The sequence below is a fragment of the Pseudomonas fuscovaginae SE-1 genome (genome assembly GCF_000364705.1).
Classification (GTDB): Bacteria; Pseudomonadota; Gammaproteobacteria; order Pseudomonadales; family Pseudomonadaceae; genus Aquipseudomonas; species Aquipseudomonas fuscovaginae_A.
The window spans coordinates 1-57,671 of the sequence record NZ_AQOH01000012.1 but is presented as its reverse complement, the minus strand read 5'-3'; the positions used below and the strand labels follow the sequence as shown (position 1 = coordinate 57,671).

Genomic DNA, 57,671 nt, shown 5'->3' with positions numbered 1-57,671 from the left:
CTGCCCGACAGCCTGGACTTCGTCCCGCCCCAGGGCGGCGCCACGGTCTGGGCGCAGGCCCGGCGCGAAGTGGACATGCGCAAGGTCTTCGAGCACCTGCTGGAGCAGAGGATCGTCATCGCCCCCGGTGAGCTGTTCAGCCTGCATGGCCTGCACCGCGATTGCCTGCGCCTGAGCAGCACCTCCAGCGCCCATCGGCACCTGGAGCCGGCCCTGGGGGCGCTATGCGGTGCCTTGCGCCTGGAGTCCGGGCCATGAAACCGCGCGCCGGACAACCCTTTGTCCAATTGTGTTTGCCAGACGCGGGGCGGGCTGTTACCTGTATGCATAACCAGCATTCGACAACCGTGGTCCTGCCTGCCCGTGACAACTGCGCCCCTCGACGATCCGTTTTACTACCTGAACAACTTCCAGTGTGTACTCGATTGGCTGACGCAACGTTATGCCGACCTGCTGGATGGGCGGGAACAGGCCTTCATCGACGATTTCGCCGGGCTGCCCAAGGCCTCGCAGGCGCTGCTGGTGCGCATGGTGATGCGCAAGGGCGAGCATTTTCGCGGTAGCAGGCTGAACTACGACGAGATCGGCGATACCGGCACCGCGGTACAACCGCTGCTGGGGCTTGGCTGGGTGCGCGATGACCTGCCGCTGACGCTGGAGAGCCTGTTTGCGCTGTTGCAGAAGGCCGAGATCGTCCAGGCGTTCCAGGCCCCGTCCAGGTTGAAGAAAACCGAGCTGTACGAATGGCTGGTGCCGTCGCACGTCGAACCGCGGCCGTTCGCCCAGTGGTGCCCGCGGGTGCCCGACCGGCTCTACAGCCTGCAGGTGATGGAGCTCTGCGACCGCCTGCGGCTGATGTTCTTCGGCAACCTGTACCAGGACTGGTCGGAGTTCGTACTGGCCGACCTCGGTATCTTCAGCTACGAAAAGGTCGAATTCCACGCCGACTCCCGTGGCCTGCGCAGCCGTGCCGACGTGGACGGCTACCTGCACCTGCAGGCAGCCCGACAGGCCCTGGAGGCCGGCGAGGCGGTGGCCCCGGTGCTGGAACAGGTCCTCCGACTGGAAACCGACAACCCCTGGCTCGAGCGCCGGCGTGGCAAGCTGCTGTTTCAACTGGGCCAGCACTGCGAACGCCTGGAGGACCTGGCCGGCGCGTTGACGATCTACCAGGGGTGCCGTTACCCCGGCGCCCGATTGCGACGCATTCGGGTGCTGGAGCGTCTGGGTGAGCACGGGTTGGCCATGACCCTGGCCGACGAAGCCCTGGCGGTGCCAGAGAGCGCCGAAGAAGAGCAGCACCTGCAGCGTATCCTGCCACGGTTGCGGCGCCGGCTCGGGCTGCCGACGGTTGCCCGAGGCGCACCGGTGCCGGTGACGCGCCTGGACTTCAGCCTGAGCTGCGAGCCGCACGAGTCGGTCGAGCAGCGGGTCGCCCGGCACCTGCGGGAAGAGCAGGGGCCGGTGCATTACGTTGAAAACACCCTGATCAATTCGCTGTTCGGCCTGCTGTGCTGGCAAGCGATTTTCGCGCCGTTGCCCGGCGCGTTCTTCCACCCGTTCCAGAGCGGGCCGGCCGACCTGCACAGCGAGGATTTCCATGCCCGCCGCGCCGAGCTGTTTGCCGCGTGCCTGGAGCAGTTGGCGGACGAGCGCTACAAACGGACCATCCGGCACCACTTCGTCGCCAAGTGGGGACTGCAGTCGCCCTTCGTGTTCTGGAACGTGCTGACCGAGGAACTGCTCGAACAGGCGCTGGAGTGCCTGCCGGCGGCGCACCTGCGGCACTGGTTCGCACGGCTATTGCTGGACATCAAGGCCAATCGTGCCGGCATGCCCGACCTGATCCAGTTCTGGCCGGCGCAGAAAACCTACCGGATGATCGAGGTCAAGGGCCCTGGCGACCGCCTGCAGGACAACCAGTTGCGCTGGCTGGAGTTCTGTCACCGGCACCAGATGCCGGTCGCCGTGTGCTACGTGCAATGGGCGGAGCCAGCCCCTTGAGCTACAGCATCGCCGTACGGGCCCTGTGCGAGTTCACCGCCAAGGCCGGCGATCTGGACCTGCGTTACACCCCGTCGCCGACCGCCCTGGAGGGCATCAGCGGCCACCGCACCGTGGCCGCGCGCCGCAGCGAGGGTTATCGCGCCGAACTGGCGCTGGAGGGGCATTACCGGCAGTTGCGGGTCCGGGGCAGGGCGGATGGCTATGATCCGGCACAGAACCAGCTGGAGGAAATCAAGACCTACCGTGGCGACCTCGCCAGGCAGCCGGCCAACCATCGCCAACTGCATTGGGCCCAGGCACGGATCTACGGCTGGCTGGCCTGCGAGCACCTGCACCTGGCCGAGATCAACCTGGCGCTGGTGTACTTCGACATCGTCGGCGAGAAGGAAACCCTGCTGCGCGAAACCTGGCGCGCCGACGACCTCAAGGCGTTCTTCGAGCAGCAGTGTGCATGCTTCCTGCACTGGGCCGAACAGGAAATGGTCCATCGCGACGCACGCGACCGGGCCGCCCGCGCGCTGGCATTCCCCCATGGCCAGTTCCGTACCGGCCAGCGCGCCCTGGCCGAGACCGTATACAAGGCGGTGAGTACCGGCCGCTGCCTGATGGCCCAGGCGCCGACCGGGATTGGCAAGACCCTCGGTACGCTGTTCCCCATGCTCAAGGCCCTGGCCCCGCAGCAACTGGACAAGGTGTTCTTCCTTGTCGCCAAGACGCCGGGGCGCCAACTGGCCCTCGATGCTGCGCGAGTGCTGCATGCCAGCCAGCCTGACCTACCGTTGCGGGTGCTGGAACTGGTGGCCCGGGACAAGGCTTGCGAGCATCCGGACAAGGCCTGTCATGGCGAGGCCTGCCCGTTGGCGCGCGGCTTCTACGATCGCCTGCCGGCCGCCCGCCAGGCCGCCGCCGCGGTGACCCTGCTCGATCGTCAGGCACTGCGCGAGATTGCCATGGTCCACGACATCTGTCCGTATTACCTGAGCCAGGAAATGGCCCGCTGGGCTGACTGGGTGGTGGCCGACTACAACTACTACTTCGATTTCAGCGCGCTGCTGTTCGGCCTGGCCCAGGCCAACCAGTGGCGGGTCGCGACCCTGGTGGACGAGGCCCACAACCTGGTGGAGCGCGGTCGCCGGATGTACAGCGCCGGCCTCGACCAGCAGGTGCTCGGGCAGGTGCGCAAGACGGCGCCCCAGCCGCTGCAGGGGGCCCTGCAGCGCTTGAACCGTGAATGGAATGCGCTGCACAAGGAACAGGTCGCCAGCTACCAGGCCTACGAGCAGGCGCCACGCAAGCTGTTGTCGGCCATGACCCTGTGCACAGCAGCCATCGGCGACTACCTCAATGATCATCCCCAGGGGCTGGATGGCGAGCTTCAGGCGTTCTACTTCGAACTGTTGCAGTTCGCCCGTGTGGGCGAGCTGTTCGACGAGCATTTTCTGTTCGATATCCGTGTTCGCCAAGTGGGTCGCCGGCGTCTGTCGCAGTTGTGCCTGCGCAATGTGGTACCGGCGGCGTTCCTGCGCCCACGCCTGACGGCGGCGCGCAGCAGCGTGCTGTTCTCCGCGACCCTGAGCCCCCGGCACTATTACGCCGACCTGTTGGGGCTGCCGGTCGACACGGCCTGGATCGACGTCGAGTCGCCGTTCCGGCGTGAACAGTTGGACCTGCGCATCGTCAGCCAGGTTTCCACCCGCTACGTCCATCGCCAGGCGTCGCTGGCGCCCATCGTCGAGCTGCTGGCCGGGCAGTTCAGACAGCGTCCGGGCAACTACCTGGCGTTCTTCAGCAGCTTCGACTACCTGCAACAGGTGGCGCAACGGATGGCCGACAATCACCCGGACATCCCCTTGTGGCTGCAGTCGCGGCGCATGGAGGAGAGTCAGCGCCAGGCCTTTCTCGAACAGTTCACCGAGCACAGCCAGGGCATCGGTTTCGCGGTGCTGGGCGGGGCCTTCGGCGAGGGCATCGACTTGCCCGGCCAGCGGCTGATCGGTGCCTTCATCGCCACCCTCGGCCTGCCGCAACTGAACCCGCTCAATGAGCAGATCAAGCAGCGCATGGCGGCGCTGTTCGGCTCGGGCTACGACTACACCTACCTGTACCCGGGCCTGCAGAAAGTGGTGCAGGCGGCGGGGCGGGTGATTCGCAGCCAGCAGGACCGAGGCGTGGTGGTGCTGATCGATGATCGTTTTGCCGAGGCCAGGGTCCGGCAGTTGCTGCCGCGCTGGTGGCAGGTCTGAGCATTGCATGTCAGACCTGCTGCTGGCCGATGGCGGCGTATCGCTGTAGCCGGCGAAGAGGTAATATCGCTCCTCGAAAGGGCGCTCGAACGCGCCCGACAAAGGACTGTATGCCCGCCACGTCGTACCTTCGCCGCGTTTGCTCCTGCCTTGTGCTGGGGCTGCTTGTCGGCTGCCGGCCCGAACCGGCGATGCCCCTCGATCAGCAACTGTATGTCTGGCAACGCCAGTGGCGGCCAGCCCATGAGCAGGCCCTGGCCGAAAGCCGGACGGATTTCTCGACCCTGCGGGTGCTGGCGTTGCAGGCGCAGCCAAGGGCGGGGTGGAGCAGAGCGATGGTCGACCTGCCGCGACTTCGGGCCGATGGCCGGTCCTTGATCGCGGTGGTGCGCCTGGATGGTCAACTGCCGGCGCTGGACCAGGAGACGGCCCAGCGGCAGATCACGCAGTTGCTGGCGGACTGGCAGGCTGCCGGCGTTACGCCGAATGGACTGGAGATCGACCATGACAGCGCCAGCGCCCGCCTGCCGGGCTATCGCGAATTTCTGCTGAAACTACGCGAACAACTGCCGCCCGGCCTGAAACTGAGCATCACCGCCTTGCCCGCCTGGCTCGACAGCCCGCAACTGCCCGGGTTGTTGCAGGTCGTGGACAGCAGCGTGCTGCAGGTTCACGCCGTGAGCAATCCACGGCTGGGCCTGTTCGACCCGGTGCAGGCGCGCAAGTGGGCCGAGCGCTGGAGCCGCGTCACGGAAAAACCGTTCTACCTCGCCTTGCCGGCTTATGGCGTGGCGCTGCTGCCGGACAGCGACGGGGCGCCGCTGGTGGAAAGCGAAGCACCCTTGAACCGCGGCGGCGAACGCCGTGAACTGCTGGCTGATCCGCAGCAGTTGGCGGACCTGAGCCGGCAACTGCGGAACAAGCCGCCGGCGCATCTGGCCGGGCTGATCTGGTTTCGCCTGCCCTTGCCGGGCGACCGCCGGGCCTGGAGCCTGACCACCCTGGGCGCGGTGGCGCGTGGCGAGGCACTGGCAGGTCAATGGCAGGTCGAACTGTCATCACATGACGGGCTCTATGACATCAATCTGCTCAACGTCGGCAATCTCGACCAGGCGTTACCCAAGCGGGTGGAATTGGCGGTTGAGCAGTGCGACGGCGCTGACGGACTCAATGGCTATACCTGGCAAGCATTACCGCAACATCTCGTCTTCAGCCTCCAGTCCAGCGCCCGTGTCGCGGCTGGTGGCCGGCGTGCCCTTGGTTGGGCGCGCTGCATTCGAATCGATCAAGGAGCTTGGCATGTCTACCCGTAACTGGCCCCGGCACCTGTTGTGCCTGTCCCTCAGCCTGCCGCTCGGCTCGGCACTGGCCTGCGGCCCGGACTTTCCGTTGCGGCTGCTGGACAACCGCGCGCAGTCGCTGGCCGAGCTGCCGGAGACTGACTTCGCCTTTGAAGTGAGCCGTCTCGGCCAGGCCATTCCCGGCCTCAAGCCCGCCACCGAGGCGACCCTGAGGATGTACTGGTACAGCGATGACAATACCAACGCCTACAGCGAGCAGCGCGACAAGGTCGAGGCCAGCGAGCTGCCGGAGAGCCTGCGGGCCAAGGTGGCACAGTTGCGTGCCCTGCAGGACCCGCAGCAGGTGGAACAGCAGGGCGCCGACCTGCCGGAGGAAATGCGCCTGTACATCGCCGGTGCGGTGGCGTTCCAGGACGGCAACCAGGCCCGGGCGGCCGAGTACTTCCGCAAGGTCCTGGCCTTGCCTGCCGAGCAACGCAAGCTGCGCAGCACCTGGGCGGCCTATTCCCTGGGCCGGGCGCTGGTGGCTCTGAGCGCCGAGGCCAACGACGATCCGCTGCAAACCCCGTCAGCCCTGCAGGCCCAGGCCCGACTGGCGTTCCAGCAGGTACGGGAACTCAGCGCCGGCGATTTCAGCGACCCCCTCGAACTGGGCATTGCCAGCCTGGGCGAAGAGGCGCGTCTGGCCAAGCTCGGCGGTGACTGGGAAACGGCCGTACAGCTCTATGCCAGCCAGAGCCGGCTGGGCTCCAGCACCGGCTACAGTTCGCTGCAGCAGGTCGCCGGCGAACTGCATCAGTTGCCCGATGAGCAGTTGCGGGAGCAGTTGCAGCATCCCACCGTGCAGAAACTCCTGACCGCTTTCCTGTTGAGCCGGGTCGGTTGGTCTTTCGACGAACAGCCCGCCTATACGCAACGCCTGACCCAGATGGTGCTCGACAGTGCCGCCGGCAGCCTGGAGTACGCCGATCGGCTGGCCGCGTTGAGTTACCAGAAGGGTGACTTCGTCACCGCCAAGGCCTTTCTCGAACATGCCGGTGATGGGGGAATGGCCTGGTGGCTGCGGGCCAAGCTGGCCCTGCGCGACGGCGACAAGGTCCAGGCGGCCGCCGCCTATGCCAAGGCCGCCGCAGCGTTTCCCAAGAATGAAAGCTGGGGCTCGCGGCGCACACCGGACTGGGCGTACGAGAGCGTCCAGCCCGGCTGCCGGGTCGAAGGCGAAAGCGCGATCCTGGCCCTGGATCGTGGCGATTACCTGCAGGCGTTCGACCAGCTCTATCGCAGCCAGGATATTTACTGGCCGGATGCGGCGACCGTGGCCGAGCGAGTGCTGACCCTCGATGAACTGAAGGGCTATGTCGACGCCCATGTGGCGGCACCGCCGCCGGCCACTCAGGAGGACAAGGACAACTACCTGCGCCGTCCGGTGGCGGCGCAGTTGCGCGAACTGCTGGGTCGTCGGCTGCTGCGCGAAGGCCGTTACGATGAGGCTCCAGCGTATTTCGACACCCCTGAACTGCAGGCCACCGCCCAGACTTATGGCCAGGACCGCAAGGACGCCACCTCGCGCTGGACCGCCACCGGCCGCGCCGAGGCGCTGTATGCCGCGGCGAAGCTGGCACGCAAGAAGGGCATGCAACTTCTGGGCTATGAGATGGCGCCGGATTATCGTTGGCTGGACGGCGACTACAGCCTGGAAAGCCCGGAGCTCAAGCCGGCCCCGTTCCTGGAAACGGCGGAAATCAAGCGCCAGCAGAGTACCGAAGCCAAGCCCAACCAGCGTTATCACTACCGTTACGTCGCCGTCGACCTGGCCAGCCAGGCCGCCGACCAGTTGCCCCACAGCAGCCAGGCGTTTGCCGCGGTACTGTGCAAGGCCGCCGGCTGGGTTGCCGGCACCGACCAGGAAATCGCCCTGTACCAGCGTTACGTCGAGCAGGGCCCCTACGTCAGTTGGGCGGGAAATTTCGGCCAGCAGTGCCAGGAGCCGCGCTTCGACCAGGCCAACCGGCGTTACCTGACCCAACCGGTCAATGCCATGCGTTCGGCCATGCGCCCCTACAAGCTGGTGGTGCTGGCGGGTGCTGCGGCGCTGCTGGGTGGTCTTGGCTGGTTATGGATTCGCCGTCGCCAGGCAAAGCAGTGAAGCAATCGGCGCCCGGGCGTGTTATTGATAGGCGGTAACCCCTGAACAACCATCGGCTTCAAGATTTACGAGGTGAAGATATGCCAGTCAAGCACGACTTGTTCGCAGATTTGCATTTGACCCGGGAGCAGGTCACGCAGCGCAGGGCCCAGGACAGCAAGCTCAATCATCTGCTCGATGAGTACGACGAGATCGACAGGCAGGTGCTGGCCGCTGAAGCGGCACTGGCAGAGGATGACGACGTCAGGAAACTCAAGGAAAAACGGCTGCTGGTGAAGGACAGGATCGTTCGCCAGCTCGAATTGCCGCACTGATTTTTACCGCGATCGGTTTCACCCTTGCTGCGGGCATCACTGCCCGCAGCTCCCTGAATGGAGTTTTCATGTCTTTGCTGATGCCGCCCACGGCCGGTGAGCCGATCCGGCCCAAGGTTGTGCTGATCACCATGTTCGCCCCCGAAGCCCAGGCCTGGATCGAACGCCTGGCCTTCAACCGCGAGATCCCGCTGCCGGGATTGAGTGCCGAATACCCGAACATTCTCTGCAACGACCAGGGGGTCTGCCTGCTGGTCACGGGCATGGGCCAGACCAATGCCGCGGCCTCGACGCTGGCGTTGGCCCTGTCGACACAGTTCGACCTGCGCCAGTCCTATTTCCTCGTTGCCGGCATCGCCGGGATCAACCCGCAGCGCGGCACCCTCGGTACGACGGCCTGGGCCCGCTACCTGGTGGACTTCGGCACCCAGTGGGCACTGGACTCGCGGGATGCACCTCAGGATTGGCCGACCGGTTATCTGGGCATCAATACCCGGGGGCCGCATGAAAAGCCGCCGCTGGACTACCGCACCGAGGTTTTCGAACTCAATGCCAGGCTGCAGGCCAGGGCCCATGCCTTGACCCGGCACGTTGTCCTGAGCGAAAGCGCCGAGTCGGCAGCCTGGCGAACAAAGTATCCCCATGCTCCGGCCAACCAGCCGCCGCAAGTGATCTGTGGCGATACCGCCGCGAGCAGCACCTGGTTCTCCGGCACGCGCCTGGGCGAAAGGGCCGAGACCTGGACCCGGCTGTTGACCGACGGGGAGGGGGACTACTGCAACACCCAGCAGGAAGACAACTCCACCTATGAGGCCCTGGCGCGCGCCGCAAGAGCGGGCCTGGTGGATATCGATCGACTGGCGGTGCTGCGTGCGGGCTCGAACTTCGACCGGCCGTATCCGGGCTACAGCGACGCCGACAACCTGCTCAATTACGCAGAACAGGGGGGCTTCGCCCCGGCCCTGGAAAACCTCTACCGGGTGGGGAACACGCTGGTGCGGGAAATCATTGCCAACTGGGCGCAGTGGGAGCAGGGCGTTCCCGCATCCTGAACCGGTTTCTGGCGCAGCGGTGCTGCTCCTTTCGTGGGCAAGCCCGCTCCCACAAGGTCAGCCTCTGAACACGCCACAGCCACACCAGCCGAAAGGATCGACCATGTTCAAACCCCTGGCCCTCGCACTGCTGCTGACCTGCTCCCTGGTTCAGGCCGCCGAGCCCGAACGGCTGGCCGACATGCCGCTGACCTACCTGGCACAGGCCGAGCCCGATACCCGCGACCAGCCTTTGGTGATCTTTCTGCACGGCTACGGCAGCGACGAGGACGACCTGTTCGGCCTCCGCGAGAGCCTGCCGGACAACTACACCATACTGTCGGTTCGTGCCCGACTGGAGCTGAGTTCGGGCGGCTACCAGTGGTTCCACAGGCGCACCGATTCGGCGCAGTACGATGGCAGCAGCGAGGACCTGAGGTTGAGCGCCGAGGCCGTGACCGATTTCATCCAACGGGTCACCGAGAAGTATCACACCCGGCCGGACAGGGTGTTCCTGGTCGGTTTCAGCCAGGGTGCGATGATGACCTACGAGGTGGCGTTGCGGCATCCCGCGTTGCTGCGCGGCATCGCGGCCTTGAGCGGTCGGCTGTTGCCGGTGGTGCGCACCCAGGTCAAGGCGCCGGCGAACTACCGCAACCTGAGCGTGTTCATCGGGCACGGCACGGCTGATCCGCAGGTTCCCTATGCCGGGGCGACCGATGCACTGGCGTATCTCAAGAGCCTGTCCATCGAACCGCAATTCCATTCATACCCTGGTGTGGTACATACCATCAGCGCCGCCGAGGTGACCGACCTGGCGAACTGGATCGCCGCCTCTCTCAAACCCTGACACCGCTCTCGTCGACTTCCATGGCCTGGCTCCTGCAGAGGGTCGGAGTCTGCGCCTGGTCTCCATTTCCGGGGCACTTGCGCACCTCGCGGGGGTCAGATATCGCAACGGCCGGTTTGAACACCGGCCCTTGCTTGATCAAGACACCTCGGGAGAAACAATGAGCCAAGATGTCCTCGCCACCGAAACCAACCGCAGCCAACTGCAACAGATCATCGCCGGCCTGTCCGACGGGGTGATCCTGGTCGAAGTCGACCAGGGCATCCTCTGGGCCAACGAAGCCGCCCTGGCCATGCACGGTGTCAGCGAGGTCGGCGAGTTGGGCGCGAATGCCGAGCAATATCGCGAACGCTTCACCCTGCGCTACCGCAATCACCATCCCCTGAGCGCCGACAGCTACCCGATCGCCCGGGTCGCCAATGGCGAGACTTTCAACGACCTGGTGGTCGAGGTCACCGCTCAGGCCGAGCCGGAGCGCACCCGGGTGCATCATATTCGCAGCATGATTCTCACCGATCGCGCCGGCGAACCGGAGTCCCTGGTGCTGATCATCAGCGACGCCACGGAACTGGCCAGCGCCGAGCAGCGCTTCGAGAAGGCTTTCGGCGCCAACCCGGCACCGGCAGTGATCTGCCGGCTCAGTGACCTGCGCTACATCAAGGTCAACCAGGGCTTCCTCGAAATGACCGGCTACAGCCGCGAGCAGGTGATCGGTCGTTCGGTCTACGAACTCGATGTGCTGGAGGACGCCGAACGCCGCGAGCTGGCGATCCAGCGGCTGGGGGAGGGGGCGACCATCCCGCAGATGCAGGCCGAGCTGAGGCTGGCCGACGGCGACAGCAAGCTGGTGATCGTGGCCGGCCAACCGCTGGACATCAACGAGCAGGACTGCATGTTGTTCACCTTCATGGACCTGGAGCCGCGCCGCCGTGCCGAGACGGCCTTGCGCCACAGCGAGGAGCGTTTCGCCAAGGCTTTTCGCCTGGCGCCAGCGCCGACCCTGCTCTGTGGTGTCGCCAGCCGACAACTGCTGGACGTCAACGAGGCGTTGCTCGGCACCACCGGCTACCAGGCACAGGAGCTGCTGGGTGTGCGGCTCGACGAGATCGGCCTGTTCGAGGACGACAAACTCTGCGAACAGGTGTTCGCCGCCCTGGCCAAGGTCGGTCGCCTGGAGAGCCTGGACCTGCGCATTCGCCGCAAGGATGGTGAACTGATCGACTGCGCGCTGTCCGCCGACAGCGTGCAGATCCAGGACGAGCCCTGCTACCTGATGGTGCTGATGAACATCACCGAGCGCAAGCGCTCCGAGCTGGAACTGGTGGCGGCAATCGAAGCGGCGATGCAGGACACGTCCTGGTTCAGCCAGAAACTGATCGAGAAGCTGGCGACGGTGAAGAACGTCAACGCCCGGAGACTGCCAGGGTTGTCCTTCAGCGACCTGACGCCGCGTGAGCGCGATGTGCTGGAGCTGATCTGCGAAGGCCTGGCCGACAAGGAGATCGCCGCGCGGCTGAAGCTGGCGCCCAATACCGTGCGCAACCACGTGGCGACGGTGTACTCCAAGCTCGACGTGCACAGCCGCAGCGAGGCGATCGTCTGGGCCCGCGAGCGCGGGTTGTTTGGCACCCGTTCCCAGGACTGATAGTGCAAATGCACCAGTGCCATTAGTCCATATTCGGGTTTCCTGAGCAGGTCTGGCGTCCCAGCATGGAGTCAAGGCGGTCGGGCCTGTTGCCCGGCCTGCAGCCAACCTGCTCAAGGATATCGCCGGTGTTTTCTTTAATGGATCTACGAGCGCTGCTCGAACAGGGCTTTGCGCCGCTGGCCTGCGACTGCGTGCTGGGCGACGCCTCGCTGAGCGTGCGGGTCTATGACCGCGAGACCGGACGTGTCGACCTGATGGTGGCGGGCATTGCCCTGGGTGGCTTGCGCCAGCGGGAAGACGGCTTGCGTCTGCTCGAGGAACTACGCGACGAGTTGGCATTCAATGCGCTGCGGCGTGTAGAGACCTAGGGCATGCACCTGGCAGGGTCTCTGTCGGAACAGGGCTTGCCCGCGAACAGGCACTCAAGCCTTGCGCCGGGCCATGGAGGCTCCCACGAACGGTGTCAGCCTGATGTGTCCGTTTGCAGCAACGCCGGCCAGGCTTTCCTGAACCCCACCTGACTCGACCCCGAGCGAGGATTTGCAGGGCCGTCCCCGCGCGACATACTGACCGCCAGGCATATTGAACGGCGTGGGGATTCTAATGGCTTTGGCGCAACAGCGGCTGCGGCAGGACGCACGTCCGCAAACCATCTCAGGCATGCGTCAACGGCTGATGCTCGGTGGCGTGGTGATCCTCACCGGCATTGGCGCCGGCCTGGGTGGCATGTTGCTGGCGATGTTGTTGCACGCCATCCAGCACCTTGCCTATGGCTACGGTCAGGACAGCCTGACCAGCCACGAAAGCTTCCTGGTCGGCGTCAGCAATGCCTCGCCAGAGCGCCGGGTGCTGGTACTCGCCCTCTGTGGCCTGGTCGCCGGCCTGGGCTGGTGGCTGCTCTATCGTTTCGGCCGGCCATTGGTGAGCGTCAAGAAGGCCGTGGCGCCAGGTGCCGCCGAGATGCCGGCCAAGACCACTCTGGCCCACGCCTTGCTGCAGATCGTCACCGTCGCCCTGGGTTCCCCACTGGGCCGCGAAGTCGCGCCCCGCGAGGTCGGTGCCCTGGTGGGCACCTGGCTGTCGCGCCGGGCCGGCCTGCCGGTCGAGACCCAACGTTTGATGATCGCCTGCGGCGCCGGTGCCGGCCTGGCGGCTGTGTACAACGTGCCGCTGGGCGGGGCGATCTTCGTGCTGGAAGTGCTGGTCGGCAGCTTCAGCTGGCCGGCGGCGATCATGGCCCTGGCGACTTCGGCGATCGGCGCCGGTATTGCCTGGATCGGCCTCGGTGCCGAGGTGCAGTACGTGGTACCGGCCTTCCCGCTGAGCCCGGGCCTGCTGGCCTGGGCACTGCTCGCCGGCCCGCTGTTCGGCCTGGCCGCCCACGGTTTCGTGCGCCTCACCGGCCAGGCCCGGACCCATGCGGCGCGGGGCTGGCAACTGCCGCTGTTGTCGTTGGTCAACTTCACCCTGATCGGCTGTATCGCTGTCTACCTGCCGCAGATCCTCGGCAACGGCAAGGGCCCGGCGCAACTGGGCTTCGACAGCGAGCTGACGATCGGCCTGGCGGCATTGCTGCTGGGGGGCAAACTGCTGATCACCAGCAGCAGCTTGCGCGCCGGTGCCGAAGGCGGCCTGCTGACTCCGGGGCTGGCCATCGGTGCGTTGCTGGCGATCATCCTCGGAGGGCTGTGGAGCCTGGCCTGGCCGGGTATTGCGCTGGGGGCGTTCGCCCTCGTTGGCGCCGCGGCATTCCTCGCGTCCTCCATGAGCATGCCGCTCACCGCCATAGTCCTGGTGGCCGAATTCACCCGCATCGACCATGACTTCCTGGTACCGATCATCCTCGCGGTGGTCGGTTCGGTGTGCATGAGCCGGCTCTGCGCCAGCCTGGCCGAGGCGAAACGCTAAAGACCTTGGGCTCCAGGTGATCAGGCGGCACTGTCCGGCGGGAGCGGGGCTGCTCCCACCAGATATTTCCCACCCAGTGGCGCGGCAGGACATTTCCCCAGCCTCGAGCAAGGCCGATCTGGCGCGCCAGGTGCCCAACAACGAGTGAACTATCGGTTCCAGTAATAGTGAACATCGAGAATCGCAAGTTCCGTTTTGCCGGGGTACACCGGAAAATCGCCCCATTCCAACGAACAGTGTCTTTTACCAGGATTTGCCCATGCGCCGCCTACTGCTCCCCGTTCTGGCCTTCGCCGCCTTGTTGCTCCAGGGTTGTGCCTCCGCTCCCAATGACCCGACGCTGACCCTGCAGACCAGCAAGACGCCGGAGCAGTACACCGAGTGCGTGGTGCCGAAACTGCAGAAAAACGCCCTGGCGCCGATGGTTTCCCAGAGCCAGCGGCACTACAAGATCGTCGTGGCCAGCAAGTTCGCCGCGGACAATGTGCTGGAGGCCTACAAGGCGCCCAGCGGCGGCAAGGTATTTCTCTATGAACGGCAGTTGCTGGCATCGACCTTCAAGGCCTCGCCGTTCGAACGGGCCGCGCAGGATTGCCTGTAGTCAGCGACCCGTTCCCTCCCTTGGCTGACCTGCCGGCAACAGCACATCCAGTTCACTTCGACCCGGTATCGATGTCAGTTCGATGCGTCCGCCAAACTGTTCGACCCGTTCACGGATATTGCGCAGGCCGATACCGGCCTGGCTTCGGGTGACTTCGGCGACATCGAAGCCGACGCCGTCGTCGACCATCCGCAGGCGGATCGAGGTTTCGCTGCTGTACAGGTCGATTGACACGTGCCGGGCCCGGGCATGTCGCTCGATATTGGCCAGACCTTCCTGGACGATGCGAAACAGCGATACCGCGACCTCATCGGCCAGGCGGCTGTCGAAATCAGCGACGCGGCAATTCACCTGCAAGCCGGTGCGTTGCTCGAACTCAGCCGCGAGATGACCGATGGCCGCGGGCAGGCCCAAGCTGTCGAGCAGCGACGAGCGCAGGTCGTGAGACAGGTTGCGCACCTCGCCGATCGCTTCACTCATGCGCTCGGTGGCCTCCCTCAGGATGCCCAGTCCCTTGGCGTACTGCTGTTTCTCGAAGACATGCCCGGCCAGCTCGAACTTGAACTTGATCGAGACCAGCAACTGGCTGATCCCGTCATGCAGCTCGCGGGAGATCCTTGAGCGTTCCTCCTCCTGCAGGCTGACGATACGTCGGGTCAGTTGCTGCAACTTGCGATCGGCCAGGCGCTGCTCACTGAGGTTGAGCGTCATGCCACCGGCAAACACCAGCAGCACCGCAACCAGCGCCACCAGAGCGATTGCCAGCATGGTTTCGTAAATGCCATGGGCCACCTCGTCGCGGGCCTGACGGATGGCCCGGTCGACGTCTTCGAGGTAGAGACCGGTACCGAACACCCAGCCCCAGCGATCGAGCATCACCACATAGGACAACTTGTCGGTGACCTGGCCGGTAGACGGTTTGTTCCAGGCATAACGCTGGAAGCCCGTGCCGGACTGCGCGGTTTTCAGCAGGGCCTGGATCACCGCCAGGCCGTGGGGATCCTTCATCTCCCAGAGATCCTGGCCGACCAGTTCCATCTGCCGCGCATGCATCAGGCTACGACCGTCGCGGTCATAGACGAAGAAGTAGCCGTCGACGCCGAAACTGAGCTTTTGCAGTATCTCCAGCGCCTGCTCCCGCGCCTGCTCATTACCCTTGCCATCATCGTAAAGCGGTGCGATCAGGCTCTGGGCCTGGGCGACGTAGTTCTTCAGCTCTGCGCGTTTGCTCTCCAGGATACTGCGTTCGATCAGTTGCGCCTGCCGGTCGCCCAGTTGGCGGTTGAGGGAAAATACCAGGCCGCAGATCACCGCGATCGCCAGCGTCAGGGGCAGAATCCCCAAGGCGACGATTTTGTGTTTGAGCTGCATCTGTGCTCCTGTCCGGCTAGTGGGGACTGTCAGGCAATGGGTAGAGACGACGAGCACAGTCCTACGTCACAAACTCCATTGGGCCAGTTCCATCAGGCGGAAACAAGGTATGCAACAACAAGAAATGGTATTGCCGGTGCATCACCTTGCGCCCGTGGCAGCCAGCGGCCTGGCGATCCGCCATTGCCGTGAGTGAACAGTTGAGCAGGGCAGAGCCCATCACTCTGAAAAATACCTCAGCCGCGAGCGCTCCAGCGCCCCATTCTGGCGCAGCGTCTCCACGGCATTGCGCAACCCCTTCACCAACTCTGCGGAACACTGTTTGGAACAGGCCAGATAAACATCCGCCGAACTCATCACCGGGCTCATGTAAAGCTTGCGCTCGGACAGCTTCGGCCAGATGTACCGGCTTTCCGGAACGCCATTGAACCAGGCATCGATCCGCCCCATGAGCAGCATTTGTGCGGGATTATCGCCGATGGTCAGAGGATAGATCTGATCGTTGTCAAAACCCTGGGCGCGCAGGATCTCCTCCTGCGCGCTACCGAGTCCGACACCGATCACCCGATAGGTCTGCCTGGCCTGCTCGAAGCTGGTCACCGGCTTGTCCAGACTGAAAAAGGCCCGGTCCATGCTCATGACCGGTGCGATCCAGGTGAAGCGATCCTCACGTTCCGGCGTGCGCGTCAGTGGTGCAATCAACAGATCCTGCCTGTCACTGACATGCCGCTGCGCCCGAGCCCAGGGCAATGCCTCTATATGGGTGGTGCGGCCCGTCCTGGCGATGGCCTGCACGACAATATCGCCGACGATGCCATGCCCGTTGGAATCGTCGACAAAGGTCAGTGGCGGTGCGTCGAGGATGTACAGATCGATGGGAGAGGGCGCGGCCAGTGCGGCCTGTGCAGTCAGCAGCGACAGGGAAAGACACAGCCGGGGCAGCCAGGGACGGGCCGTCGATGGGCGAGGGGCAGGTGCCATGGAAGGTCTCTCTAGCTCGGCGGATGTCATGGGGCAGTAGCCTGGCTGATAGCAAACGGCTTCAGAGTAGCATCAGAGCCCTCGGATGGTGCATCGTTCCCAAATTTTGTGCACGTGCCCTAGAACTCCATTGAGCGTTCTTGTCGAACGCCACCGGTTGCGCGGCGGCGCTTGCTTTTTGTGAGTGAGAGCCGGCGTTGCCGGTTTTTAACGCCGCACAACCAAGTTTCAAGCGATTTCTTACATAGCCTGGATCGGCTTTGTAAAGTCTTTGAGTACACGAATGATTTCTGTGGCTTGAGTGATCTCCTCGATGATTTCATGGGGACTCAGAGACGATCGGCTTAGTTGACTCTGGTAGAGCGAGATAAAGATATTGAGATTTATTTTCTGGATATCAATCGATGACTTTACAGCTGAGACCACCAAGATTTTCTCAATTTTTTCACGAATATCCCGGGCATTTACAGAAGTTGCCCAGATCCTAAGGTCCAACTTGATGATGGAGGGACCGTCAGTCAGGACGAAATATCTGTCCTGTCCTGCGGCGAGTTCTTCGTTGTGGTTGAGAAAGGCCCTGATGATGTCCGTTATCTGGGTGCCAATGACGTTGCGCACCCTGGCAGAACCGCCTGCGGCGATTTTTTCCAGGGGCCCCATGACTACACTGAGGACTTGGCGATCAGTCACGGCAGAATTGTAGGCATGCACCGCGGAATAGGTATCGATGATGTGCGAAATGGGCACTGTCTGATGGTCGCCGTCCGGGGAGGCATTCAAGCGGTTCGTGAGCTCCAGCTCGGCGACTTTGGCACGTGCCTTGCCAAGATCGAAGAGCGTTTTTACATGCTCGCGCACATTTTCAAGTTCCTCGTCGTTGAACAGCTTCAAAGCTTCCTTGAGTTGCCCCATGTGTACGTCCTCGCCGGTTCAGGTTTCGAGTGTTTTAACACAGCCGGGATCAGCCGAGAAGTGGTGGTCAAATGACTGGAAATTGGATATCTCAACTATTAGTTGAGATATTCTTTTTAATCATATTATAAGGGCAGGGTGCCAGGCTCATTTCTTCATTACCATGCGATTCGGACGCTGTTGCTACTAGCAACACCTCCACGCTCGGTTCACTTAAAAGGCGCTATGCGATGGATTACGAACCACTGCCCAGTACCTGGGTTATCGAGGAAGCTCGGGCGTTTCTGCGAGCAGCGCAAATCCTTGAGGTTACGGCGCAAAGTGACCGTGACCCGCGTCTTTACTGGCCCGCCATCATGAATTCGGCGCTGGCTTGTGAGCTTTTTCTCAAGTCGCTCCTGGTTGAGGCTGACCCTCGTTACCCCAGATCTGAATATGATCCTGAAGGGCATCTGCGACTGCGCCTGAGGCCACCTGGTAGTGGGCACGGCCTGTTTGATCTGTACAACGCGATTCCTGCTGAGCTGGCCAGCCAGCTTCGTGCCATTTCGCAGAGCTTGGCACCTGTCTTCGAGTTGGAAAAATGGATAAGTACTGCCTCGAATCTGTTCGTCGGCACGCGGTATCCGTACGAAGCCGGTTCAGTTCAAGCCGTAGACCTGGACGTGTTGAAGCTCGCGCCGCATCTGGATCAGGTGCTGGACCAAATGGCACAACGCCGATCTAAGAGCCAACAGCGACCGTAATTTTCGAGCCCGCGAAAATCGCATTGCGACATGCCCCGGTAGTCTCATACGAAGCTACGCATAATGTATATTATGTTAAATTAAGTATTGGGGTATTCGCGCTCCTAAACGCCCGGACGCCTCCTTGTTTTCATCCGAGACGCTTTGGCAGACGGCGCTCCGGGCCGGATGACCCAGAGATCTCCAGAATTCACATTACCCAGTTGCAATCCACTCAGGCGTGGTGCAGATACCAACGCCAGTCCTGCTCGCCGACCTCGGCCATGAACTGACGGTACTCGGCTTGCTTGATCGCCAGGAATACCTTGAGGAACGCCTCCCCCAGCGCCTCGCGAGCCCAGGCCGAAGCTTCCAGGGCGCGTAGTGCGGTGAGCCAGTCAGTGGGTAGAAATTCAGTGGCCTGTTCGTAGCCGTTGCCGACGATGGCGGCGCCTGGGTCGATCTGCTCGCGGATGCCGTGATGGATGCCGGCGAGTATGGCGGCGGCCGCCAGGTATGGGTTGGCATCGGCGCCGCAGATGCGGTGCTCGATGTGTCGGCTCACGGCCGGTCCGCCTGGCACGCGGAACGAGACCGTGCGGTTGTTCACACCCCAGCTCTTGGCCAGCGGCGCGTAGCTGTTGGCCTGGAAGCGGCGAAATGAGTTGGCGTTGGGGCAGAAAATCGCCAGGGAATCGAGCAGCGTGGCCATCATGCCGCCGATGGAATGACGCAGCAGCGGCGTGCCCAACGGGTCTTCACTGGCGTACAGGTTGTTGCCCTTCTCGTCCGCCAGGCTGATATGCATATGCAGGCCGCTGCCGGCCCGGTCACCGAACGGTTTGGCCATGAAGCAGGCCTGCAGGCCATGCTTGTTGGCCACGCCCTTGACCAGGCGCTTGTAGCGAATGCCTTCGTCGATGGCCTGCAGCGCGTCGAAACGGTGCTCGAGAGTGAGTTCCAGCTGGCCCGGCGCGTACTCCGATATGGCCGTGCGCACCGGCAGCCCCTGAATTTCGCAGGCCATATAGAGGTCGTCGAGGAACGGCTGAACCTGCTCCAGCTCGTAGATACCGTATACCTGTGGCGCTTCAGGGCGCACGCCGTTCATCTGCACCGCCGGCTGCGGGCGGCCGTTGACGTCACGATGCTTGTCCAGCAGGTAGAACTCCAGTTCCACAGCCATCACCGGGTGGAAGCCGTCGGCCTTGAGGCGGTCGATCACCCGGACCAACGCATGGCGCGGGTCGGCCGGTGCAGCCGGTTGGCCCTGGGTCGGGTGCATGCTCACCTGCACTTGGCCGGTGGGGGTGTTGCGCCAGGGTTGCAGGGTCAGGCTGCCGGGCAGCGGGTACGTCCAGCAGTCGGCATCGGCCACTTCCCAGACCAGGCCGGTGGCTTCGACGTCCTCCCCCTGCAGGGTCAGGGACAGGATCGAGCTGGGCAGCGGGCGACCGTTCTGGTAGATCGCCAGCAGCTCTTCACGGTGCAGCAGCTTGCCGCGCGGAATGCCGTTGGCATCGATCAGCATCAGTTCGATGCTGCGCACCTCGGGGTGGGCAGCGAGAAAATCCCGGGCTTCCTGAATGTCGGCGAATTGCATGATCGGTACTCGTAAAGGATGGCGGTAAGACCGGCGCGATCTTCAGAATCACGCCGGCGCTCGACAACAGGACTCAGGCCCGGGCACCGGGGATGGCCAGCAGCTCGGTCAGCCCTTCATCGAGGGTGCTGATCAGCTGGTCGACGTCGGCAGCGGTGGTTTGCGGGGTGCACAGGGTCATGTTGTGGAACGGCGTAATGAGAATGCCGCGGTTGATCAGGTACAGGTGCAGGGCCATCTGCAGGTTGTCGTGGAAGGCCGCTTCGGCCTCGGCACCGGTTTTCGGCGCAGTGCTGCAGAACTGGAATTCGCAGCGCGCCCCCAGTTCGGTCACCGACCAGTTCAGGTGGTGCCGGCCGATCAGTCCGCGCAGGCCTTCGGCCAGGCGTGCCGACAGCGACAGCATGTGGTCGTAGGCCGCCTGCGTCATCACCTGCTCCAGGTTCACACGCATGCAACGCATGGCCAGGGCGTTGGCCGACAGCGTGGTGCCCATGCCGCTATGGCCGTGGCCATGACTGGTTTCGCTGGCGTGTTGCTGGGCCAGGCGCATGGCCTGGGCCATTTCGTGGCTGCAACCGTACACCGAGCACGGCACGCCACCGGCAATCGGCTTGCCCAGGGTCATGAAGTCCGGCTTGAGGTTCCAGGCGCGAGTGCAGCCACCAGGGCCCGTGGAGATGGTGTGGGTTTCGTCGATGATCAGCAGGGTGCCGTATCGACTGCTCAGCTCACGAACCTTCTCCATGAAGCCCGGCTCGGGCAGCACCATGCCGATGTTGGTCATCGCCGGCTCGCAGAGAATCGCCGCCACATCGCCTTGGGCGAGAGCCGCTTCCAGGGCCGCGACATCGTTGAACGGAACGGCGCGGCTGGTCTTGGCCAGGTTGCGCGCCTGACCGATCAGCCCGCCGCGATGCACCGTGCGGCCGTCCTTGAAGCGCACCATCACGTCGTCGACAGTACCGTGGTAGCAGCCGTCGAACACCAGCAAAACCTTGCGCTGGGTGATCGCGCGGGCCCAGCGAATCACGAAGCGGTTGGCGTCGGTGGCGGTGGTCGCCATCTGCCAGAACGGCAGGCCGAAACGCTCGGCAAGCAGCTCGCCGGCGACCACGGCGTCTTCTCCCGGCAGCATGGTGGTCAGGCCGTTGGCCCCCTGCTCCGCGATGGCCTTGGCAATGGGGTCGGGCGAGTGGCCGAACATGCTGCCGGTATCGCCCAGGCAGAAGTCGATGTACTCGTTGCCGTCGACATCATGAAAGCGCGCGTCCTTGGCCTGGCTGACAAACAGTGAGCTGGGCATCGACCAGTCATTCATCCAGTGCATCGGCACGCCGCCGAACAGCGAGTTGCGGGCACGCCTGGCCAGCTCGACGGATTTCGGATTGCGCTGCAGAAAACGCTCGCGCTCACGCGCGGTGAAAGTTTCGACGGCTTTATCGTTGATGCCACTCTGGTACATGGGGAGGCTCCTTGTTATCAATCAGGTCGGGGCAAGATTCAATTGCCGGCCGACACACCACAGTCGATGGCCAGGTCCGCGCCCGTGATCGACCGGGCGCTGCTCTGGCAGAGAAAGAACACCAGGTCGGCCACTTCGCCGGGCTGGATGAAACGGGCGGCGTCACCTTGCGGGTACTTGGCCAGCAGATCCTGGTAGTAGGCGTCCATGTCGCCATTGCCGTAGCGCTGGGCCTGGAACTTGAGCATCGGGGTTTCCACATCGCCCGGCGAAACGCTGTTGCAGCGCACGCCATCGGGGGCCAGGTCCAGTGCCAGGGCCTTGGTCATGATGGTCACCGCGCCCTTGCTCGCGCAGTACGCGGCGGCATTGCGGTTGCCCTGGCGGCCGGCGTCGCTGGAGATGTTGACGATGGCACCCTGGGTCTCGCGCAGTGCCGGGATGCTGGCCGCGCACATGAAGAAGGTGGCCTTGAGGTTGACGTTCAGCACGATGTCGAAGTCCTCTTCGCTGAACGACTCCACCGGGCCTTCACGCCATACGCCGGCGCAGTTGACCAAGGCATCCAGGCGCCCGGTGGTGGCGAGGAGCGCGGCGACCACCTCGCGACAGGCGCCAGGCTGGCGAATGTCGGCGGCATGCGCCCCGACCAGCTTGCCTGCCGCCTGCTGGCTGGCCAGGCCGCCGGCCTCCAGGTCGGTGCCGAACACGCGCCAGCCGCTGGCGGCGAAACGCTCGCTCACGGCCTGGCCGATTCCGCCGAGAACACCGGTAATCAGAACGACGGGCTGCATCAGGTTCACTCCTCGGCTAGGCAAGCCGCTAGGTAGGTGGATAAAGGTGGCGCCCTCAAGGCGCCTTGTTCTCGATCAGGGCGTTGCCACCGTCGATGACCAGCGTCTCGCCGGTGATGTAGCTGGCTTCGGGCGACGCCAGGAAGGCCACCGCCGCCGCGACTTCGTCGGGATGACCGGCGCGGCCCACCGGCACGTAGGCGGCGGCGCGCGCTTCTTCCGGCTGGGTGGCTCCGGTGGCGATCCAGCCCGGGGCCACCGAATTGACTGTGATGCCCTGCCCGGCCACTTCCAGCGCCAGCGACAGGTTGAGACCGACCATGCCCGCCTTGGCGGCGCTGTAGCCGGCCTCACCGGGGTTGCCGACACGGGTACCGGTCACAGAACTGACGTGCACCACGCGGCCATAACCGTGCCGCTGCATGCCCGGCAGCACCGCGCGGGTGAGCAGAAAGGCGCTGGTCAGGTTGCGCGAAATCGACAGGTTCCAGACATCGAGGCTCATCTTCGAAACTTCGACGAAAGGCTCGGGGCTGCCCTGCATGGCCATGCCGGCGTTATTGACCAGGATGTCGATCCGGCCCCAGCACGCCTCGGCCCAGCGTGCGAAGTCCTGCACCCGGGGTTCGTCGGTCAGGTCGACCGCGCGGCCTTCGGCGTCGAAACCGGCGGCGCGCAGCTCGCCCACCCGCTCGGCGATGCGCGCGCTGCTGGCGGTAACGATCAGCTTCACGCCCGCGGCGCCAAGGCGGCGCGCGATGGCCATGCCGATACCGCTCTCGCTGCCGGCACCGCTGACTAACGCCACCTGACCTGCCATTGCCCTGAACATACCCACCTCAAGAAACTCGTTTCGATGGGCTGGATGCTAAGCGCATAAATCTGATAGAAAAAGACAACTACTATCAGGAAATCTGACAATCATGGTCTTCACCAGCGAATCGCTCCGGGTCTTTCTCGCCGTCATTGACGAAGGCTCGTTTTCCGCCGCCGCCCGCGTTCTGGGGCGCGTGCCTTCGGCGGTGAACATGGCGGTTTCGCAGTTGGAGGCGGAGCTGGATCTGGAGCTGTTCGATCGCTCGACCCGCAAGGCGCTGCCCACCGCCGCCGCTCGGGCACTGGAACCGCAGGCGCGACAGGTGGTCAGCCAGTTGAACCTGCTCGACGCCCACGCCCTGCAGTTGCACAAGGGCCTGGAGCGCCGCCTCGTGCTGGCCATGGCGCCTGAGCTGCAGACCGGCGTCTGGAGCCGCCCACTGACCATGCTGGCCCGGGAGTTCCCGACCCTGGAGATCGAGATCCGCTCGGCGGCGCAGACCGATGCGGTGCGCATGATCCATGATGGCAGCGTGCACGTGGCGTTGATGTTCGAGCGCCCCGGCATCGACGAGCGCGAGGCCTTCGCCGAGGCCGGCAGCCAGTTGCTTACCGCCGTGGCGGCACCCGGCTACCCCTTCACCAGCAAAGGCAAACCGCTGGACGAAGCGCGTATGGCCGACACCCGGCAGATCGTGGTGGCCAGCGGCGACCCCAAGGCTTCCGACCCGCAGATCGTGTTGTCGCACCGGGTATGGCTTACCGACAGCTACATGGCCACCCTGGACCTGGTGCAGGCCGGCATGGGCTGGGCCTACCTGCCCGATCCGCTGGTGCAGCCGATGATCGACTCGGGTGTGCTGGCGGCCGTGAAGTTCGACAACATGGCCAGCCAGATCCGCCTCTGGGTCGATGTGATATGGTACAAGAGCCGCCCGCTGGGCCTCGGCGCGCGCCGCTACCTGCAGTTGCTGCGCGAGCAGGTCGAGGCCGGCCCGGCGCGTTCCTGAGGGGGGCGCCGGCTCGGCGCCTGGGTGAATTCGGGCCCTCGCCGGTGGCCATTCCTGTCACAGGCTCAGCAGCTCCGTCACCGGCAATCGGTTAGTGGTTTTCAGCTCCCGCAAAGACAGGTTCGATCTGATACTGGAAACGCCGGGCAGCTTCCTCAACACCTTCTCCACGAATCGGCTGTAGCTGTCCAGATCACGAGCGACCACTTGCAGTAAAAAGTCAGCCTCCCCTGTGGTGTTATGACAGCTCAGCACCTGTGGTGCCGACTCGATTATTCTCTCGAGTTTTGCCGTCGCTTCCTCACTATGGTCAGTGCACGAAATCTGCACGAAGGCCATGACTCCCAAGCCCAGCTTTTTTCTGTTCAGCACGGCCTGGTAGCCTTCGACTACCCCGCACTCTTCAAGGCGCTTCAGCTTCCTCCAGCAGGAGGCTTCGCTGAGGGACAGTTGCTCGGCCAGCTTTACGTTCGAGAGCCTGCCGTCACGTTGCAGTCTGTCCGCAATTGCAATTTCTACTCTGTCCAGCCTGTCGCTCATGAATTTACCTTTCAGGATCAAGTCAATTAATGAAAGGTAATTTCATATTTTGGTGGCTGTCAAATTCAATCCGAAAGGTAATTCCAGAGCATTTCTCCATAATGACCGGGCTCCGGATGCTTGATGACAGGTCTGGAGTCAATCATTGGCTCAGGTTGGCAGTCTGCAGCCAGCTACGCCTTGACCGCGTAGTTGGCCGATCTGCACCGCCGGAGACAAAACTGATGTCAGCCAAGCCGAGGTAATGCTCATGAAAGCTGTAGTCTACGAAGCCTTTTCCCAGCCGCCGCGCCTGATGACTGTCGAGGACCCGGCCCCGGCCCCGCACGGCGTGGTGATCCAGGTCAAGGGTACGGGGGTGTGCCGCAGCGACTGGCATGGCTGGAAAGGTCATGATCCAGACATCCAGCTGCCCCATGTTCCAGGGCACGAACTCGCCGGGGTCGTGGCAGAGGTGGGCAGCCATGTCACCAAATGGAAGGTGGGCGATCGCGTAACCGTGCCATTCGTGGGGGGATGCGGCGCATGCCCGGAGTGCAACAGCGGCAATCAGCAGGTCTGCCACTCCCAGTTCCAGCCAGGCTTCACCCACTGGGGGTCGTTCGCCGAGTACGTCGGGATTCATCAGGCAGATCTGAACCTGGTCGCCCTGCCTGAAACCATGGACTATGCGACAGCCGCGAGCCTGGGCTGCCGCTTCGTCACGTCGTTCCGGGCGGTCGTCGATCAGGGCAAGGTCAGCGCAGGCCAGTGGGTCGCTGTGCATGGCTGCGGAGGCGTGGGACTTTCTGCGGTCATGATCGCCCAGGCCATCGGTGCGAACGTGATTGCCATCGACATCGCCGATGACAAGCTGGAACTGGCACGCGCACTGGGGGCCGTGGCAACGGTGAACGCCAGCCAGGTCGCGGACGTCACCGAGGCGGTCATGGAGATCAGCCGAGGCGGCGCGCATGTCTCGCTGGACGCTTTGGGACACCCGACGACCTGCTTCAACTCCATCAACAATCTGCGCCGTCGCGGCAGGCATATCCAGGTCGGCCTGATGCTTGCCGACCACGCCAAGCCTGCCATTCCGATGGACAGGGTCATCGCGCATGAACTGGAGATCCATGGCAGTCACGGCATGCAAGCGCATCGCTACGACGCCATGATCGCGATGATCCACTGCGGCAAATTGGCCCCCGAGAAGCTTGTCGGCAAAACCATCAGTCTGGAGCAATCCATTGACGCCCTGGTGAACATGGATCGCTTCGAGACGGCTGGTGTGACCGTCGTGACGGCGTTCTAGCAACGCCTGCCTGCGCCCTCGCCCATCCTGAGTCGAGTCCCTCGCGCCCCGTGAGCGCCTGTCCGCGTTGCAAACAGGCGCGCACCGGTGTGCGGCCTGGTCATCCTTGCCTGTGGCATGCCTTGCCGTTTAGTATGGTTGCAATTGCAATCAAATGCCGTGCAACGCATGCAAGCAAGCCGCTTCTTCAGCCAAGGATCCTCCATGATCGACCTGCTTCACAGTCTCGATGGCCCGTCCGACCTGCGTCGCCTCGACCCCAGCCAACTGCCGCAACTGGCGCACCAATTGCGGACCTTTCTGCTGGACAGCGTTGCGCGCACGGGCGGGCATCTGTCACCGAACCTGGGCGTCGTTGAACTGACGATCGCCCTGCACTATGTCTTCGACACCCCGCACGATCGTATCGTCTGGGACGTAGGCCACCAGACCTACGCGCACAAGATACTGACGGGCCGTCGCGACCGCATGCACACCATGCGCCAGGCTGGCGGCCTGTCGGGCTTTCCGGTGCGCGAGGAGTCCCCGTTCGACGCATTCGGCACCGCCCACTCGAGCACCTCCGTCTCGGCCGCGCTGGGGATGGCGCTCGCCTCCAGGCAGCAGCGCCACGAACGCCATGCGATCGCCGTGATCGGCGATGGCGCGATGAGCGCGGGCATGGCGTTCGAGGCCATGAACAATGCGGGCGTCGAGCGCGACTTGCCGTTCATCGTGATCCTGAACGACAACGCCATGTCCATTTCGGCGCCCGTGGGCGCCCTCAGTGGCCATCTCGCGCGCCTGATGTCGGGCCCCTTCTACACGGCGCTACGCACGGGGGTCGAACAGGCGCTGCTCGCCACTCCCCCGTTGCGCGGCATGGCGCAGCGCCTCGAAGCGCAGGTCAAGGGACTGCTGCTGCCGTCGACGCTTTTCGAGGCGCTGGGTTTCAACTACATCGGTCCAGTGGACGGCCATGACCTCGGGGCGCTGGTGTCCACGCTGCGAAACATGAAAAACCTGCGCGGCCCTCAACTGCTGCACGTCGTGACCCGCAAGGGCATGGGGTACGCGCCTGCCGAAGCCGATCCCGTGCGGTATCACAGCCCGGGACGCTTCGATCCTTCCCGTGGGGTCACCGCGGCCGCGGTACCGCCCCCCAAGACCTACTCGCAGGTGTTCGGCGAATGGCTCTGCGACGTTGCCGAACAGGATACGCGCGTGGTCGGCATCACGCCGGCGATGTGCGAAGGCTCGGGGATGGTGGCGTTCGCCAAGCGGTTTGCGTCACGCTACTACGACGTGGGCATCGCCGAGCAGCACGCCGTGACCTTCGCGGCGGGCCTCGCAGCGGAAGGCTTGAGGCCGGTGGTCGGCATCTACTCGACCTTTCTGCAGCGCTCCTATGACCAGGTCATTCACGATGTCGCGCTACAGAACCTGCCCGTCGTCTTTGCGATCGACCGCGCGGGCATCGTCGGGGCCGACGGCGCCACCCACCTCGGCGCCTACGACCTGGCCTTCCTGCGCTGCATTCCCAACCTGACGGTGATGACGGCGTCGGACGAGAACGAATGTCGGCAGATGCTCTACACGGCGCTGCAGCAACCGAATCCGACGGCCGTGCGCTACCCGCGTGGCGCCGGGGCGGGCGTGGCCACCATGGCGCAGATGCAGACCATCCCGATCGGCAAGGGCGAGATCCGCCGCACCACCACGCGGCCCGCGGGCGGGCGCCTGGCCATCCTTGCCTTCGGTCCGATGGTCGCCCCCGCCCTGGCGGCCGCCGAGAAGCTGGACGCGACGGTGGTCAACATGCGTTTCGTGAAACCGATCGATGCGCGACTGGTCCGGCAGATGGCAAGTACCCACGATGCCCTGGTCACCCTCGAAGAAGGCTGTGTCATGGGCGGAGCGGGTTCGGCGTGCGTGGAAGCCATGCTGGCTGGCGACACGCTTCGCCCCGTGCTGCAACTGGGGCTTCCAGACAGTTTCATCGACCATGGCGAGCGCGCTGCCCTGCTCGCCGAATGCGGCCTGGATGGCGCCGGCATCATCCGTTCCATCCGCGAACGCTTTTCGGACCTGTTGGCGCAGACACCGGTTTCGGCGGTGCCCGCACCGTGATAGCCAATGTCCTCACGATCGCAGGCACCGATCCTAGCGGTGGTGCTGGCATTCAGGCCGACCTGAAGACCTTTTCGGCCCTGGGTGCCTATGGCATGAGCGTCATCACGGCGGTCGTGGCGCAGAATACGCAAGGTGTGCGTCGCTTCGTCCCCCTGGCGCCCGATTTCGTTGCCGAGCAGATCGAGGCCGTATTCGACGATGTGCGTGTCGATGCCGTGAAGATTGGCATGGTGGCCAACGCCGGCATTGTCGAAGCCATCGAGCAGTGTCTACGCAAGCGGGCCCGCTGCCCCATCGTTCTGGACCCCGTCATGGTCGCGAAAAGCGGTGATTTGCTGTTGGCACCAGAAGCGGTCGCGGCCGTTCGGGAGCGCCTGATTCCACTGTCCACCCTGATCACCCCGAATCTGCCCGAGGCCGGTGTGCTCCTGCAGGACAAAGAACCACGATCGCTGGAAGAGATGCAGGTGGCGGTGACTGAAATGGCGCGACTGGGCGCGGATTGGGTGCTGCTCAAGGGTGGGCACCTGGAGGGTCGACGGAGCATCGATCTGCTGACCGGAGGTGGCCGCACACTGGCATTGGACGCGCCGCGCATCGCTACCCGCCATTCTCACGGAACGGGCTGTACGCTTGCCGCCGCGATCACCGCCCTGCTGCCCGGATCGCCCCTGCCGTTATCGGTCTCCCGCGCCAAGGAATACCTGACGGCCGCGCTGGGCGCCGCCGATCAGTTGCAGGTGGGGAGCGGCCACGGACCGGTTCATCATTTCCATGCCCTGTGGAAATGAGCGGTATCCCTTCCGAGATGGAGTCAACTCGGCATCAGGTTTACCAACTGGGCAAACGCGTTCTGACTCGTTGACAACATCCACGGTTTTGCTATTGAAAGGAAAAGAAATTGCTGACTATCCGCGAAGATGACATGACTGAACCTCAGACACTGGAGCTTCTGGCACTTCATTTGTCAGGCATGCATGCCGACTCGCCAAAGGGAAATGTCTTTGCCCTGGACCTCTCGGGTCTTCGTGTGCCAGAGGTGACACTGTGGAGTGCCTGGTCGGCTGGCAGGATAGCGAGTATCGGCGCCCTGAAGAGGCTTCCCGATGGCAACGGCGAAGTGAAATCGATGCGTACACATCCTGATTTCATTCGCCGGGGAGCGGCGACTGCCATCCTGGATCACATCATCCTGACCGCTCGCGCGAGACAAATGCGGCGCCTAAGCCTTGAAACCGGGAGCGGCAGTGCGTTTGAACCGGCACTTGCTCTGTACCGGGCCAAGGGCTTTCGGTCGGGCGGGCCGTTTGGAACATATCAGGCCAACGGCTTCAGTCAGTTCTTGCATCTCGATCTTTAACCGGGTGATGCAAGGCGCAGCTCAGCCTTTGTGGCGAGCGGGCTTGCCCGCGCTCGGCTGCACAGCAGCCGCAAACCGGACAAATCGATTCATCCTGCCAGGCTGGTGTGTCGGTTTCAGTGCCGCTTCGCGCCCCAACGCGGGCTTGACCGGAGGTCGCGCCGCCGCGCTGGAGCACGTAGCGCTTGGTTACCGCGATACTGCCTGCGCAATCGGGGCGGCGGTTTTTACGGCTGCCATGCAGCCGAGCGCGGGCAAGCCCGCTCGCCATAAGGATGGCAGGCCCCGCAGTTTCAGCGCTTGGCGTAACGATCCGCTCCCCAGCGTTTGACCGCTGCATTGAAAGGCCGATGAGGCATTCCCTCGCGGAGCGTGGGAACGATCATTTCAGACGTCCGCCGATTTCAGTCACCATTCCCGGCAATGGTGATGTAGTCGGTATACACCTGCGGCGCGCCGGAGAAGGACGCCAGTTGCCGCCATTCCTCGTACATGCGCTCGCTCTCCTGGTGCTCGCGTACGAAAGTCAGGGCCCTTTGCGTCGACACGTCCAGTTCCGGGTGGAAGGAATCCAGCGATTCCAGGCTCTCGATCTCCAGCATCACCGCGTACTGGTCCAGGCGGTTGCCGCCCTGCCCCTTGAGCATGTGGAACTTCCAGCCCGGGTAATCTTCAATGCGCTGGATATTGCCGGTGATGAAGTCCTCGAAGGTCTGCGCCGACACCCCGGAGCGCAGCGCCAGATTATGGATGCCCACCACCCGCTCCACCGGTTTTTCGCCGGCCACGGCACGATAGTTGGGCCCTTCGGCCAGGGAGCTGTTGGCGTTCTGCGCCAGCAGCGAATAGGTGGAAAAGAGGGTCGGCAGTTCGGCGAAGGTCGCGAAGGTTTTCCATTCGCCGATCAGTTCCAGCGCTTCGTCATGCTGCAGCCAGAACTCGCGGGCATGGGCGGTCTGGTCGCCATTGCGGTCGATGTAATGGGCGTATGCTTCGGCGCTGGGCGCCTCGAACAGCATCAGGTACTGGTTCTGCCGTTCGCCGCGCAGGCCCTTGAGCAATGTCCAGCGCCAGCCGGGATAGGCCGGGATGGCAACGCCGCGCTGGCGCACGAAATCCTCGAAATCCTTGGCCGTCACGCCCTTTTTCAGGTTGAGCCCAATGTAGTGCAGGCTGAATACCGCGGCGGATGCTTGATTCATGATGACTCCATGGATGAACAACGTCGGAATGAAGATAAGTGGTGTCTAGCGTGCAGCCTTCGTGAGGGGCCTGGCGCTGGCGCCGACCAGCAGCAGGATCACCGCCCCGACGCCAAAGGCCGTGGTCAGGCTGGCATGCCGGGCGACCAGGCCGATCAGCGCCGGGCCGCAGAGCAACCCGCTGTAGCCGACCAGGGTCACGGCCGACAGGGCCATGCCCGAGGGCACCCGGGGGTGATTGCCGGCGGTGCTGAACAGAATCGGCACGATGTTGGCCAGGCCCAGGCCCGTCAGGACGAAACCGCCCAGTGCCACCGCCGGCAGATCGATCGAGACGACCAGCAGCAGGCCGATGGCGGCGCAGCCGGCACCGGTCATCAGCGTGCGCCCCTGCCCCACGGCGTTGACCAGGCGATCGCCCCGGAGTCGGCACAGTGCCACGGCCAGGGCGTAGAAGGTGTAGCCGAAGCCGGCGTGGCTCTTGTCCAGGCCCCGCTCGCTGTGCAGCAACACCGCCGACCAGTCGAGCATCGCCCCTTCGAGCATGAAGATGAAAAAGCACAGCAGCGCGATGAACAGCAGGCTCGGCTGGCCTAGCGCCTGCAAAACGCCCCCGGACTCGGCGGACTCGCGGAGCTGCCGACCCAGCAGGTGCGGGGCGGCCTGCACCAGCAGCACCGCCATCAGCAGCACCACCACCAGGGCCACCGGCAGAGGCTCCAGCCCCGCCCACAGCAGCAGGCTGACGCCGCCCGCCCCGGCGACGCTGCCGAGGCTGTAGAAACCATGGAAACCGGACATCTTCACCTGTCCGCTGTCGCGCTCGACGATCACCGCCTGGGCGTTCATCGACACGTCGAGCAGGCCGTTGGCCGCGCCGAACAGCAGCAGGGCCACGGCAATCGTCGGCATCGCGCTGGCATAGAGCAGGAACGGCAGTGCCAGGCACAACAGCGTGGCGCAGGCCAGGATCACGGCCCGGCAGCCGAACCGGGCGACGGCCCGCCCGCTGAACGGCATCGCCAGCATGGACCCGGCGGCAATGCAGAACAGCAGCAGGCCCAGGGTGTCGTCGCCGATAGCCAGGCGCGCCTTGACAAAGGGAATCAGCGGCGCCCAGGCAGCCATGCCCAGCCCGGCGACGAGAAAGATACGACGGGTGGCCTGCTGCTGGCGCAGATTGCCCGCCCATTGCGAATCGAGCAGTCGGGTCGTCAAGGGGCGGTCACCTCCAGGCTCTGCGCCACCGACAGGTAGTCGGTGTAGATCTGCGGCGAGCCGGAGAACGACGCCAGTTGCTTCCACTCCTCGTACATCTGCTTGGTGTCGCGGTGGGCCCGGGCGAATTTCGCCGCCTCGTCGGTGGCGATATCCGGCTCGGGGTAGAACACATCCAGCGCTTCGAGGCTGGCGATCTCCATCATCACCACATACTGGTCCAGGCGATTGCCACGCTCGCCCTTGAGCAGGTGGAACTTCCAGTCCGGGTAGTCCTCGATGCGCTGATGGTTCTCGGCGATGAAGGTTTCGAAGGTCTGTGCCTGGACATCCGCACGCAGCGCCAGGTTGTGGATGCCGATCACCCGGGCGATAGGCGGCTGCCCTGCCCGCTCCTGGTAACGTGGGCCCGGTGCCACTGTGCTCTTGCGGTTTTCGGCCAGCAGCCGGTAGTCGGTAAAGAGCGTCGGCAGTTCGGCGTAGGTGCCGTAGCGCTGCCATTCACCGAGGATATCCCGGGCCTGTGGGCGCTCGCGCCAGAACTGGCGGGCCCGTTCGGTCTTGTTGCCGTCGGCGCCGACATACAGGTCACGCTGCCCGGCACTGGCGATCTCGAAAAGCATCAGGTACTGCCCGGCCCGTTCGCCCCGCAGCCCGCGCAGCAGGGTCCAGCTCCAGCCCGGGTAACAGGGAATGTGCACGCCCTTCTCGCGCACGAAGGTTTCGAACTGCTCCGGCGTCACCCCGGCCTCGGTATCGATGGCGATATAGTGGAGGCTGAAGACCGGGACGGATTTGCCGTTGTGCTCTTGCATCGACGTGCTCCTCAGGCTTGGGGTGCGGTGAACTGGGTATTGATGATGGCTTCCACCAGGGTCACGCCATTGGGCGTCAGCCGCACCCGATCGCCCTCGACGCAGACCAGCGCCTTGTCCACCAGCGTCTTGAGGGTTGCGCTGATGATCGGGTTGTCGTGGTAGCTGCGCCCGTCGAAACGCCGGCGGAACACCTGGTCGTCCACCGGCACCAGGGTGGAAAGCGCCATCTTGAAGGCGTTCACTTCACGCTGCAGCGGCGAGACGCCCCGGCTTTCGTCGATGGGCAGGCGGCCTTCGTCCAGCGCCTGCTTGTACCTGGCGTAGCCGGTGATGTTGATCGCCTCGGCGCGGGTGCATTTGGAGCTGCCGCCCAGACCGATCGCCACCTCGGGGTACTGGGTTTCGAGGTCGGTGATCAGGCCTTTCCATTTTTCCGCCGGCAGGGGGTTCTGGTGGAAGTACATGGTCGGGTGCTCGCGATAGCCGGGTGCCAGGTACTGCTCCACCAGCTCGCGCATCTGGTACTGCTTGCCCAGGCCGGGGAAGGTCATGTCGTTCATGCTGATCAGGCCCTTGCGCTGCCAATGGCTCTGCTTTTCGCCGGAGACCCCGGTGCGGGTCTTCATGAACTCCTCCATGTGCAGTTTGCTGATCACCACGTGGGACAGTTCCAGCGCCAGGGCCTTCTGCATGTCGTACTTCACATCGTCGACGCTCTGGCCGAGCATGCCGTAGATCAGGTCGACACTGACCCACTCCAGGCCGATGGCACGGGCGTGGTGGATGGTGTCCACGCACTCCTCGGCCGAATGCATACGCCCGCAGGCGGCAATGATGCGATCGTCGAAGGACTGCGCGCCGAAGCTGATCTTGGTGAAGCCCAGCTCCTTGAGCAGCGACAGGTACTCCCTGTTCAGCGTGCCCGGCTCGCCCTCGAAGCGCAGGGTCGCGGCCGAGAAGTTGAAGTGGCTGCGGTAGAACGCCATCAGCCGGCGCAACTCCGACTCCGGCAGCAGCGAAGGCGTGCCGCCGAAGATATTGAACTCGCCGACCTCGGCCTGGGCTAGGCTCGGTACCTGCTCCAGCCACAGGCCGGCTTCCTTGATGTTGTAGTCCACCACGTCGCGGAACACGACCTGGGACGAGGCCGCTCCGGGGTTGAGGATCACCGTCGGGTACTGACAGAAATGACAGCGGTAGCGACAGGTGGGAATGTAGGCCCACAGATGGATCTGCCGGGCCTGGCGGATTTCCCGATCCATGTCCGCGAAGAACGACGGCAATGGGTAGCCGGCGATATCGCCGGGAAACACATGGCAGCCGAACGGGTCGTTGAACACGTACTCCAGGAAGTCGCCGTTGTCCGGGTGCGCGAGGAACGCCTGGACCCGCGGCACCGGGTAGTTCGGATCGATATCGTGCAGTGAGTGCAAGGCTTCGCCGTTCATCAGAACACCCCCCCGTTGGCAAAATAGTTGTGGGCTTCGCCGGACTCGCGGTCCTCGGCGAAGTAGTAGACGAAACGCTCGAAATCCTCGGGCGCGACCTTGTCGAGGCAGGCTGGCAATGGCGGCGGGTAACCGATGTCCTCGCCCACGGCGCGGCGCAGGGCGCTGAAGATTTCCTCGCGGAACTCGAAGTACAGCCGGTAGGACGGGGTCTTGTAGGCGTGGATCGGCTTGAAGTCGATCACCCGCGACTGCTGCTTGATCTCGTGGATGCGCCGGTACAGGCGGTCCGCCACCGGCTCGCCGAAGAACGCCCGGACCGCCGGGTTTTCCAGCAGGATGTGCGGGTTGAGCAGCGCCGGCAGCACGATGTTCTTCGGCACGTAGTCCTTGATCGAATACTCCCAGGCCTGCAACGACTCGGCAGGCGTGGTGTCGCGAAGTGTCGCAGCCTGCCCTTCGACCTCCGGACGCACGTCCTTCATGATGATAATGCCGTCCTGGCCGTAGGCATTGCCGGTGATCACCTCGTCGAGAATGGTGTCCACCCGCCGGCTGTTGATCTCGATACGCGACTCGTGGGCGTAGACCGGCTTGCCGCCCCAGGCGATCACCCGGATACCGAAGTCCCAGTCATCGGAAAGGTGCTCGACGAAGCGGCCGTTTTCCAACTGGTAGAAGATCTCGATACCGCCGACCTGGTCGTAGAGCTTGCGTTCGACGGCAAAACCCTTGCCGTCCGGGAAGCCGCCGAACAGCGAGAAGGACATTTCGCGGCAACGCAGGGTCTTCTGGATCTCGTTGTACAGGTTTGGCCGCTGACGGAAATGTGCTTCGTTGTAGTAGTAGTTGCAGGTGCCCAGGTCGCCGTTCTCGGCAATCATCCTGGCAATCAGCGCGTGCAGCCAATACGGGTCGACGGTGCAGTCGGCATCGGCGGAGGCGATGTAGTGCCGGCGACTGCCCCCCAGGCGGATATCCCGCTCTTTCGAACGCAACGAAGCATAGTCCATGCCGCGCTTGCGGGCGGAAGACACCCCCTGGGTGCGTTCCTGGATCACATGGATATCCAGGGACGGATTGCGTTTCTTGAAACGGTTGATCTTTTCCACTGAATCGTCGGTGGAGTTGTTGTCGACAAAGATCAGTTCGTAACTGGCATGGGTAATCAGATTATCCCGGGTTTTCTGCTGAAACAGTGAATCGAGTACCACATCGATCCGGTCACTTTCGTTATAGAGCGGCAGCACGACCGAAACAAAAACTGTATCACGCATGGTTCCTCCGCAAGTACTCAGATCAAGCATGTCCATGACACTGTTGGAAAGTACACGCCGACCAATGGAAAAGTTGCGCTGGGCGACCTGTTCCATTCGCGCCTTGTCATTGAGCAACTGGTAGACGTCTTCGATGAAATTTTCGTCGGGCAGGCCATCATGCGCTTGCGAAATCGCCATGATCGGCGCCTCGAAACCATGTTGGCCATATACTTCCTGGTAGTACTCGTAGTTCGTGGCGATATAACAGCGCTGACTGCTGATGGCCTCGCCCACGGGGTTTCCATAACTGTCATAACCCCAGGACGTCAGGAACGAAACCAGATCGCAGGAATGATAAAGATCCTCGATGGTGAGGGTCTTTTCATTCGATGGCATATAGTCATGGGACAATGCGCCAACGAACTTGATATAAGCTTCAACTTCGAGTTCGCGGGCCAGCCGGTTCAACTCGGCAAAGTAATCCGGATGTTCTCCGGGATCGCCCGCCAGTGCCAGGTACACCCGGCGCCGGCTGCCGGCCTGGGCGAAACGCCGGTTCAGCCGCTGCACCAGGTGGATGTCACGGTCCTGACGCTTTTGCGGAATGATCCGCGTGGTGCGGGCGATCAGCAGGTCGCTGTCGCGGATATCCAGGCTTTCCTTGATGCCGGTGTAGCGGCGCTTACCACTGAAGTCATAGGTGTTCCTGCGCACCTCGACTTGCACCCGGTAATCGCACCAGTGTTCGAGCTTTTCCTTCAGGCCGTTGTTGAGGGTGACATAGGTGATATGGGGCGAAGGGCGGGGCTTGATCGCATGGGGATAGGGCTCGGGGCCGTATTTCAGCACGGTCTTTTCGCTGCTCCACATCAGGTCGTGGTCGCGCCAGATGACGAAACGACCCAGGCCGTGCCGCTCCCCGTAACGCTCGATGGTCAGGTACAGGGCCTGGGTATAGATGATGTTCTCCGGCAGCGTGGCGTTTTCCACGATGACATGGCGGATATCGAGCTGTTCCCACAATTGGATCATGCGCTGCGACAGCACCTGGGCCGATTCGCCGATGGCCGTGAGCAGGTGCTGTTGTTCTTCCCGGGATACCTGGATCTTTTGCGCGATGAGGATGTTGTGGACATGCTCGATGAAGTCCACGTTGTAATAAGGCACGCTCTCGATATCCTCGATACGCACCAGGTTGAAGATATCCCGGTAGATATCCTTTTCATGAGTGTAGGGCTTTTTAAAGTTGCCTTTGTCGACCTTTATTTCATAGCCCAGGTCGAGGTGCGAAGCAATCCCCTTGTGCAAGAGATATTTCGCCAGTTTCAAGGCTTCGACGGTGATACCGGAAACTGCAACGGCGTCGAATGATATGAATATCGCTCCAGCAGGCATGACAATACCTCTCGAACCAATAGAAGTGTATTGGTCTTCATGGAATAAAATGACCAGCTTTTTAACAGCGCGTAGCGATACGAAATGACCTGTTGTCATCCCGGCGCTGCCAGTTGGATAACTCGTGGCAGCTCAAATGGCAGGTTTCAGGCGCACTTGTCCCTTGACTATTGATCAGTTGTCAACCTGACCAGCCAGTAGCGTAGGGCGCGGATCATTCAGGATGGAGGCGGGAAATACAGTGGTGGTCTGACGGTCTTCACGTGATGGTGGCTCATGCTCTTTCCCCTTCCCTTTTCAGGTTCTTGTTTTGAAAATTTGATGGGTGGCGCTGAGTAACATTTCGTAAAGAACATACTCGTCTGTACGAGTCAAAGCAACCGTCCTACAGACATTTTTTCAGACTGTCGCTTTTATCGAGGGCAACTAAGAAAAGACAGAAACTGGCATTAAATTGCCATTATTGCGAAGCGGATAATGCAACGGCCTGGTTGCGCAGCAGGCGTAACCAGGCCCGGGAACTCGATTGTTTTTTGTCCTGGGAAACCGCTCTATACCGCTGCGGCTTGCCAGCCCAGGGTCTGCAGAGCCTCCAGCAGGCGCTTGCCCTCCAGCATCGGCACCTCGCGCCCGTCCCCTGCCCGCATCGAGCGTCCGGCCAGCAGCGCGTTGATGATCGCCTCCTCGACCGCCTCGGCGGCGGCCGCGAACAGCGGCGAGATGTGGTCGTTATTGACCATCTCGACCCGAGAGATCCGGGGCAGATCACGACGGTTGTAATCGGCTGGCGCCAGCCCCGTGTTGCCGGTCGAGAACGCCAGGAAGATATCGCCGCTGGAGTCGTCCGTGCCTCCGCCCGTACGGGCAATGCCCACCGAGGCGCGCTGCGCCAGGCGTTGGCACTGATGCGGCAGCAGCGGCGCATCGGTGGCCAGCACCACCACGATCGAGCCCATGCCCGGGGTATCCTGCTCGGCGAAGGGCGACGGCGAATCCGGCAGTACCCGGCCTACGGGATAGCCGTCGACCCGCAGCTCGCGGCGCTGGCCGTGGTTGGCCTGGACAAAGGCGCCCACCGTCCAGCCCCCCTGCTCCGCCGGCAATTCCCGTGAAGCGCTACCGATGCCGCCCTTGAACTCATGGCATATCATGCCGGTCCCGCCGCCGACGGCGCCCTCCACCACCGGCCCGCCGCTGGCCGCCGCCAACGCCTGCTCCACCAGTTCGGCAGTCACATGCTGGCCCCAGATGTCGTTCAACACGCCATCGTAGGTTTCCATCACCACCGGCATGCACCAGTAGGTCGACGTGTCCGCCAGGGTCGCATGCTCATGGGCGATCAGCGCGTCACGTACCACCCCGACGCTGTGGGTGTTGGTGGTGGCGATCGGCGTGGTCAGCAGGCCCGCTTCGCGAATCCACTCCAGCCCCGTGGCATCGCCATTGCCGTTGAGCACATGGCAGCCGGCGAAACAGGGCTGATAGCGCGCGGCACCGGCACGCGGCTCGACGATGCTGACGCCGGTGCGCACGGGCTTGCCATCATGCGTCTTGTCCAGCGTGGCATGGCCGACCCGCACGCCGGGTACGTCGGTGATCGCGTTGAGGGGACCCGGTTTTCCAAGGCCCAGGGTGATACCAAAGTCGCGTGCTCGCATCGTTTCTCTCGCTTAAAGTTTCTGGAAAGCCGGGCTCAACTTGCCATAGGTGCCGTAGAGCACCACGGAAGTGAGCAGGATACCCAGAATGACAAAGATATCTCGGCTGGAGGCGGCACCCAGCAAGGTGACCAACAGGTATCCGGCGCCGATCACCGCCGCCACGGCCGGCAGCGGCCACAGCGGCATCCGGTACGGGTGCTCGCGGTCGCGGCGCAGCACCCGGCTGAACAGCGCGCACAGGCCCACCACCAGGTAGACGCAGAGGATCAGCAGCACGGTGAACGACGTGAGCTCCGACAGGTTGGAACTGAAGGTCAACGCCGCCGAAGGCACCGCCAGGAACAGCGTCGCCAGCCAGGGCGAGTCCCACCGGGAGTGGATGCGAGTGAAGGCACGGTTCAGGGACGGCATCCACAACTCGTCACGCCCGCTGCTGTAGATCACCCGGCCGATCTGGATCACCAGGGCGATGATGGCGTTGAACACCGACAGGAAGATCCCGGCACTGACCAGTCGGGACAGTGTTTCGTTACCGTGGGCCGTCAGCAGGTAGCCGATGGGATCGGGGCTGGCCAGCATGGCTTCCAGCGACGGTGCGCCCACCAGCAGCGCAATCAGCGGAATCAGTTCGATCGCCACCACCAGCACCAGCGACCACAGGACAGCCTTGGCGATGCCCTGACCTCCACACTTCATGTCTTCGGCGAGCAACACGGCGCCGCCATAGCCATTGAAGGAGAACAGCGCAGTGCCGACGGCACCGATCACCAACGCCCAGGGCGCCGCGCGCAACACGCCATTGTCGAGCATGAGCGGGTTGAGCAGGCTGCCGACCGGCTGTTGGGCATGGCCGAAGCCCAACACCACGATGACCATCAGCGCCGCCACCTCGAGCAGCAGGCAACTGCCGGTGACCCAGGCGTTGAGCTTGATGTTGAGAATCCCGAGCAGATAACTCAGGGCCACGATCGCCAGGGCAACCGTCTGCCCGTCGAACTGCGTACCCAGTGCCGCGTTGAGGTAAGTCGCCGCACCAGTCGCCAGCACCGGTGGAATGAACAGCAGCATCGTCAGCACGGTCAGGAACGTGGCGTAACCGGCCATACCGCCAAACACCCGCTTGGCGAACACGTACTCGCCACCCGCGGCACTGTGCGCCCGGCCCAGTTCGGCGTAGCACAGGGCAAACATCAGCGCCAGCACGCCGCCCAGGATGAATGCCCAGATCACTCCGGTGCCGGACTGGGCGATCGCAAATGGCGCAATGACGAAGACGGAACTGGCGGGCGTCACCGAGGACACGGTGATGGCGACGACATCGGGCACGCTCAGCGTCGGTTTGAGCTCAGGGGATGGTGCGGTCATAGGTTCATCCTCACGTTGTTGTTGGTGTTGAGAGGCAGAACTCGAATTCGATGAATGGCGGGCTCGCCGGCCCGCTTGATAGCTCCGCAATCTAGGCAGGTAGCCCGGCCCGGACAATTCCCCCTAGGGGGTACCCCCGTTGACAGCCACGGCAAATCGGGCGCCAATGCCCTACCCGTTTCAAGGACGCAGCCGTGGACATTCTCTTCAACGAAGTCGCCAGCCACACCGCGCTGGCGCGCACGATCGAGCAGATTGGCAGCCCGCGTTTCTGGCGCCAACTGATCCTGCTGCTGCGCCATTGGGTACCGTTCGACAACGCGCTGGCGATTCACTTCCCTGCCCAGGGCGCGCCCCATGTGCTCGAGGAGTACGATGCCGCGCCGGCACCGGCGGCGGGAGAGTTGTATCTCGATGGCTTGTACCTGCTGGACCCGTTCTACCAGGCCGCTCGCGAAGGCTTGGCCAGTGGTTTCTATCACCTTGAGGAGGTCGCGCCGGACCATTTCTGGCAGACGGACTATTACCTTAACTACTTCCAGGACCATGTGCTGGTGGATGAAGTGCAGTTTCTGCTGCAGGTGCCGGATGGCGTGATCTCCGTGTCGCTGGGCATGTGCCGGGCGTTCGAGTCGGCGGAACTGGGGAAACTGAGCCTGGTCGGTGGCTGGGTGCTGGCCCTGCTCGAGCAGAACTGGACCCGCATCGGCATTTCCATGCCGTTGCAGCCACCGGTGGGCGATGCGCTGGCGAAGTTTGGCCAGGGCGTGTTGTCGGAGCGGGAGCTGGAAATCGCCCGGCTGATTCTCCGGGGCTATTCATCGAAGGCCATGGCCCAGCGGCTGGGGATTTCACCGGAGACGATCAAGGCGCATCGGCGGCATTTGTACGCGAAGCTGGATATTTCCTCGCAGCCGGAGCTGTTTTCGGTGTTTATTCGGGAGTTGGGGTTTGAGGAACTGCCGAATCTGTGAAGTCGAAGCCGGAGGTGCAACAGGGAGTACAAATGCCCCCCAAAAAGTCCCGTCCGCAACCTCCAGCAAATGCACGCCCGCGCTGAGCTCGTCACCCTTGCGTTGTGCAGCGTGAAATGACGAGCTCCACTCATGAAGAACGAGCGTCATCATGGTCAAGAAAATTACCCCTGATCCACCGCCCTGCCACGTATCCAACCTTGAAGACCAAGCTGAAGCCCGCTGCGCATGATCAGCTCGACCGCTTCCGTCGCGGACATGAGGGCGGTATCGATGCTCAACGGCGCCTCTTCCCACGCTTCGTATTCATGTTCGAGCACCGATTGCCAGTTGGGTGGCGTCAGCCCCGCAACGTCGGCTTCCCGTGTTTCCACCCGGCGCCGATGTTCGTGCTTGTCGCTGCAGATCACCTGGATATTGACCAACCGAACGTCCGCCAGAGAGGCGATATCGCGCCATGCCTTTCGGCTTTCGCCCACCGGGTTGACACAATCGGCGATGACCCGGCGCCGCAAGCGCAGGTTGCTGAGTGCCAGGTCATTGGCGACCAGATAACCACTGCGGCCCACACCCTGTGCAAGCACGCCGGAATTACGGATCGCCTGCTCGATCGTGTCGATCCGCAGATAAACGGCGCCGGTTCTTTCCGCCAGCTCCTTGGCAATGGTCGTTTTTCCGGTGCCTGGCAGGCCGCTGAAGACGATGAGCATTCCCTGTCCCTGGGTTGTTGAGTCGTATGAGGCAGCCGGAACGGTTTGAAACGCCAACTGCCTCACTGGAAGTTCCTCTGGACTAGGCATCCAAAGCCAATCAATGGTCTTCAGGCTTCGAAATCCCTGTCGTGCGGCAAAAGCAGGCAGTCTGCCTGGGTGCCCGTGACGTCGGTTCCGTCAGGCTATCACTCCCTTCTGGCGCGTGCTTGTCGTTTACGACACATCCTCGTCCAACTGCGCCATCCAGGGCCCTCGGGAGTCGAATCCCGTGGAAGCCGGCTTTGCGGCGATGGCGATTTCCTGGGCGCCGCGGTCGCGCAGACAGGGTCGCCTGCGACGGTTCGTCGGAATGCCGACCGTGGCAAGCCGACTCCCACGGCGGTTGCAGAGTGCTCCGGCAAGCCGGTGACACCCGGGGACGTCGATTGCCTCTTGACTATCGACAGGAACTGGCCCAAACAATGGGGCATGCTGGCGCAATAATATCCACCCAGGGAAGGCAGCTTCAGAAGCAGGACTCGCGTTTTCCCTTGATAAGGTTGCCTGCCATGTTGAAATGCATAAAAACAACCGATCTCTGCGTTGGCATGTACATCAAGGAGTTGTGCGGTTCCTGGATGAACCATCCCTTTCTGAGGGGGCGGTTCATGCTCAGCAGCGAACAGGATCTGCGTCAGCTCCTGGGGTCTTCCGTCTCCCAGGTCTGGATCGACACCAGCAAGGGGCTCGACGTGCCGCCGGGCACGGCCAGCCTGTCTCCCGACGAGGTTGGCCGGAAGGCGGCCGAGCGCCTGGGGGGGATTGCCGAGAAAACCACCGTCATCCATTCGACCATGGAGGATGAACTGGCATCGGCCTTGAAGATCTGCCAGCGGTCCAAGGCGGCCGTGCTGGAGATGTTCAATCATGTGCGGATGGGCGCGCTGGTCGAACTCGATGGTGTCGATACGCTGGTCGACGACATCACCCGTTCCATCCACCGGCATCCCAATGCACTGATCAGCCTGGTGCGACTGAAGAAGGCCGATGAATACACCTACCTGCATTCGGTTGCCGTGTGTGCCTTGATGATCGGCCTTGCCCGCCAGCTCGGGCTTGCCGAGGATCTGGTGCACGAAGCGGGCATTGCCGGGTTGCTGCACGACATTGGCAAGGCCACCGTACCGGATGCCATTCTCAACAAGCCCGGGAAACTCGACGACGCCGAGTTCGACCTGGTTCGCCGGCACCCGCAGGCCGGCGGCGAGCTGCTGGTGCATAGCCAGCATGTCGGCGCGCTGGCGGTGGATGTCTGCCTGCACCATCACGAAAAGTTCGATGGCTCAGGCTATCCGTCCAACCTCAAGGGCGATCAGATCAGCCTGTTCGCCCGGATGGGCGCGGTGTGTGACGTGTACGATGCCATCACCTCCGACCGCCCCTACAAGAAGGGCTGGTGCCCTGCCGAGTCGATTCACAAGATGGCGGAGTGGCAGGGGCACTTCGACGAAAACCTTTTCAAGGCGTTCGTCCGTACCGTCGGCATCTACCCCGTGGGTTCCCTGATACGCCTCGAAAGCGGCGCGCTGGGAGTGGTGACCGAGCAGCATGAGCGGTCGCTGCTGACGCCCAAGGTCAAGGTGTTCTTCATGACCAAGGGCCGCACACCGATCCTGCCCCGAATCGTCGACCTCGCCAAGGTCTGCGGCACGGACAGGATCGTTGGCCGGGAGTCACCCGAAGCCTGGGGCTTTCGCAATATCGACGAGCTTTGGAAAGGCGCACTCTAGGCTTTGTCTGAAAAGTCTTGAGACGAAGGTCAGGCAAGGCGAAAACCGCCGAGGAACGGCCGGGGTCGCGCCCGACTTTACTGGAGTAAATGAGCATTCCGAGGCGGTTTTCAACGCAGCATCACCGAGTATCAAGATTTTTCAGACAGAACCTAGGCCCTGTGTGAAAGGCCTCTGCGACTGCCCTGGCGTGCTGGTTGCCGTCTAGGCCATGGACCCCGGGAGGGCATCGCGACGTGCCAGCGGGGAACTTGTCCGTGACTGAGCGGTCACAAAACTCCCTGGCGTGGCTGAAACGTCGTGGCAAACCTGACCGTACCGACAGGTCAAGACAAGGGAAATGCTTTAAAAATGAGTGATCCCATGGCTCCTCCATTCACCTGTGATCTCACTTTGACACATGTTGAAATGGTTTTTCGGCGATGTTATAAAACAGCCGCCCCCCCAAATACAGATGCATAAATCGGAGCACACTCAGCCGACCGGAGCCCGTTTGTCATGCCCAAACCCCGCACAATCAAACATACGTTTGATCTGGTCAGAGAAGTTGAAAACAACATGCCCGGGGCCACTGCAACAACCTACGTCGAAGTCTTGAACTGGGCACTTCAAAAACTGGAGATAACACGATTCGCCTATGTCTATGCCGATTCTCATTCAATCGACAACGGCGATATTTCCATTCATGGCAACTACCCGGCCGAATGGGTCGACACCTATCGCAAGCGGGCACTCTACAAGTGCGATCCGGTCATGGCCAATGCCGCCCTCACCTCATCGCCTTTTTTCTGGGACAGCCTGCACGATCCCGTCCGGGCGCCCAACAAAGTCTTCGAGCAGTCTGCCCGTTATGGTATTGACCAGGGTTTCAGCATTCCCATTCATGAGCCCGGCAGTGCTTTCGGTTCATTGCACTTGCCCTGTGTCGAAGGTGATCCCGATTTCGCTCGTATCATTCAATCGAACCTGTTCCTGATCCAGGCAATCAGCTCCATCATCCATCAGCATCGACCGATTGAAGAGAGTCAGGAAGATTTGTTGTCGCTGAGCCCCCGGGAAATCGAATTCCTGCACTGGCTGGCCCTTGGAAAGAATTATCAGGAAATTGGTCTGATCATGAATATCACCGAACGCACGGTGAAGTTCTACGCCAAGAAAATCACCGAAAAACTCGGTTGTACCAATATCAGGCAGGCCATGGTCAAGGCCATTCGCTACAATATATTCTAGTCGGTTTTCTTGAGTCAGCCCTCTCTTTCCCTCTCGCACGGGTTGCTTGTATTCGAGGCTGACTCAGTTGTCACCTTGATTTTTTCACTGCCGCGAAAGGGATCGATCAGGCCAGGATGACGTTCGAGGCGAGGTTGTACAACGCCATGCTGGCAAACACGCCGATGACCAATGAGACAAATTTATTGACTCTGTTGCCCGATATGAACGATGAAAGTTTACGCTCGCAAAAGGCTCCCAGGCTCACCCAGACAATAGCCACGGGAAGAATCACCAGGGAAAAGACCGCCATGAATGCCAGGTAACTTTCCAGATGCAGGAAGGTCCCGGGCGGGGCGACGAATGACGCGAAGAACAGCCCTTTCGGGTTGGTCAGGGTTGCCAGGAACAATGCTGAAACCGAGATGGCAGCCGGCTTTCCAGACGGATCGACCTGTACCGAGAACCACAGTTTCAGGGAAATGTAGAACAGGAAGATCACCGCCAGGCTCTTGGTCAACACCACGACCCAGGCGTAGTTCTGTGTCAGCGCATCGATGAACAGCCCCCACGCGGTAATCTGGGCCAGGTAGGCCGTCCATTCGGCAAGAATCAACTTCAACGAGTAGCTTCCCAGACCACGAGTGATTCCCGACTGCAGCAACAACGAGTTCGTCGGACCGGGTACCAGCAATACCGTGAGCATCGCAATTGCAACATAATACATGACACGCTCCCTAAGATTTCTCTATGGATTTATTTATCGCTCGACTTGTTTTCCAGCCTGGAAAACCCGTTCTTCCCTGCCTCGCCTTGCAAAGGCGGGCGTGCGCCTGCGTTTGTTTCAATTTGATGAAAGATCACCCTCGATACTTCGAGCCAAAGTTAGACTCGTGACCGCTGTCACAGATTCGGAAATCTCTCGAGCCTTATCATTGCAGTCGCTGCAATTTCGATAATGGCCCGTACTCCAGTCGTTCTGACGATGGTAATTAGACAGCAGTTCGCATCCGCCGGGCACCTGCACTTAAGTACAGTTGCCGTGCTTGTACGGGATCAATAAAAATGAGCATCTACGTCCTCTTCATGACTTATTTATGATTGGTTCCCCCCCCAGCTCGTACATTTTTTCCGCAAACTCGCACAGTTCCTCCACGGTGCATGTGGCCATCGCCAGCTACTGCGAACTGCCTGCCCCTGCATTAGCGCAAATACTCAGTATTCGTAAGGCCGCCTTTATTGACCGGAGAAAGTGGGACATCGGCAGTTATCGTGGCAGTGAACATGAGTTCGACGAATACGACGATGACGACACCCTCTATCTCTATACTCATAAATGTGCCCAAGTGACCGGTTGTGTCAGACTTCGCCCGTCCCATAAGCCCACCCTGATCGATGGTGCCTTGAGTTTTGTCCTGAGCGATGAGCGCTCCCGACCCGATCTGCTCAGATGCTGGGAAGCCAGTCGCTTTGCCTTGTTGAGCGGTGAAACTTCGCTCAACGACTTTACTGAAGCCAAAGTTGACTTGCGCACGGTCGCACTGTTCCTGGTCATGTTGCAGTTCGCCTCCACTCAAGCCATCGACACTTATGAAGTCGTTGTCGACGCACTGATGGAGAAAGTTCTAAAACGCTCCGGCTGGGTGGTCCAACGACGCCATATCGCGCAAGGCAGCAAAGGCGAAAAAATCATCTACGGCACACTGCCGTGCAGCACGGCAATCCACGACCACATGCTCAAGATGAATCACCTGCAATGCCTGGCCGACGCGCCCATGGCGGCATTACCGACTTTCGACCGCATCGGCCGCGGCTCCCCACCTCCTGCCAACCGATGATCCCGCCCCCCCTGATACGTACCCGATAAATCTCATGGAACCTTGGGCGGCGCCCCGCCGTTGTGCCCAGCAGCAAAAAAATGGAGACCCGATGAACCTGCAATGGCTTTTCCCCTCTCTCGGCAAAGTGATCGCCAGCACCGACAATCGAAATTTTCCGCGCATGCTGCATGACCTGATCGCTGCACAATTGCCCGCCGATGCCACGCATATCACCGAACTGCGCCTGGATACCCCATATCCGACCACCTCGAGCATCGGTGGCGTGGGCATCAGCCCGATCTGCACCGATACCCTGATGAATGCCATCGCCGTCAGGCGCGCGACGCCCTCCGTCGATGGGGCGCCGCTGCCGCCAACCGAACTGGTCGGCTGTCAACGGGCATCCACCACGCACACCCGGCCCAATCACCTGCACCTGATCAGTCATACCAAGAGCCGCAGCTACGTTTTCTCCCTCTATCGCGTCAATCCATCGCAAGGGTTTTCCCCTCGGGAGTGCGCTTTCCTCGAGGAATTTTCCTGCCTCCTGCTGCCGATGATCGGCGAACATATCGAGGCCCTCATGCCGGCGGCACACCGCCAGGAGGCCTCGTCGCCAGCCCAGGAGCTGGACGGCGGCGGCATGGATACCTTGCGCCAGCGTTTTATCCAACGCCTGGAAATGTTCGGCGTGAAACTGTCCGCCCGGGAAACCGAAGTCTGCGTCGGCCTGCTCGCCGGGCGCACCGCTCCGGAATTGGCCGAGCAGTTGGCGCTGCGGGTCAACACCGTGGAAAGCTATCTCAAGCGGGCCTCCATCAAGATGGGCATCGGCGGGCGTCGTTCGCTGATCCGCTGGATGCATTCGGCCGACGCCAGCACGGCTCCGGAGAGTTCTAACGTTTTGCAAAATGCCCTCTGAATCCTGGTTCCGGTAAGTGAAAACACCCCGATAGCGGTCCATCGCTTTTATCGGGGTGCGCGCAAAAGCCGCTTGAGCCCTTCAAGCCCGTCGTCGACATAGGTGAAAATCACCGGCACGACCAGCAGGCTCAGTACCGTCGAGGCAAGCAGGCCGCCAATCACCACGACGGCCATCGGCTGGCGAAAACCCGACTCCCCGCCCCAGCCCAATGCGGTCGGCAACATGCCCGCCCCCATGGCGATGGTGGTCATCAGAATCGGCTGGGCACGCTTGTGACAGGCATCGATCAAGGCGTCATGGCGGCTCATGCGCGGGTCGCGGCGGGCCATGATCGCGTACTCCACCAGCAGGATCGAATTCTTGGTCACGATCCCCATCAGCATCAGCAGGCCGATGACCGATGCCATGGAAAAACTCATCCCGCCGGCCAGCAGAGCCAACAAGGCACCACCCAGCGACAGGGGCAAGGCCGAAAGGATGGTGAAAGGCTGCATGAAGTCATGAAACAGCAGCACCAGCACCGAGTAGATACAGAACACCCCGACGGCCATCGCCAGGCTGAAATTGCCGAACAGCTCGCTCATCAGTTGCAGCTCGCCCTGCTCCACCAGCCTCACTTGCCCGGGCAGGTGCCGCAGCCCCGGCAACCGTCGGGCTTCATCCATCACCTCGCCGACATTGCGGCCATTGAGTTCGATGGACAGGGTGATGTTGCGCAGACGGTCCAAGCGGTCGATCTGTGCCGGCCCGCTGCCCATGCCGATTTCGCCCAGAGACGCCAGCGCGACCTGGCCGTCATGGCCCCTGACCCGCAATTGGGCGATACGCTCCAGGTCGGTGCGTACCTGCGGCTGCATGCGCACCCGCACATCGACCTGGCGCTGGGACAGGTTGACCTTGCCCAGGGACGAGGAATATTCGCCATAGGTGGCCATTCGCAGGGTGTCGGCGATGTCCTGGCTGCTGATACCCAGTTCGGCCGCGCGCACGTAATCCGGGCGCATCTGGATCTCCGGCCGTTGCACCGCGGTGCTCGACGTCACGTTGCCGATCCCCTTGAGCTGGCGCAACTGGGGTTCGAGAGCGCTGGCGGTGCGTTCGAGCAGATCGCCATCGTCACTGGCGAGGACGATGTCCAGGCGTTCCCCGCTGCGGTCACCGCCGACATTGACCCGCACCCCGGGCAGGCTGCGCAGCACCTCGCGCATTTTCGCCTCGACCTCGGACTGCCTGAGCGCGCGCTCGCCGCGCGGCAGCAGATCGACTGTCAGGACGGCCTTGCGATTGCCGCCACCGGAGATATCGCCGCTGCCCACCGCGGAGAAGACGTGGGCCACCTCGGCGATCGCGTGCAGGCGGGCATCGGCCTGCAGAGCCATGGCGGCGGTCTGCTCCAGACTGCTGCCGGGCGCCAGCTCCAGGCTGATGGTGCTGCGGGCATTGTCCTGGGCCGGCAGGAAACTGGTGGGCAACAGCGGAATCAACGCCAGAGAGCCGATCAGCAGCAGACCGACCAGGGCCATGGTGGTCCGGCGTCGACGCAGGCTGGTGCGGATCCAGGCCAGATAACGGTTCATCAGGCCACTGTCCTGCGCCACATGGGGCCTGGCCCTGAGCAGGTAGGCCGCCATCATTGGCGTCAGCATGCGTGCCACCAGCAGGGAAAACAGCAGGGCCGCGCTGGCGGTCACGCCGAACTGGCGGAACAGCTTGCCGGAAATTCCGCCCATGAACGCCGTGGGCAGAAACACCGCCACCAGGGTCACGGTGGTCGCCACCACCGCCAGGCCGATTTCGTCGGAAGCCTCGATGGCCGCCTGGCGCGGGCTTTTTCCCTGGCGCAGGTGGCGCTCGATGTTCTCGACTTCGACGATCGCATCGTCCACCAGAATGCCGATCACCAGGGCCAGGGCCAGCAGGGAAATGGTGTTGAGGGTGAACCCGGCAAAATACATCACGCCGAAGGTCGGGATGATCGATAGCGGCAGCGCCGTCGCCACGACGATGGTGGCCCGCCAGTCCCGCAGGAACCAGCCGACCACCAGCACGGCCAGCAACATGCCCTCGTACAGCAGGACCATGGAGCCGCGATAGTTTTCCAGCACCGGCTCGACGCTGTTGCTCGCCTCTTCGATCCGGATATCCGTGTGTTGTCCGCCGAATGCCTGTATGGCGCGGCGGACATCGGCGGTCACCCCGATGTCGGAGAAGCCCAGGGAGCGCAGTACCTGGAAGCCGATGACCGGCTTGCCGTCACGGTAGGCCCGGGTGCTGCGTTCGGCATGGGTGTCGCGTACCGAGCCCAGCTGCCGCAGGGCCACCATGCGTCCATCGCCGGTGGGGAGGCGAATGGCACCGAGCTGCGCCGGGTCGTCGATCGCCGCCAGGATACGCAGTGCCTGCTGGCCACTGCCCAGGTCGCCCTGGCCGCCGGAGTTGTCCTTCTGCATCGCCCGCAGGCGTGCGGCCACGTCGGTCACGCCCAGCCCCAGGCCCGCCATCATGGCCGGATCGAGGTCGACCTGGATTTCCCGATCCACTCCACCGACCCTGACGACCTTGGCGACGCCACGGACCGCCAGCAGTTGCTTGCTCAGCTCATTGTCGATGAACCATGACAAGGCTTCCTCGTCCATCCGCGGGGCATCGACGACATAGGTCAGCAGCGCCGAGGTATTGGTGGTCACGCGCGACACCGACGGCGGATCGAGGCTCGCCGGCAGTTCGGCCCGGGCGCTGTCCACCGCGTTGCGCACTTCGTTGAGCGCCTCGTTGGCGTCCTTGTCGATGGCGAAGGTCACGTCGATGCTGACGCTGCCTTCGCTGATCGACGTCGTCACATGCTGCAGCAGGCGCAGCGACGTGAGCTTGTCTTCGAGCTTGCGCGCCACCTCGGTTTCCAGTTGCTCGGGGGCCGCGCCTTCAAGCGATGCGCTGATCACCACCGTGGGCAGGTCGGTGTCCGGGAAGTCCTGGACACCGAGGCGCTCCAGGCCAAATACGCCGAACAGGGTCAACAGCACGAACAGCATGACCGCCGGCACCGGGTAGCGAATCGACAGCGCGGAGATATTCATCGCGGGTCCGCCTTGGGAACCAGAGTCACGCTGGCCCCGTCGCTGAGAAAGGCGCCGCCGCTGCGCACGATCCGCGCCTGCTCGCTCAGGCCGGCGACGATTTCCACGGCCTGCCCGCGTCGTCGCCCGACTTCCACGGCCTGCTGGCTGACATGCATGTCCTGGCCCAGCACGAACACATAAGAGCGGCCATCGCGCAATACCACGGCGGTATCCGGAACGGTCAGCGCCACCCGGTCGGCCAGCTCGATGCGGCCGCTGGCGTACATGCCGGCCCGTGCCGAAGACTCGGCGGGCAAGGACACATAAACCAGCGCGCGGCTGGTCTTGCTGTCCAGCACCGGTGCAACCAGGCGCACCCGCCCCTGCACCTGCGTCCCATCCGGCAACTCCAGTTCGGCGGATTGTCCGGCGCGCACCTGTGGCAGTTGCCGGGCATCGAGTTCCGCCTGCCATTCGACCCGACCCGCGCGGATCATCCGGAACAGCTCGCTGCCAGCGGCCACCACGTCCCCGAGCAAGGCCTTGCGCCCGGAGATGATGCCATCGTCCACCGCGACGATACGGGTCTGCGCAAGCCGGATACGGGTGCTGTGCAGGTCGGCGCTCGCCGAAGCCAGGTTGGCCGCCGCGGTCTGTACCTTGACCCTATACTCCTCCAGTTGCTGCTCCGAGAGCGCGCCGCTCTGCCCGACCACCGCCGCACGTCGCTCGTTGGAGCGGGCCTCCTGCAACTGTGCGGCCGCCTGGGCCACCGCGGCCTTCTGCTTGTTTTCCTCGGCCTGCACGCTGGCATCGGCCAGGGTGGCCAGCACCTGCCCCTTGCGCACCCGGTCGCCGATATCGGCGTTCAGGCTGGCGATACGCAAGCTGCCGGTCTCGGCGCTGATCAGCACTTCCTGCCAAGGCGCGAGCGCGCCGCTGGCCACTAGTTCCTGCGGCCAGTCTTCGCGGCGCGGCCGGACCGCCTCGACACTCAGGCTGGTGGCGGCCACCGGTGCCGCTGCCGGTGCCGGCGTGGCGCGACCGAACAGCAACCAGCCCGACAGCCCCAGCCCGACAGCCACCAGCAGGCCGTGGCCTGCACTCATTCTCATGCCCCGCCTCGCTTCGGCACCGCGCCCGCCAAGCCGTCGCCGTCCTGCCAGCCGCCGCCGAGGGCCTTGTACAGGGCGATCCAGTAGCGCACCTGATTCTGCTGCAGGGTGATCAGTTCGATCTGCGCCGACAACGCCGAGCGGCGTGCCAGCTCACGGTCGAGCAGACTGGCATTGCCGGCCTGCCATTTGCGATCGACCGCCTGGAAATAGGCCTCGTATCCCTCCGTGGCACGCCGGGCATCGGCTTCCGCGCGGCGCGCGGCGTCCAGGCGCACCAGCGACTGCTCGACTTCCATCACCGCCGTGCGCAGGGTCTGCCGATAGGTCGCCAGGGCCGAATCATAACCGGCCCGGGCCGAGTCCACTGCCGCGCGCCGCCTGCCGCCATCGAGCAGCGGCACGCTGAGCTGCGGCCCCAGGCTCCAGGTGCGGCTGTATTGGCCGGTGGTGGTGCCCACGGCAAGGGAGCCGACCAGGCCGAGGCTGGGCAGGCGGTCGGCCTCGGCGGCCCCGATCTGTGCATTGGCGGCCGCCAGTTCGCGCTCGCTGGCGGCCAGGTCCGGACGTTGGCGTACCAGATCGGCGGGTACCTCCCGCACATCCAGAAACGCCGGCTCCGGCAGATGTTGCGGCTGATCGCCAAGCACCGCGCGCACCTGTTCCTCGCGGGCTCCGGACAGGGCCACCAGGCTCTTGAGCAGCACATCGCAGGTGCTTTGCTGATTGGTCAGGGTCGCGACACTGGCGGCGGCACTGGCATCGGCCAGCGCGGCATCGGCGCTGGAGGTGAAACCGGCCTGGTGCGACAGCCGGGTCAGGCGCGCGGTCTGTTCCTGGGATTGCGCCTGGTCACGGTAGGCGTTGACCAGCAACTGGCAGCCTCGGTACTGCACGAAGTCATCACCGACCTCGGCCGCCAGAGAGACCCTGGCCTCATGCCAGTCATCGACCCGCGCCTGCAGCCGGTTGCGTGAGGCTTCGTCGGTGCGGCGCAGCTTGCCGAACAGGTCCAGTTCCCAGGTCGCGTCGAGGGTCGCTCCGGAAGTGCTGCCGACCTTGTTCAGATCGCGCTGGCTGACGCCGGCCCGCGCCTTGCTCAAGCCGCCGTTGAGTTGCGGCCGGCCATCGGCCAGGCTGCCGTCCAGGGTCGCACGGGCCTGGGCGATGCGTGCCAACGCCTGGTCCAGGGACGGGCTGTCGGCCTCGGCCATGTCCAGCAGGGCCGCCAGGGCCGGGTCGTTGAACTGCCGCCACCAGTCGTCCAGCCCCCCTACCGACGCGCCATGGGGCAGCGGTGCATGCCAGCGGCTCGCCACCTCCACCCGTGGCGGGTGGTAATCCGGACCCAGCGTGCAGCCACCCAGCAGTGTCGCGCAGAGCACGGGCAGCAGGAAGCGGGCAGCAGGTTTGGCGATCGGCATAACGCTCTCGCAGGCTCCTGGGCACAGTGGCCAAGGGAAATGGGAAATTCAGCTCAGGACCGGGATGGGCACGGGAGCCGGCGCTTGCCGGCCTTGCCCCACCGCTCCTTCGTGGCCTGCATTTAACCGCAGCGACAGAGGCCTGTCTGGCATGGGAAATAGGGACATTCCGGGGCGCCGGGCAAGAGCCCTACCGGGCTCCTGCGGCTCGCTCAATCGCGCGCCAACGCTTCGATCGGATCGAGTCGGGCGGCATTGCGCGCCGGCACGAAACCGAAGACGATGCCGATCAAGGTCGAACAGATGAACGCGGTGACGATCGAGCTGATGGAAAACACCATCTTCCATTCCTTCACCAGCAGCGAAAACACATAGCCGATGCCGAATGACAGGGTGATGCCGATGATCCCGCCGATCAGGCAGACCATCACCGCCTCCACCAGGAACTGCTGGCGGATATCCGACTGGCGCGCGCCGACCGCCATGCGGATGCCGATCTCGCGGGTACGCTCGGTCACCGATACCAGCATGATGTTCATCACCCCGATACCGCCGACCGCCAGGGAAATCACCGCGATCAACGACAGCAGCAAGGCCAGCGACTGGCTGGTTTTCTGGACCGTCTGCATGACGCTGTCGAGGTTGTAGGTGAAGAAGTCCTTGGTGCCATGACGTCTTTCCATCAGCTTGTTGATGTTGTCCTCGACCACCTTGCTCGGCTGCCCGTCCCGGGCCCGTACCGTGATGCTGTCCAGGAAGCGCTGGCCCAATACGCGACCGGAAGCGGTTTCGAAGGGCATCCAGATGTTCAGGCTCTTGCTGGTGTTGAAAATGCTCTTCCTGTCCTCGGTCACGCCGATCACCGTGCACGGCAGGTTGTCCACCAGGATCACCTGACCCAGCGGGTCAGCCGTCGGGCCGAACAGGCGGATGCGGGTGTTGTGGTCGATCACCACCACCTGGGCCTGGCGCCGGGCGTCATCCTTGTTGAACGGTACCCCCAGGCCCATCTTGATGCCACGCACCTGGAAGTAGCTGGGGCTGACCCCGCTGACGGTCGCCGTCACATCGATATTGCGGTAACGCACCAGCAGGCTGCGCCCGATGTTCGGCGAGGCACTGTCGATGTAGTACTCACTGTTCAGGGCCGCCACGTCCGACAGCGCCAGGGTTTCGATGGAGCCCGCCTTGTTATCGCCGAAGTCGTTGCCGGGGAAGATCTCGATGGTGTTGCTGCCGATGGCCTGGATATCCTTGAGCACGTACTCCTTGGCCCCTTCGCCGATCGCCACGATCGACACCACCGAGGTGATGCCGATGATGATCCCGAGCATGGTCAGCAAGGTGCGCATGCGGTGCGAGATCAGCGCCACCCAGGCCATCACGAAGGCCTCCTGGAACAGCGCGAGGCCGGCCATCAGGCGGTTGCCCTGGCGGGGCTTGGTCGGCGGTCGCTGCGCGGTTTTCTCGCGCTCCACCGGACGATTCGGATTGGGCCGGTCACTGACGATCTCGCCGTCGCGGACCTCGATGATGCGTTCGGCATGGGCCGCGACCTTGTCGTCGTGGGTCACCAGGATCACCGTGTGCCCGGCTGCATGCAGCTCCAGCAGAATCTTCATCACCTCCTTGCCGCTGGCGGTGTCCAGGGCGCCGGTGGGCTCGTCGGCGAGGATGATCTCGCCACCGTTCATCAAGGCCCGGGCGATACTCACCCGCTGCTGCTGGCCCCCCGAAAGCTGGCTGGGACGGTGCTCCAGGTGCGCCGCCAGCCCCAGGCGTTCGAGCAGTTCGCGGGCGCGGCTGTTGCGCTTGCTCTCGCCGGTGCCGGCGTAGATCGCCGGCATTTCCACGTTCTGGCCGGCCGCCAGGTGTGGCAGCAGATGATAGCGCTGGAAAATGAAACCGAAGTGATCGCGGCGCAGTTGCGCCAGCTCATCGTCGGTCAGGCTGCCGGTTTCGCGTCCGTCAACCTTGTAGCTGCCGGTGTTGGCATGGTCCAGGCAACCGAGCACGTTCATCAGGGTCGACTTGCCGGAGCCCGAGGCTCCGGTGATCGCCACCAGTTCACCGGCATTGATCGTCAGGTTGATGTCCTTGAGCGCGACGAAGTCCTTCTCGCCGGCGACGAAGCGGCGGGTGATCCCCTTGAGTTCCAACAGAGGCCGGCTCATGGTCAGGCCCCCGCTACCGCGGGAGTCGCGGACGGTTCGCCAATCACCACCTTGTCACCTTCGGCCAGGCCGGTCCTGATCTCCACCCGGACATTGTTGTTGATGCCGGTCTGCACGTTACGCACCTGGGCCTGGCCCTGTTCGTCGAGCACCCGCACCGGGAACGTGCCGTCCTTGTTCTTCTCGCCCAGGGCCGCGACCGGCACCGTCAGGACCTCCTTGGCCCGGTCGCGGACGATATGCACCTGGGCGGTCATGGAAATGCGCAGGCGGTGATCGGGGTTCGGCACATCGAACAGCGCGTTGTAGAACACCGCGGTGTTCTGCTTGCTGGAGCCGGCGGTCTGGGTTTCCAGGAAATTCTGCGGTGCCGGCTCGGTACCGCGCAGCTTGGCGTAGTAGCGCTTGTCGACGTCGCCGAGGATGGTGAAGTACACCTCCTGCCCGGGGCTGATATGAATCACGTCGGCTTCGGAGACCTGGGCCTTGATGGTCATGGTGTCCAGATCGGCGAGTTTGAGGATCACCGGCGCCAGTTGGTTGGCGATCACGGTCTGGCCTTCCTGGGTGACGATACCGACCACGTCGCCGCTGATGGGCGCGACGATACGGGTGTAGCCCAGGTTGACCCTGGCGGTTTCCACCTGGATCCGCGCATCCCTGATCTGGGCATCCAGCGACAACAGATTGGCGGTCCTGACCTCGAAGTTCGACTGCGCGGTCTCGTAGTCCTGCTTGGAAATCGCATCGTCCTGACGCAGTTGCCTGTAGCGCTCGTAGGTGGCCTTGGCATCCTTGAGCTGCGCCGCCGCCGCCTGTTTCTGCGCGATCAGGTTCTGTTCATTGACCTGCGCCTGGCGCAGGGCGTTCTGCAGCACCACCGGGTCGATTTCCGCCAGCCACTGGCCCTGCTCGACCTTGTCGCCGAGCTTCACCTTCAGTGATTTGAGCTGGCCGGAAACCTGCGCGCCGACATCGACCTGCTTGATGCCCTGCAGCACCCCGCTGGCCAGCACGGAGTTCTCGATGTCCGTGCGCTCGACAGTGGCGGTCAGGTACTCCGGTGGCTTGGCCGGTGCCTGCACGCTGTAGAAGACGATCGCCGCCAGGACCAGCAGCACCGCCACGATTACCACTTTGCGAAACTTCAACTTTTTCATAGAAAACCACGAATGCGTTGGAGGTTGACCCGGCGACCCCGCCGCCGGATTTTTAAGAGGTTGGGTTAATGGAAGCTTCGCCACCAGCTCGCCAGATGCTGCACATGTGGCGCCTTGAGGATGGTGAAATGATTGCCCGGCCCACGCCAGACGGTGAGGTCCGGGGCACAGCGGCGCCAGCCTTCGACCATGGCCCGCTGCTCGCGCTGGTTGCCCGCCGCATCCAGCACCGGGTCATCGGCCAGTACCAGGCGCACCGGGCCGGTATAGACCGACGACGGCTGGTAGCGGGTGCGCAAGGCCGAGCCGAAGGCCCGCACCGGCCCACGCATCGAATCCGCCGCCGAGCGTGGCGGCAACAGTCCGGCGCGAACCATGCCGGCATGCAACAACTGCAGTTGCCCGCTATCGCCCTGTGCCTCGAAGGCGGCCCGGTCGATTTCCATCGACTTGCCCGCCGCCAGTTGCATGGTCTCGATCAGGCGTTCCAGCACCCCCATCGACGTATAGGGCTTGCCCACCACCCCGTTGCCTCCTGGCGATTCGCTGTCGATCAGGGTCAGTGAAGCCACCTCGCGCCCCCGCGCCGCCAGGCGCAGGGCCATCTCGAACACCACCCAGCCGCCGAAGGAATGACCGAGCAGATGCACCGGCCCTTCCGGCTGCACACTGTCGAGCGCCTGCAAGTAGGCCACGGCGGCGATTTCCACCGAGCCGTACGGCACCGTGCGGCCATCCAACCCGCGCGGCTGCAGGCCATGGATCGGCCAGTGCGCACCGAAGGCGTCGGTCAGACCGATGAAGCCCGTGACGCTGTCGCCGGCCCCCGGCACGCAGAACACCGGCGTGTGATCGCCACGTCCGCCCTGGATCGTCAGCAACGGCTGGTGCCTGGCGCGCGCCGGCGCCGAGCGCCCGGCCAGCGAGGCCAACGCCGTATTGAGTGCCCCTGCGAGCCCCTGGATGTGCGGTGCCTGCATCAGGCTCTGGTGATCGCCTGCAACCGGGATACGCTGCAACTGGCTGCGTGGCAGCACAGCGTCCCACCCCAGGTAACCATCATGGGGCACTGCATCGTGGGCCAGCTCGGTGGCGGTGAACAGGTGTACCGGCACGCTGGTGGGGAACACGGTGTAATGGGCCTGGGCATGACCGTGGGCAACCTCGCGATCGAGGTACCGCCACAGCGACTCGGCATCGTGCACAGCGAGTTCCGGCGGCAACACGCCCTGCTCGCGGCAATGTTGCAGGAGCCCTTCGAAATCGAAGTCCTGCAGCCTTGAACGTACCACGTGCAGTGCCGTCAGCGTTTCCTCGCGCTCTCCCCGGGCATTCCAGAACGACTCACAGCGTTCCAGCAGATGCTGGCGATGCGCGCTCTGCGGATTCCAGCGCTCGCGGCCCTGATCCACCAGGCGCGGCATGTAGGTATCGATCAGGCCGACAAACTCCACCTCCTCGTCCAGACTCACCAACTGGATGGCGATCTCATAGGCCAGCAGGCCGCCGAACGACCAGCCGGCCAAGCGATAAGGCCCTTGCGGCTGGACGCTGCGCATCAGATGCAACAGACGGCTCGCCAGGCACTCCAGGGTCTGCAACTGCGGCCGCCCGAGGGCAATGCCAGGCAGGCCGTAGACCGGGATATCGCTATCGATATGCTGGCCCAGGGTCGGGAAATACAGGTCCAGGCCGGTGAATTCATGGACCAGGAACAACGGCCGCTGACTGCCCGTGGTGCGCACCGGCACCAACTGTTCATCCCCAGCGGGGGCGGCCTCGCCCACGCGGCTGCCCAGCAGGCCAGCCAACTGCGCGAGCGTCGCGTGCTGGAACAACTCGGCCAGCGACAGCGACAGGCCGACGGCAGCCAGCTGGCTGACCAGTCGCACCGCCAGCAGCGAGTGACCGCCGAGTTCGAAGAAGTGGTCGTG

At 63.3% G+C, this 57,671-nt stretch carries 46 protein-coding genes (1 of these 46 running past the window's edge); 23 read left to right on the top strand and 23 right to left on the bottom strand.

The features are described from left to right. The 12 genes from K675_RS0101995 to K675_RS0101940 all read left to right on the top strand — a co-directional run. A protein-coding gene (locus tag K675_RS0101995) for a PLP-dependent aminotransferase family protein (protein WP_017901835.1) crosses the window boundary here: on the top strand, window positions 1–258 show its 3' end. It extends 1,212 nt beyond the left edge of the window; only the last 258 of its 1,470 coding nucleotides appear in the window; the start codon falls outside the window, past its left edge; it ends in the stop codon at window positions 256–258. 105 nt (window positions 259–363) lie between these two features. Then, entirely contained in the window at window positions 364–2,004 is a 1,641-nt protein-coding gene (locus K675_RS0101990; protein ID WP_017901834.1) for a VRR-NUC domain-containing protein, read from the top strand. After that, window positions 2,001–4,250 carry an ATP-dependent DNA helicase gene (locus K675_RS0101985; protein WP_017901833.1) on the top strand — a complete coding sequence of 750 codons (2,250 nt, stop codon included), beginning with the start codon at window positions 2,001–2,003 and terminating at the stop codon, window positions 4,248–4,250. The genes K675_RS0101990 and K675_RS0101985 overlap by 4 nt, the downstream gene beginning before the upstream one ends. 110 nt (window positions 4,251–4,360) lie before the next feature. Beyond that, window positions 4,361–5,563 carry a DUF3142 domain-containing protein gene (locus tag K675_RS0101980; RefSeq protein WP_051070726.1) on the top strand — a complete coding sequence of 401 codons (1,203 nt, stop codon included), beginning with the start codon at window positions 4,361–4,363 and terminating at the stop codon, window positions 5,561–5,563. Then, the gene (locus K675_RS0101975) at window positions 5,550–7,697 is read left to right on the top strand and encodes a hypothetical protein (protein ID WP_017901831.1); all 2,148 of its coding nucleotides are present in this window, start codon (window positions 5,550–5,552) and stop codon (window positions 7,695–7,697) included. The genes K675_RS0101980 and K675_RS0101975 overlap by 14 nt, the downstream gene beginning before the upstream one ends. An 80-nt stretch (window positions 7,698–7,777) precedes the next feature. After that, window positions 7,778–8,011: a DUF465 domain-containing protein gene (locus tag K675_RS0101970; protein WP_017901830.1), complete on the top strand. Its 234-nt coding sequence runs from the start codon at window positions 7,778–7,780 to the stop codon at window positions 8,009–8,011. A 68-nt stretch (window positions 8,012–8,079) separates the two neighbouring features. Next, window positions 8,080–9,063, top strand: coding sequence for a purine-nucleoside phosphorylase (locus K675_RS0101965; protein ID WP_017901829.1), 984 nt, complete (start codon window positions 8,080–8,082; stop codon window positions 9,061–9,063). A gap of 103 nt (window positions 9,064–9,166) precedes the next feature. Beyond that, complete coding sequence (locus K675_RS0101960; RefSeq protein ID WP_017901828.1) at window positions 9,167–9,892, top strand: alpha/beta hydrolase; 726 nt, start codon at window positions 9,167–9,169, stop codon at window positions 9,890–9,892. A 160-nt stretch (window positions 9,893–10,052) separates the two neighbouring features. Further along, on the top strand, window positions 10,053–11,537 hold the full coding sequence (locus K675_RS0101955) for a helix-turn-helix transcriptional regulator (protein WP_017901827.1): 1,485 nt from the start codon (window positions 10,053–10,055) through the stop codon (window positions 11,535–11,537). Between the two features lie 140 nt (window positions 11,538–11,677). Continuing rightward, entirely contained in the window at window positions 11,678–11,908 is a 231-nt protein-coding gene (locus K675_RS0101950; protein WP_017901826.1) for a DUF1652 domain-containing protein, read from the top strand. Between the two features lie 292 nt (window positions 11,909–12,200). Then, window positions 12,201–13,448, top strand: a complete 1,248-nt coding sequence (locus tag K675_RS0101945) for a chloride channel protein (RefSeq protein WP_037006214.1) — start codon at window positions 12,201–12,203, stop codon at window positions 13,446–13,448. A 259-nt stretch (window positions 13,449–13,707) separates the two neighbouring features. Then, on the top strand, window positions 13,708–14,049 hold the full coding sequence (locus tag K675_RS0101940; RefSeq protein WP_017901824.1) for a hypothetical protein: 342 nt from the start codon (window positions 13,708–13,710) through the stop codon (window positions 14,047–14,049). On the opposite strand, the gene K675_RS0101935 is transcribed toward K675_RS0101940, so the two are convergent. From K675_RS0101935 to K675_RS0101920, 3 genes are all read right to left on the bottom strand, one after another. Continuing rightward, the gene (locus K675_RS0101935) at window positions 14,050–15,420 is read right to left on the bottom strand and encodes a cache domain-containing protein (protein ID WP_017901823.1); all 1,371 of its coding nucleotides are present in this window, start codon (window positions 15,418–15,420) and stop codon (window positions 14,050–14,052) included. A gap of 219 nt (window positions 15,421–15,639) precedes the next feature. Then, on the bottom strand, window positions 15,640–16,401 hold the full coding sequence (locus K675_RS0101925; protein WP_017901821.1) for a substrate-binding periplasmic protein: 762 nt from the start codon (window positions 16,399–16,401) through the stop codon (window positions 15,640–15,642). A 240-nt stretch (window positions 16,402–16,641) separates the two neighbouring features. Continuing rightward, window positions 16,642–17,313, bottom strand: coding sequence for a hypothetical protein (locus K675_RS0101920; protein WP_017901820.1), 672 nt, complete (start codon window positions 17,311–17,313; stop codon window positions 16,642–16,644). Window positions 17,314–17,543: 230 nt separating this feature from the next. Here K675_RS0101920 and K675_RS0101915 point away from each other — a divergent pair, with 230 nt between their 5' ends. Further along, window positions 17,544–18,059, top strand: coding sequence for a hypothetical protein (locus tag K675_RS0101915; protein ID WP_017901819.1), 516 nt, complete (start codon window positions 17,544–17,546; stop codon window positions 18,057–18,059). A 214-nt stretch (window positions 18,060–18,273) separates the two neighbouring features. Here the strand turns inward: K675_RS0101915 and K675_RS0101910 are convergent, their stop codons facing one another. From K675_RS0101910 to K675_RS0101895, 4 genes are all read right to left on the bottom strand, one after another. Further along, on the bottom strand, window positions 18,274–19,641 hold the full coding sequence (locus tag K675_RS0101910) for a glutamine synthetase family protein (RefSeq protein WP_017901818.1): 1,368 nt from the start codon (window positions 19,639–19,641) through the stop codon (window positions 18,274–18,276). A gap of 73 nt (window positions 19,642–19,714) precedes the next feature. Further along, window positions 19,715–21,106: an aspartate aminotransferase family protein gene (locus K675_RS0101905; RefSeq protein ID WP_017901817.1), complete on the bottom strand. Its 1,392-nt coding sequence runs from the start codon at window positions 21,104–21,106 to the stop codon at window positions 19,715–19,717. Between the two features lie 38 nt (window positions 21,107–21,144). After that, a complete protein-coding gene (locus tag K675_RS0101900) occupies window positions 21,145–21,900 on the bottom strand; it encodes an SDR family NAD(P)-dependent oxidoreductase (protein ID WP_017901816.1) in 756 nt (251 codons plus the stop codon). Window positions 21,901–21,955: 55 nt separating this feature from the next. Continuing rightward, entirely contained in the window at window positions 21,956–22,732 is a 777-nt protein-coding gene (locus K675_RS0101895) for an SDR family NAD(P)-dependent oxidoreductase (RefSeq protein WP_017901815.1), read from the bottom strand. Window positions 22,733–22,823: 91 nt separating this feature from the next. Here K675_RS0101895 and K675_RS0101890 point away from each other — a divergent pair, with 91 nt between their 5' ends. Next, entirely contained in the window at window positions 22,824–23,726 is a 903-nt protein-coding gene (locus K675_RS0101890; protein WP_017901814.1) for a LysR family transcriptional regulator, read from the top strand. Between the two features lie 57 nt (window positions 23,727–23,783). Here K675_RS0101890 and K675_RS0101885 read toward each other — a convergent pair whose 3' ends face one another. Then, entirely contained in the window at window positions 23,784–24,266 is a 483-nt protein-coding gene (locus tag K675_RS0101885) for an Lrp/AsnC family transcriptional regulator (RefSeq protein WP_017901813.1), read from the bottom strand. Window positions 24,267–24,516: 250 nt separating this feature from the next. On the opposite strand from K675_RS0101885, the gene K675_RS0101880 reads away from it, so the two are divergent. The 4 genes from K675_RS0101880 (at window position 24,517) to K675_RS0101865 (ending at window position 29,029) form a co-directional block, all read left to right on the top strand. Next, the gene (locus K675_RS0101880) at window positions 24,517–25,557 is read left to right on the top strand and encodes a zinc-dependent alcohol dehydrogenase family protein (RefSeq protein WP_026144842.1); all 1,041 of its coding nucleotides are present in this window, start codon (window positions 24,517–24,519) and stop codon (window positions 25,555–25,557) included. A 204-nt stretch (window positions 25,558–25,761) separates the two neighbouring features. After that, the gene (gene dxs, locus K675_RS0101875; RefSeq protein WP_017901811.1) at window positions 25,762–27,666 is read left to right on the top strand and encodes a 1-deoxy-D-xylulose-5-phosphate synthase; all 1,905 of its coding nucleotides are present in this window, start codon (window positions 25,762–25,764) and stop codon (window positions 27,664–27,666) included. Continuing rightward, a complete protein-coding gene (gene thiD, locus K675_RS0101870) occupies window positions 27,663–28,460 on the top strand; it encodes a bifunctional hydroxymethylpyrimidine kinase/phosphomethylpyrimidine kinase (protein WP_017901810.1) in 798 nt (265 codons plus the stop codon). The genes dxs and thiD overlap by 4 nt, the downstream gene beginning before the upstream one ends. 110 nt (window positions 28,461–28,570) lie before the next feature. Beyond that, a complete protein-coding gene (locus K675_RS0101865; protein WP_017901809.1) occupies window positions 28,571–29,029 on the top strand; it encodes a GNAT family N-acetyltransferase in 459 nt (152 codons plus the stop codon). Between the two features lie 404 nt (window positions 29,030–29,433). On the opposite strand, the gene K675_RS0101860 is transcribed toward K675_RS0101865, so the two are convergent. The 7 genes from K675_RS0101860 to K675_RS0101830 form a co-directional block, all read right to left on the bottom strand. Next, window positions 29,434–30,231 carry a hypothetical protein gene (locus K675_RS0101860; protein WP_017901808.1) on the bottom strand — a complete coding sequence of 266 codons (798 nt, stop codon included), beginning with the start codon at window positions 30,229–30,231 and terminating at the stop codon, window positions 29,434–29,436. Window positions 30,232–30,276: 45 nt separating this feature from the next. After that, window positions 30,277–31,449, bottom strand: a complete 1,173-nt coding sequence (locus tag K675_RS0101855; protein WP_017901807.1) for an MFS transporter — start codon at window positions 31,447–31,449, stop codon at window positions 30,277–30,279. Next, entirely contained in the window at window positions 31,446–32,264 is an 819-nt protein-coding gene (locus K675_RS0101850) for a hypothetical protein (RefSeq protein ID WP_017901806.1), read from the bottom strand. Before K675_RS0101850 ends, K675_RS0101855 begins: the two co-directional genes overlap by 4 nt. Window positions 32,265–32,275: 11 nt before the next feature. Then, window positions 32,276–33,715 (bottom strand): radical SAM protein, encoded by a 1,440-nt coding sequence (locus tag K675_RS0101845; RefSeq protein ID WP_017901805.1) that lies wholly within the window; start codon window positions 33,713–33,715, stop codon window positions 32,276–32,278. Then, window positions 33,715–36,282 carry a glycosyltransferase gene (locus K675_RS0101840; RefSeq protein ID WP_017901804.1) on the bottom strand — a complete coding sequence of 856 codons (2,568 nt, stop codon included), beginning with the start codon at window positions 36,280–36,282 and terminating at the stop codon, window positions 33,715–33,717. Before K675_RS0101840 ends, K675_RS0101845 begins: the two co-directional genes overlap by 1 nt. Before the next feature lie 638 nt (window positions 36,283–36,920). Next, window positions 36,921–38,027, bottom strand: a complete 1,107-nt coding sequence (locus K675_RS0101835) for a P1 family peptidase (RefSeq protein ID WP_017901803.1) — start codon at window positions 38,025–38,027, stop codon at window positions 36,921–36,923. A gap of 12 nt (window positions 38,028–38,039) precedes the next feature. Next, entirely contained in the window at window positions 38,040–39,395 is a 1,356-nt protein-coding gene (locus tag K675_RS0101830; RefSeq protein WP_017901802.1) for an APC family permease, read from the bottom strand. A gap of 194 nt (window positions 39,396–39,589) precedes the next feature. Between K675_RS0101830 and K675_RS0101825 the strand changes: the two genes are divergently transcribed. Next, window positions 39,590–40,369, top strand: a complete 780-nt coding sequence (locus K675_RS0101825; RefSeq protein ID WP_017901801.1) for a helix-turn-helix transcriptional regulator — start codon at window positions 39,590–39,592, stop codon at window positions 40,367–40,369. 164 nt (window positions 40,370–40,533) lie between these two features. Here K675_RS0101825 and K675_RS30265 read toward each other — a convergent pair whose 3' ends face one another. Next, the gene (locus tag K675_RS30265; RefSeq protein ID WP_017901800.1) at window positions 40,534–41,079 is read right to left on the bottom strand and encodes an AAA family ATPase; all 546 of its coding nucleotides are present in this window, start codon (window positions 41,077–41,079) and stop codon (window positions 40,534–40,536) included. 551 nt (window positions 41,080–41,630) lie between these two features. Between K675_RS30265 and K675_RS0101815 the strand changes: the two genes are divergently transcribed. After that, window positions 41,631–42,851 carry an HD-GYP domain-containing protein gene (locus K675_RS0101815; RefSeq protein ID WP_026144839.1) on the top strand — a complete coding sequence of 407 codons (1,221 nt, stop codon included), beginning with the start codon at window positions 41,631–41,633 and terminating at the stop codon, window positions 42,849–42,851. Between the two features lie 498 nt (window positions 42,852–43,349). Then, entirely contained in the window at window positions 43,350–44,081 is a 732-nt protein-coding gene (locus K675_RS0101810; RefSeq protein ID WP_080635294.1) for a LuxR family transcriptional regulator, read from the top strand. 106 nt (window positions 44,082–44,187) lie between these two features. On the opposite strand, the gene K675_RS0101805 is transcribed toward K675_RS0101810, so the two are convergent. Further along, complete coding sequence (locus K675_RS0101805) at window positions 44,188–44,787, bottom strand: LysE family translocator (RefSeq protein ID WP_017901796.1); 600 nt, start codon at window positions 44,785–44,787, stop codon at window positions 44,188–44,190. Window positions 44,788–45,157: 370 nt separating this feature from the next. Between K675_RS0101805 and K675_RS0101800 the strand changes: the two genes are divergently transcribed. Both K675_RS0101800 and K675_RS0101795 read left to right on the top strand, forming a co-directional pair. Next, complete coding sequence (locus tag K675_RS0101800; RefSeq protein ID WP_017901795.1) at window positions 45,158–45,898, top strand: acyl-homoserine-lactone synthase; 741 nt, start codon at window positions 45,158–45,160, stop codon at window positions 45,896–45,898. Window positions 45,899–45,989: 91 nt separating this feature from the next. Further along, window positions 45,990–46,802, top strand: coding sequence for a helix-turn-helix transcriptional regulator (locus K675_RS0101795; protein WP_017901794.1), 813 nt, complete (start codon window positions 45,990–45,992; stop codon window positions 46,800–46,802). Between the two features lie 47 nt (window positions 46,803–46,849). Here K675_RS0101795 and K675_RS0101790 read toward each other — a convergent pair whose 3' ends face one another. From K675_RS0101790 to K675_RS0101765, 6 genes are all read right to left on the bottom strand, one after another. Further along, window positions 46,850–49,882: an efflux RND transporter permease subunit gene (locus tag K675_RS0101790; protein ID WP_017901793.1), complete on the bottom strand. Its 3,033-nt coding sequence runs from the start codon at window positions 49,880–49,882 to the stop codon at window positions 46,850–46,852. After that, window positions 49,879–50,973 carry an efflux RND transporter periplasmic adaptor subunit gene (locus K675_RS0101785; RefSeq protein ID WP_017901792.1) on the bottom strand — a complete coding sequence of 365 codons (1,095 nt, stop codon included), beginning with the start codon at window positions 50,971–50,973 and terminating at the stop codon, window positions 49,879–49,881. Before K675_RS0101785 ends, K675_RS0101790 begins: the two co-directional genes overlap by 4 nt. A 2-nt stretch (window positions 50,974–50,975) precedes the next feature. Next, complete coding sequence (locus K675_RS0101780; protein ID WP_017901791.1) at window positions 50,976–52,403, bottom strand: efflux transporter outer membrane subunit; 1,428 nt, start codon at window positions 52,401–52,403, stop codon at window positions 50,976–50,978. 212 nt (window positions 52,404–52,615) lie between these two features. Beyond that, on the bottom strand, window positions 52,616–54,577 hold the full coding sequence (locus K675_RS0101775) for a MacB family efflux pump subunit (RefSeq protein WP_026144837.1): 1,962 nt from the start codon (window positions 54,575–54,577) through the stop codon (window positions 52,616–52,618). Between the two features lie 2 nt (window positions 54,578–54,579). After that, window positions 54,580–55,737, bottom strand: coding sequence for a macrolide transporter subunit MacA (gene macA / locus K675_RS0101770; RefSeq protein ID WP_017901789.1), 1,158 nt, complete (start codon window positions 55,735–55,737; stop codon window positions 54,580–54,582). Window positions 55,738–55,802: 65 nt separating this feature from the next. Continuing rightward, window positions 55,803–57,671, bottom strand: a 1,869-nt coding sequence (locus tag K675_RS0101765; RefSeq protein WP_026144836.1) for an alpha/beta fold hydrolase, incomplete at its 5' end; no start/stop codon positions are given.

Bases quoted from the DNA above. Each gene is read 5' to 3' on its own strand.
- K675_RS0101960 (WP_017901828.1), top strand. From the start codon at position 9,167: ATGTTCAAACCCCTGGCCCTCGCACTGCTGCTGACCTGCTCCCTGGTT.
- K675_RS0101795 (WP_017901794.1), top strand. From the start codon at position 45,990: ATGAACCTGCAATGGCTTTTCCCCTCTCTCGGCAAAGTGATCGCCAGC.
- K675_RS0101890 (WP_017901814.1), top strand. From the start codon at position 22,824: ATGGTCTTCACCAGCGAATCGCTCCGGGTCTTTCTCGCCGTCATTGAC.
- K675_RS0101980 (WP_051070726.1), top strand. From the start codon at position 4,361: ATGCCCGCCACGTCGTACCTTCGCCGCGTTTGCTCCTGCCTTGTGCTG.
- K675_RS0101940 (WP_017901824.1), top strand. From the start codon at position 13,708: ATGCGCCGCCTACTGCTCCCCGTTCTGGCCTTCGCCGCCTTGTTGCTC.
- K675_RS0101800 (WP_017901795.1), top strand. From the start codon at position 45,158: ATGATTGGTTCCCCCCCCAGCTCGTACATTTTTTCCGCAAACTCGCAC.
- K675_RS0101815 (WP_026144839.1), top strand. From the start codon at position 41,631: ATGTTGAAATGCATAAAAACAACCGATCTCTGCGTTGGCATGTACATC.
- K675_RS0101900 (WP_017901816.1), bottom strand. From the start codon at position 21,900: ATGCAGCCCGTCGTTCTGATTACCGGTGTTCTCGGCGGAATCGGCCAG.
- K675_RS0101925 (WP_017901821.1), bottom strand. From the start codon at position 16,401: ATGGCACCTGCCCCTCGCCCATCGACGGCCCGTCCCTGGCTGCCCCGG.
- K675_RS0101945 (WP_037006214.1), top strand. From the start codon at position 12,201: ATGCGTCAACGGCTGATGCTCGGTGGCGTGGTGATCCTCACCGGCATT.
- K675_RS0101880 (WP_026144842.1), top strand. From the start codon at position 24,517: ATGAAAGCTGTAGTCTACGAAGCCTTTTCCCAGCCGCCGCGCCTGATG.
- K675_RS0101920 (WP_017901820.1), bottom strand. From the start codon at position 17,313: ATGGGGCAACTCAAGGAAGCTTTGAAGCTGTTCAACGACGAGGAACTT.
- K675_RS0101830 (WP_017901802.1), bottom strand. From the start codon at position 39,395: ATGACCGCACCATCCCCTGAGCTCAAACCGACGCTGAGCGTGCCCGAT.
- K675_RS0101915 (WP_017901819.1), top strand. From the start codon at position 17,544: ATGGATTACGAACCACTGCCCAGTACCTGGGTTATCGAGGAAGCTCGG.
- K675_RS0101910 (WP_017901818.1), bottom strand. From the start codon at position 19,641: ATGCAATTCGCCGACATTCAGGAAGCCCGGGATTTTCTCGCTGCCCAC.
- K675_RS0101950 (WP_017901826.1), top strand. From the start codon at position 11,678: ATGGATCTACGAGCGCTGCTCGAACAGGGCTTTGCGCCGCTGGCCTGC.
- K675_RS30265 (WP_017901800.1), bottom strand. From the start codon at position 41,079: ATGCTCATCGTCTTCAGCGGCCTGCCAGGCACCGGAAAAACGACCATT.
- K675_RS0101835 (WP_017901803.1), bottom strand. From the start codon at position 38,027: ATGCGAGCACGCGACTTTGGTATCACCCTGGGCCTTGGAAAACCGGGT.
- dxs (WP_017901811.1), top strand. From the start codon at position 25,762: ATGATCGACCTGCTTCACAGTCTCGATGGCCCGTCCGACCTGCGTCGC.
- K675_RS0101860 (WP_017901808.1), bottom strand. From the start codon at position 30,231: ATGAATCAAGCATCCGCCGCGGTATTCAGCCTGCACTACATTGGGCTC.
- K675_RS0101975 (WP_017901831.1), top strand. From the start codon at position 5,550: ATGTCTACCCGTAACTGGCCCCGGCACCTGTTGTGCCTGTCCCTCAGC.
- K675_RS0101905 (WP_017901817.1), bottom strand. From the start codon at position 21,106: ATGTACCAGAGTGGCATCAACGATAAAGCCGTCGAAACTTTCACCGCG.
- K675_RS0101895 (WP_017901815.1), bottom strand. From the start codon at position 22,732: ATGTTCAGGGCAATGGCAGGTCAGGTGGCGTTAGTCAGCGGTGCCGGC.
- K675_RS0101790 (WP_017901793.1), bottom strand. From the start codon at position 49,882: ATGAATATCTCCGCGCTGTCGATTCGCTACCCGGTGCCGGCGGTCATG.
- K675_RS0101780 (WP_017901791.1), bottom strand. From the start codon at position 52,403: ATGCCGATCGCCAAACCTGCTGCCCGCTTCCTGCTGCCCGTGCTCTGC.
- K675_RS0101845 (WP_017901805.1), bottom strand. From the start codon at position 33,715: ATGAACGGCGAAGCCTTGCACTCACTGCACGATATCGATCCGAACTAC.
- K675_RS0101965 (WP_017901829.1), top strand. From the start codon at position 8,080: ATGTCTTTGCTGATGCCGCCCACGGCCGGTGAGCCGATCCGGCCCAAG.
- K675_RS0101785 (WP_017901792.1), bottom strand. From the start codon at position 50,973: ATGAGTGCAGGCCACGGCCTGCTGGTGGCTGTCGGGCTGGGGCTGTCG.
- K675_RS0101810 (WP_080635294.1), top strand. From the start codon at position 43,350: ATGCCCAAACCCCGCACAATCAAACATACGTTTGATCTGGTCAGAGAA.
- K675_RS0101850 (WP_017901806.1), bottom strand. From the start codon at position 32,264: ATGCAAGAGCACAACGGCAAATCCGTCCCGGTCTTCAGCCTCCACTAT.
- K675_RS0101775 (WP_026144837.1), bottom strand. From the start codon at position 54,577: ATGAGCCGGCCTCTGTTGGAACTCAAGGGGATCACCCGCCGCTTCGTC.
- K675_RS0101935 (WP_017901823.1), bottom strand. From the start codon at position 15,420: ATGCAGCTCAAACACAAAATCGTCGCCTTGGGGATTCTGCCCCTGACG.
- K675_RS0101805 (WP_017901796.1), bottom strand. From the start codon at position 44,787: ATGTATTATGTTGCAATTGCGATGCTCACGGTATTGCTGGTACCCGGT.
- macA (WP_017901789.1), bottom strand. From the start codon at position 55,737: ATGAAAAAGTTGAAGTTTCGCAAAGTGGTAATCGTGGCGGTGCTGCTG.
- K675_RS0101970 (WP_017901830.1), top strand. From the start codon at position 7,778: ATGCCAGTCAAGCACGACTTGTTCGCAGATTTGCATTTGACCCGGGAG.
- K675_RS0101885 (WP_017901813.1), bottom strand. From the start codon at position 24,266: ATGAGCGACAGGCTGGACAGAGTAGAAATTGCAATTGCGGACAGACTG.
- K675_RS0101955 (WP_017901827.1), top strand. From the start codon at position 10,053: ATGAGCCAAGATGTCCTCGCCACCGAAACCAACCGCAGCCAACTGCAA.